The sequence below is a fragment of the Vibrio sp. OPT18 genome (assembly GCF_015163615.1).
In the GTDB taxonomy this organism is placed as follows: Bacteria; Pseudomonadota; Gammaproteobacteria; order Enterobacterales; family Vibrionaceae; genus Vibrio; species Vibrio coralliirubri.
In genome coordinates this window covers 110673-166419 of record NZ_JADDYK010000021.1, presented here as the reverse complement: position 1 = coordinate 166419, position 55747 = coordinate 110673, and the positions used below count along the sequence as shown (strand labels likewise).

Annotated in this window: 39 protein-coding genes and 1 riboswitch; of the genes, 21 read left to right on the top strand and 18 right to left on the bottom strand. The window is 44.9% G+C overall.

Annotation, left to right across the window (positions count from 1 at the left end; translation table 11 throughout):
- A partial coding sequence (locus tag IQQ51_RS03185; RefSeq protein ID WP_193840344.1) for a cadherin-like domain-containing protein occupies nt 1-4595 on the bottom strand: 4595 nt, incomplete at its 3' end.
- A 188-nt stretch (nt 4596-4783) separates the two neighbouring features.
- Between IQQ51_RS03185 and IQQ51_RS03180 the strand changes: the two genes are divergently transcribed.
- The 11 genes from IQQ51_RS03180 to ggt all read left to right on the top strand — a co-directional run bounded on the left by IQQ51_RS03180 (nt 4784) and on the right by ggt (nt 21311).
- Entirely contained in the window at nt 4784-5134 is a 351-nt protein-coding gene (locus IQQ51_RS03180; protein WP_048613289.1) for a hypothetical protein, read from the top strand.
- Nucleotides 5135-5146: 12 nt separating this feature from the next.
- Nucleotides 5147-6496, top strand: coding sequence for an HlyD family type I secretion periplasmic adaptor subunit (locus IQQ51_RS03175; RefSeq protein ID WP_122080866.1), 1350 nt, complete (start codon nt 5147-5149; stop codon nt 6494-6496).
- A 3-nt stretch (nt 6497-6499) separates the two neighbouring features.
- Complete coding sequence (locus IQQ51_RS03170; protein WP_193840343.1) at nt 6500-8731, top strand: response regulator; 2232 nt, start codon at nt 6500-6502, stop codon at nt 8729-8731.
- Nucleotides 8706-10130 carry a TolC family protein gene (locus IQQ51_RS03165; protein ID WP_048608503.1) on the top strand — a complete coding sequence of 475 codons (1425 nt, stop codon included), beginning with the start codon at nt 8706-8708 and terminating at the stop codon, nt 10128-10130. The genes IQQ51_RS03170 and IQQ51_RS03165 overlap by 26 nt, the downstream gene beginning before the upstream one ends.
- Complete coding sequence (locus IQQ51_RS03160; RefSeq protein ID WP_193840342.1) at nt 10120-11706, top strand: ABC transporter transmembrane domain-containing protein; 1587 nt, start codon at nt 10120-10122, stop codon at nt 11704-11706. Before IQQ51_RS03165 ends, IQQ51_RS03160 begins: the two co-directional genes overlap by 11 nt.
- A complete protein-coding gene (locus tag IQQ51_RS03155) occupies nt 11703-13841 on the top strand; it encodes an ATP-binding cassette domain-containing protein (RefSeq protein ID WP_050621560.1) in 2139 nt (712 codons plus the stop codon). The genes IQQ51_RS03160 and IQQ51_RS03155 overlap by 4 nt, the downstream gene beginning before the upstream one ends.
- A 107-nt stretch (nt 13842-13948) precedes the next feature.
- Nucleotides 13949-14323 (top strand): hypothetical protein, encoded by a 375-nt coding sequence (locus tag IQQ51_RS03150; RefSeq protein WP_050621561.1) that lies wholly within the window; start codon nt 13949-13951, stop codon nt 14321-14323.
- Between the two features lie 213 nt (nt 14324-14536).
- The gene (locus tag IQQ51_RS03145) at nt 14537-17740 is read left to right on the top strand and encodes a response regulator (protein ID WP_193840341.1); all 3204 of its coding nucleotides are present in this window, start codon (nt 14537-14539) and stop codon (nt 17738-17740) included.
- A gap of 9 nt (nt 17741-17749) precedes the next feature.
- Nucleotides 17750-18226: a hypothetical protein gene (locus IQQ51_RS03140; RefSeq protein ID WP_017094534.1), complete on the top strand. Its 477-nt coding sequence runs from the start codon at nt 17750-17752 to the stop codon at nt 18224-18226.
- A gap of 1 nt (nt 18227) precedes the next feature.
- On the top strand, nt 18228-19319 hold the full coding sequence (locus IQQ51_RS03135) for a sulfate ABC transporter permease (protein ID WP_193840340.1): 1092 nt from the start codon (nt 18228-18230) through the stop codon (nt 19317-19319).
- 261 nt (nt 19320-19580) lie between these two features.
- The gene (gene ggt, locus IQQ51_RS03130) at nt 19581-21311 is read left to right on the top strand and encodes a gamma-glutamyltransferase (protein ID WP_193840339.1); all 1731 of its coding nucleotides are present in this window, start codon (nt 19581-19583) and stop codon (nt 21309-21311) included.
- A 147-nt stretch (nt 21312-21458) separates the two neighbouring features.
- On the opposite strand, the gene IQQ51_RS03125 is transcribed toward ggt, so the two are convergent.
- On the bottom strand, nt 21459-22517 hold the full coding sequence (locus tag IQQ51_RS03125; RefSeq protein ID WP_193840338.1) for a HEAT repeat domain-containing protein: 1059 nt from the start codon (nt 22515-22517) through the stop codon (nt 21459-21461).
- An 87-nt stretch (nt 22518-22604) separates the two neighbouring features.
- Nucleotides 22605-23936, bottom strand: a complete 1332-nt coding sequence (locus IQQ51_RS03120; protein ID WP_193840337.1) for an anaerobic sulfatase maturase — start codon at nt 23934-23936, stop codon at nt 22605-22607.
- Between the two features lie 137 nt (nt 23937-24073).
- Here IQQ51_RS03120 and IQQ51_RS03115 point away from each other — a divergent pair, with 137 nt between their 5' ends.
- Both IQQ51_RS03115 and IQQ51_RS03110 read left to right on the top strand, forming a co-directional pair.
- Nucleotides 24074-24862, top strand: coding sequence for a formylglycine-generating enzyme family protein (locus IQQ51_RS03115; RefSeq protein WP_193840336.1), 789 nt, complete (start codon nt 24074-24076; stop codon nt 24860-24862).
- 179 nt (nt 24863-25041) lie between these two features.
- Nucleotides 25042-26724, top strand: coding sequence for an alkaline phosphatase family protein (locus IQQ51_RS03110; protein ID WP_193840335.1), 1683 nt, complete (start codon nt 25042-25044; stop codon nt 26722-26724).
- A 139-nt stretch (nt 26725-26863) separates the two neighbouring features.
- Here the strand turns inward: IQQ51_RS03110 and IQQ51_RS03105 are convergent, their stop codons facing one another.
- Nucleotides 26864-27958, bottom strand: coding sequence for a substrate-binding domain-containing protein (locus IQQ51_RS03105; RefSeq protein ID WP_193840334.1), 1095 nt, complete (start codon nt 27956-27958; stop codon nt 26864-26866).
- Nucleotides 27959-28039: 81 nt separating this feature from the next.
- Between IQQ51_RS03105 and IQQ51_RS03100 the strand changes: the two genes are divergently transcribed.
- Entirely contained in the window at nt 28040-29158 is a 1119-nt protein-coding gene (locus tag IQQ51_RS03100) for a substrate-binding domain-containing protein (protein WP_193840333.1), read from the top strand.
- Nucleotides 29155-31629, top strand: coding sequence for an EAL domain-containing protein (locus IQQ51_RS03095; protein ID WP_193840332.1), 2475 nt, complete (start codon nt 29155-29157; stop codon nt 31627-31629). The genes IQQ51_RS03100 and IQQ51_RS03095 overlap by 4 nt, the downstream gene beginning before the upstream one ends.
- A 62-nt stretch (nt 31630-31691) precedes the next feature.
- Here IQQ51_RS03095 and yegS read toward each other — a convergent pair whose 3' ends face one another.
- The 10 genes from yegS to IQQ51_RS03045 form a co-directional block, all read right to left on the bottom strand.
- Nucleotides 31692-32597 (bottom strand): lipid kinase YegS, encoded by a 906-nt coding sequence (yegS, locus tag IQQ51_RS03090; protein ID WP_193840331.1) that lies wholly within the window; start codon nt 32595-32597, stop codon nt 31692-31694.
- 19 nt (nt 32598-32616) lie between these two features.
- Entirely contained in the window at nt 32617-33522 is a 906-nt protein-coding gene (locus IQQ51_RS03085; protein WP_017064697.1) for a LysR family transcriptional regulator, read from the bottom strand.
- 78 nt (nt 33523-33600) lie between these two features.
- Nucleotides 33601-34983: a BatD family protein gene (locus tag IQQ51_RS03080; RefSeq protein ID WP_193840330.1), complete on the bottom strand. Its 1383-nt coding sequence runs from the start codon at nt 34981-34983 to the stop codon at nt 33601-33603.
- Complete coding sequence (locus IQQ51_RS03075) at nt 34980-36704, bottom strand: vWA domain-containing protein (RefSeq protein WP_193840329.1); 1725 nt, start codon at nt 36702-36704, stop codon at nt 34980-34982. The genes IQQ51_RS03080 and IQQ51_RS03075 overlap by 4 nt, the downstream gene beginning before the upstream one ends.
- Entirely contained in the window at nt 36697-37776 is a 1080-nt protein-coding gene (locus tag IQQ51_RS03070) for a vWA domain-containing protein (protein WP_193840328.1), read from the bottom strand. Before IQQ51_RS03070 ends, IQQ51_RS03075 begins: the two co-directional genes overlap by 8 nt.
- The gene (locus IQQ51_RS03065; RefSeq protein WP_193840327.1) at nt 37769-38329 is read right to left on the bottom strand and encodes a DUF4381 domain-containing protein; all 561 of its coding nucleotides are present in this window, start codon (nt 38327-38329) and stop codon (nt 37769-37771) included. Before IQQ51_RS03065 ends, IQQ51_RS03070 begins: the two co-directional genes overlap by 8 nt.
- Nucleotides 38330-39292 carry a DUF58 domain-containing protein gene (locus tag IQQ51_RS03060; RefSeq protein ID WP_193840326.1) on the bottom strand — a complete coding sequence of 321 codons (963 nt, stop codon included), beginning with the start codon at nt 39290-39292 and terminating at the stop codon, nt 38330-38332.
- Nucleotides 39293-39304: 12 nt separating this feature from the next.
- Nucleotides 39305-40288, bottom strand: coding sequence for an AAA family ATPase (locus tag IQQ51_RS03055; RefSeq protein ID WP_017060007.1), 984 nt, complete (start codon nt 40286-40288; stop codon nt 39305-39307).
- 95 nt (nt 40289-40383) lie between these two features.
- On the bottom strand, nt 40384-42792 hold the full coding sequence (locus IQQ51_RS03050; protein ID WP_193840325.1) for a tetratricopeptide repeat protein: 2409 nt from the start codon (nt 42790-42792) through the stop codon (nt 40384-40386).
- A 193-nt stretch (nt 42793-42985) separates the two neighbouring features.
- Complete coding sequence (locus tag IQQ51_RS03045; protein ID WP_017060009.1) at nt 42986-44533, bottom strand: arylsulfatase; 1548 nt, start codon at nt 44531-44533, stop codon at nt 42986-42988.
- Nucleotides 44534-44879: 346 nt separating this feature from the next.
- On the opposite strand from IQQ51_RS03045, the gene IQQ51_RS03040 reads away from it, so the two are divergent.
- The 5 genes from IQQ51_RS03040 (at nt 44880) to IQQ51_RS03020 (ending at nt 51476) form a co-directional block, all read left to right on the top strand.
- Nucleotides 44880-46442: an arylsulfatase gene (locus tag IQQ51_RS03040; RefSeq protein ID WP_193840324.1), complete on the top strand. Its 1563-nt coding sequence runs from the start codon at nt 44880-44882 to the stop codon at nt 46440-46442.
- 351 nt (nt 46443-46793) lie between these two features.
- On the top strand, nt 46794-47882 hold the full coding sequence (locus tag IQQ51_RS03035) for a cytochrome c peroxidase (protein ID WP_193840323.1): 1089 nt from the start codon (nt 46794-46796) through the stop codon (nt 47880-47882).
- Entirely contained in the window at nt 47875-50265 is a 2391-nt protein-coding gene (locus tag IQQ51_RS03030; protein ID WP_193840322.1) for an ATP-binding protein, read from the top strand. Before IQQ51_RS03035 ends, IQQ51_RS03030 begins: the two co-directional genes overlap by 8 nt.
- A gap of 13 nt (nt 50266-50278) precedes the next feature.
- Nucleotides 50279-50704 carry a hypothetical protein gene (locus IQQ51_RS03025; RefSeq protein WP_193840321.1) on the top strand — a complete coding sequence of 142 codons (426 nt, stop codon included), beginning with the start codon at nt 50279-50281 and terminating at the stop codon, nt 50702-50704.
- Between the two features lie 106 nt (nt 50705-50810).
- Nucleotides 50811-51476 (top strand): DUF2057 family protein, encoded by a 666-nt coding sequence (locus IQQ51_RS03020; RefSeq protein ID WP_050646096.1) that lies wholly within the window; start codon nt 50811-50813, stop codon nt 51474-51476.
- An 87-nt stretch (nt 51477-51563) separates the two neighbouring features.
- On the opposite strand, the gene IQQ51_RS03015 is transcribed toward IQQ51_RS03020, so the two are convergent.
- The 3 genes from IQQ51_RS03015 to IQQ51_RS03005 form a co-directional block, all read right to left on the bottom strand.
- Complete coding sequence (locus IQQ51_RS03015) at nt 51564-51722, bottom strand: hypothetical protein (protein WP_017070406.1); 159 nt, start codon at nt 51720-51722, stop codon at nt 51564-51566.
- A 120-nt stretch (nt 51723-51842) separates the two neighbouring features.
- Nucleotides 51843-52559 (bottom strand): Crp/Fnr family transcriptional regulator, encoded by a 717-nt coding sequence (locus tag IQQ51_RS03010; RefSeq protein WP_050712525.1) that lies wholly within the window; start codon nt 52557-52559, stop codon nt 51843-51845.
- A 256-nt stretch (nt 52560-52815) separates the two neighbouring features.
- A complete protein-coding gene (locus IQQ51_RS03005; protein WP_193840320.1) occupies nt 52816-53847 on the bottom strand; it encodes an adenosine deaminase in 1032 nt (343 codons plus the stop codon).
- 90 nt (nt 53848-53937) lie between these two features.
- A riboswitch (purine riboswitch) is annotated at nt 53938-54037 on the bottom strand.
- Nucleotides 54038-54204: 167 nt separating this feature from the next.
- Between IQQ51_RS03005 and IQQ51_RS03000 the strand changes: the two genes are divergently transcribed.
- Nucleotides 54205-54987, top strand: a complete 783-nt coding sequence (locus IQQ51_RS03000) for a LuxR C-terminal-related transcriptional regulator (RefSeq protein WP_193840319.1) — start codon at nt 54205-54207, stop codon at nt 54985-54987.
- Between the two features lie 129 nt (nt 54988-55116).
- On the opposite strand, the gene IQQ51_RS02995 is transcribed toward IQQ51_RS03000, so the two are convergent.
- Nucleotides 55117-55611, bottom strand: a complete 495-nt coding sequence (locus tag IQQ51_RS02995) for a GNAT family N-acetyltransferase (RefSeq protein ID WP_193840318.1) — start codon at nt 55609-55611, stop codon at nt 55117-55119.
- Between the last annotated feature and the right edge of the window lie 136 nt (nt 55612-55747).

The window sequence follows — 55747 nt, the reverse complement described above, 5'->3', positions numbered from 1 at the left end:
CCATTGAAGTTTTCATTCGGCGCAAAGGTGTACGTACCATTACCGTTGTCGGTCAGGATACCGTCGCCACCGTCGTAGGTCACACCTTCAACCGTTAGATTGTCACCTTCAATGTCCGTTGCGCCTGTTAATAGGTCAGCATCTGTGAAGATTAACGTGCCGTCTTCTTCCACGCTGAACTGTTGATCTTGAGGTACTGGTAGGTCATTAACTGGATTAACAGTAAGGTCTGCTGAAGCTTGAACCGTGTTGGTGCCATCAGAGATATCGAAACTGATATCGATGTCACCGTTGAAGTTCTCATCTGGCGTGATGGTAAAGCTGCCATCATCGTTGGCTACAACCGTCGCATCACCGTCAACCGTTAAGTCGCTAGCAGTAAGGTCATCGCCTTCAACATCTGATGCTTGAGAAAGCAGCTGCTCTTGGCTTAGACGAATCGAGCCGTCTTCGTCGATTGAGTATGCTAGGTCGCCAGACACTGGTGCATCATCAACCGCTGTTACGCTCACATCGATGTTTGCTGATACCGTATCGGTGCCGTCTGAGACATCAAAACCGAAGTTTACGTCACCATTGAAGTTCTCGTTTGGTGCGAAGGTGTAAGTACCGTTACCGTTGTCGGTCAGGATACCGTCACCACCGTCGTAGGTCACACCTTCAACCGTTAGGTTGTCACCTTCAATGTCTGTAGCACCGGTTAACAGGTCAGCATCTGTGAAGATTAACGTGCCGTCTTCTTCCACGCTGAACTGTTGATCTTGAGGTACTGGCAGGTCGTTTACTGGATTAACCGTTAAATCAGCCGATGCTTGAACCGTATTGGTACCATCAGAGATATCGAAGCTGATATCGATGTCGCCATTGAAGTTCTCATCTGGCGTGATGGTGAAACTGCCGTCATCATTAGCTACAACCGTTGCATCACCGTCAACCGTTAGGCCGCTAGCAGTAAGATCATCACCCTCTACATCAGAAGCTTGAGATAGCAACTGCTCTTGACTTAAACGAATCGAGCCGTCTTCGTCAATTGAGTACGCTAGGTCGCCAGACACTGGCGCATCATCAACCGCAGTTACGCTTACATCAATGTTTGCTGACACCGTATCGGTACCGTCTGAGACATCAAACCCGAAGTTTACGTCACCATTGAAGTTCTCGTTTGGAGCAAAGGTGTACGTACCATTACCGTTATCAGTAAGAATACCGTCGCCACCGTCATAGGTCACACCTTCAACCGTTAGGTTGTCGCCTTCGATGTCTGTAGCACCTGTTAATAGGTCAGCATCGGTGAAGATGAGCGTGCCATCTTCTTCAACACTGAATTGTTGATCTTGAGGCACTGGTAGGTCGTTTACTGGGTTAACCGTCAGGTCTGCTGAAGCTTGAACCGTATTGGTGCCATCTGAGATATCAAAGCTGATATCGATATCACCATTAAAGTTTTCATCTGGCGTAATGGTGAAACTGCCATCATCGTTAGCAACGACTGTAGCATCACCGCCAACCGTTAGGCCGCTAGCAGTAAGATCATCACCCTCTACATCAGAAGCTTGAGATAGCAACTGCTCTTGACTTAAACGAATCGAGCCGTCTTCGTCAATTGAGTACGCTAGGTCGCCAGACACTGGCGCATCATCAACCGCAGTTACGCTTACATCAATGTTTGCTGACACCGTATCGGTACCGTCTGAGACATCAAACCCGAAGTTTACGTCACCATTGAAGTTCTCGTTTGGAGCAAAGGTGTACGTACCATTACCGTTATCAGTAAGAATACCGTCGCCACCGTCATAGGTCACACCTTCAACCGTTAGGTTGTCGCCTTCGATGTCTGTAGCACCTGTTAATAGGTCAGCATCGGTGAAGATGAGCGTGCCATCTTCTTCAACACTGAATTGTTGATCTTGAGGCACTGGTAGGTCGTTTACTGGGTTAACCGTCAGGTCTGCTGAAGCTTGAACCGTATTGGTGCCATCAGAGATATCAAAGCTGATATCGATGTCACCGTTAAAGTTCTCATCTGGCGTAATCGTGAAACTGCCGTCATCGTTAGCAACGACTGTTGCATCACCGCCAACCGTTAGGCTGCTAGCCGTAAGGTCATCACCCTCTACGTCAGAAGCTTGTGATAGAAGCTGCTCTTGGCTTAGACGAATCGAACCATCTTCGTCAATTGAGTACGCTAGGTCACCCGATACTGGCGCATCATCAACGGCAGTTACGCTCACATCGATGTTCGCAGATACCGTATCGGTGCCATCAGAGACATCAAAACCGAAGTTTACGTCACCATTGAAGTTTTCATTCGGAGCGAAGGTGTAAGTACCATTGCCGTTGTCGGTAAGAATACCGTCGCCGCCATCGTAGGTCACACCTTCAACAGTAAGGTTATCGCCTTCAATGTCAGTCGCACCTGTTAACAGGTCTGCATCGGTAAAGATGAGCGTGCCATCTTCTTCCACGCTGAACTGTTGATCTTGAGGGACTGGTAAATCGTTAACTGGGTTAACGGTTAAGTCTGCAGAGGCTTGAACGGTATTGGTGCCATCTGAGATATCGAAGCTGATATCGATGTCGCCATTGAAGTTCTCATCTGGCGTAATCGTGAAACTGCCATCGTCGTTAGCTACAACCGTCGCATCACCACCAACCGTTAAGTCGCTCGCGGTTAGGTCTTCGCCTTCAACATCGGACGCTTGAGACAACAGCTGATCTTGGCTCAATGTGATTGAACCATCTTCATTAACGTTGTAAGCCAAATCACCAGACACTGGCGCATCATTGATTGGCAATACGTCGACATTGATGACGGTTTCAACTTGTGCACCGTCTTCATCACGAATGGTGACATCAAGCTGAACTTGGCCATTAAAGTTCTCATTTGGAGCGAAGCTGCAAGTGCCATCACCATTTACTGAGAAGATACCCTCAGGGCCATCGTAGCTAATACCAACTAGCTCAACATCCCCTTCTATATCTGAGGCATTAAGCAACACTTGAGACTCACTGAAGGTCAGTACTGAGTCTTCATCAATGGTGTAAGACGTTGGGCCTGCAACCGGCGGATCGTTCACTTCAAGAACATTGATACCAGCTGTCGTCGCGTCCGTCGCACCATCTTCATCAGCAACAACTACATCCAGTGCAATTTCACCGCTGAAGTTCTCATTTGGCGAGAAGGTGTACGTGCCGTTACCATTGATTTCGAGGACACCGTCACTACCAGAGTAAGTCACGCTGTCTATCGATACATCACCTTCAATATCTGAAGATGTTGCCAATAGTTGTGCATCAGAAATGGTAATCGAATTGTCTTCATTTACGGTGTAAGACGTTGAACCCGCAACTGGCGGATCGTTCTCAGGAGTCACGCTAACATCAATGTTTGCAGACACCGTATCGGTACCGTCTGACACATCGAAGCTAAAATTCACATCGCCATTAAAGTTTTCGTTTGGCGCAAAGCTATATGAGCCATCACCCAAGTCAGTCAGTACGCCATCAGTACCTTCATAAGTGATACCTTCAACCGTCAGGTTATCGCCTTCAATGTCAGTAGCGCCAGAAAGAAGGTCAGCGTCGGTGAAGACAAGAGTTCCGTCTTCCTCGATTTCAAACGTTTTATCTTCAGGAACAGGCGCGTCATTAATCGGACGTACCGTTAAATCAATTGCGCTACTAATCGTTTCTTGGCCGTCACTAATGTCGAAAGTAAGGTCAAGTTCACCATAAAAGTCAGCTGAAGGAACAACGGTGAAAGTACCATCACCATTGTCTTGAACTGTTGCATCAGCACCAACTTGAACGTTAGAAGCAACAAGCTCGTCCCCATCTACATCACTTGCGTATTCGAGTAATTGTTCTTGAGTGAATGTTATGGAGCCATCTTCATCCATGATGTAAGCCAGATCTTGTTCAGCTTCTGGTGCATCATTTTCACTTTCGACTTTGATTTTAAACGTTTCGCTTACCGTTTCAGAATCAAAATCATCTTCTACTTGATTCGTTGCTTCACCACTTTGGTCCTGAACATCGACTGCAAACGTTTCTTCTGCGGTTTCCGAATCTAGATTATCACCACCTTGTGACCCTTCAGAGTCTGTTGAAGAACTTGATGCTGCTGAAGTTTGTACTGCTTGACCTTGGGCTTGATTGCCTTCTGCATCAACTCCCCCTTCAGATCCGGCACCACCACCGCCTCCTACAGCTTGTGCACCTGCACCAGAACCCTCACCACCACTTCCCGATGCACCTTCAGCGCTTCCTCCTTCAGAAGCAACACTATCGACCACATTGGATTGAGCTGCCTCTGAATCACTACCACTTTCTGGTGTCTCTTCTTGCACAGCCGCACCAGAAGCCGAGGCATCTTCAGCATTACCTGCACCACTCGGATTGTCGTCTAAAGCCTGGTTAACTTCGTCTGCCGCATCCGTATTTTCAGCACCCGTCGCTATTGTCGACGCAATCGTATTTTGTTGATTTTGTTGATTCTGCTGTTGGGAGGGCGTACCCGCGTCGTTCGTATCCGTTTGTTCTACCGCGTCATTTAGATCTTCATTTTGGTTGTTTTGGTTATTTTCGCCTGCCATTACAGCCTCCGTTGCTACTAGCTAACTGATCGTATTTAGAAGCATTAAAGGACATCATTTTGAAAAACCAATTTTTTATACAACATTTTTCATAATTTCTTTTTAAAGAGAAAGAATCAAAAAAAATTTGAAAACTGCCTTTAAAGATCCTTAGTTATTGTGATTAAAGCAATTAAGGCAGTGGAGCGATGATAGACATGACGAATTTGTTGCGCTCAGTCGACAACAACCACAAAGGGCTGCAATTGCTATTAGGCGACTTTTACAATGACTTTTCTGACGCAGCCCTAAATATAGAAGAGCTTCATAAGAGTAATCGTTTTGATGAACTCAATAGTTACTCAAAAAAGTTGAAGACCATCTTAACGTTGCTTTGCGACCAAGACCTTCCGCCCAAAATGGCCAAATTGGAACACTTGAGTAGACACGAGTTCCCTGCGCCGGAAGATCTAATAGAGGATGTAAAAACTGAATTGCACAACGTCAATCGACAAATCAACCACTTGTTGGATATTAAGGAAGTAATAGATGGCAAGTAACCGAGGTCAGTCATGAGCAATAACCAAATAGAACATCACCTCAGAAAAGCACTTGTTTCCAATAACGAGGCTTCTAAGGTCACAGCTGATGACACTATTGTGCTTGCTAGTGCCATGACCAGCGTTCACAAAACGTTGCTCATTATATTCTTGCTCGCTTTGGTCGCTATTGCGGTGGCGTCACAAGCACGTATCGACATTGTTGTTTCTGTACGTGGCGAACTGCTATTGGAATCGGATGTTGAGAAGGTTCAACATTTAGAAGGCGGGATATTAGAAGAATTGTTAGTCAGAAAAGGGGAAGTCGTTTATGAGGGCCAACCTATCGCTCGAATACGCTCACTCGACCGTAACACTCAACTTGATACCGTGAATACTGAAATTATTCAGATTGAGCTCGATAAGATTCGTTATGAAAGCTTACGCGACATGGTAGAACCTAACTTCGACGCCTTCATTGAGAAATACCCTGAGCAAGTTCAGGTCAACATGAATACGTGGAGGCAAGAGTTCTCTAAAAACCGTTCAAATGAAGAGCTCATCACTCACGATATCAAGCACAAGAACTCGTTAATCAGTTCAATGCTAAAGCGTCGCAAAAGCTCAGAGAATCAACTCTCTCTGATACGTAAGCAGCTCAACATCAAAAACACCCTCTATAAAGAAGAGATGGCGTCATATGTCGACGTACTTAACATGAAAGTACAAGAGTCGAATATGGTGCGTGAGATTGAGAACCTTGACGAGTCTGTGATGAATGAGCGTTTCCAACTCGACAAATTGGAAAAGCAACACCGTGACTTGGTTGAGAACCGAAACTCTGAGTATCAAGCGCAAATCATTCAAGCAAATAAAGACCTCAAGCTAAAGCGAATCTTACAACCACAGCATTCCGACAAGGTTGATCGCTTAATCGTCTACTCTCCGGTGGATGGTGTGGTCGACAAACTGCATTTCAATTTCCGCTCTGCTGTGATTCCTCCAGGAGAAAGTATCGCCGATATTGCACCGATCAATAACTCCCTTCACGGTGAAGCGAAGATCCCACGTAAAGACATGGGATTTGTCGAAATTGGTCAGGCAGTGAAAGTAAAAATGGATACCTATAACTTTGCAAAATACGGGTTTGTTGAGGGAACCATCGCCTCAATCAGCCGTTCATCATACGAAGAAGAAGACGCTGAATTCTATTTAGCAGAGATTGAAATTGACCGAAACTTTCTTGAACGAGGAGGCACTCAATACAAGCTATCACCTTATATGGAATTTACCGCCGATGTGAAAACAGGCTCGCGTCGCGTGATCGAATACGCTGCGAAACCTGTGATGTCAGCCATCGAGGATGCTTTCGATGAGAGATAATCAATGAGCGGTAAACCTTCGTACAATATTTCCGTACCCGCTCTACGTCTAAGCATACTATTTAGCGTGGTATTGGCTGCGCTCGCTTTCTATTTATACTTTTCTTGGTCAAAAGTAGACTCAATTGCACAAGTGCAAAGCGCCCCACTGCTCATACAAGCTCAGAAGCTTAATCAGACCATAGAACAAGATATTCAAACTCTGCAGCAGTGCTTAAGTACCAACACTTGCGGTACTAACGAATTCAACCTAATTAACTTGAAGCGTGAAATTGATGAATTTCGCTCTTTAGCCTCGTTGAACAAAACCGAGTTCAGCTTGGTTGGGGCAACTGAATACACACAACTGGAATTGGCGATTAATCGTTTCTCTGATAGCTCCAAAACACGTAACGACGTATTGGGCTTGTACCTTTCATTGACCAATAACTACCTGAAGATGGATGACAACTATCGCACCATGTTTAACAACCATGCGAATGACTTAATGTCTGAGAAAAACGAGTTCTTTATCTGGTTGTTTATGGTGGTCGTGATATTGGCTGTGATTACGATTCTATCCAACTCAGTTGCTATGTTGAAACTGAAGAAATCCAGCTCAAACGAGCGCGAAATCGACTATGAATTCGACGCCCTGTATCAAGAGCTGAAGCAGTTAGATTTACAACGTCTTGAAGAGCTTCTTAATGAAGTGAGCATCAACCCCAAACAGCGTCAGATTTACTCTCATCTCAAACTTATCTTCAGTAAATTAGAAGATCAAAAGCGCAATAACGATCTCTACAAACAGTTGTATGCGCTGATCGGCTATGAGATTCGTGGAATTACAAACACCATCAACGGTGGCGTCCAATATCTGGTTCAAGAAACCGATGAAAACGGCGTGTTGATGGCGAACGATATTACCTCTGCGTGTAGCACACTATCTGAGTTAGCAGAAAACTATAATCGCTTGATTTCACAGGGTACGGAAAGTAAATCGAAAGAATTTTCACTACTCAATGTCTTGTCGGAATTGATGATTCATATCAGCGCCAAGATTCAACGAAATGAAGGCGAACTTGACTGTTTTATCTCAGACAACTTACCGAATCGTGTTGCAGGCCAATCCACCAGCTTATTCTGGATACTGTTCCTTCAACTTTCTAACGCTATTCAACTCAAATCAAATAAGAAGCTGTTTGTGACGATTGAATCGGGTGCGGCGTCAGACATGGAAAATACCCGTGTCACCATCAATCTCAACTTCTTATCAACGCTGGATGTTTCTATTGCCAAGCTTAATAAACTCCATTGGAGCGCACACAAAGATCATACTGCCAACACAGATGACTTGGCGAAAAGCGTTCTGAAGGACTACGGATATTACGAGAGTCACTGGTTCCAGTCAGGGGCTCAGGAACGTTTCCAGATTGAACTTGATCTTAAGGCTAAGAACTTCCATACAGAGAAAACGCGCTTTGATGGCAAGCGTTTACTCTTGTGTGCTAATACTCAAGTTCGTATCGATGTGATGAAGAAAATGCTCTGTAACTTGGGGCTAGAGATCACCGAGATTCGCACTGCAAATGAGCTTTTCTCAGCGGCGAAAACGTTCGGTGAATACGATGCGATTATGCTGACCGATACCTTTGAACCCAACAAACTGCCCTCACTGAGTAAAACAGTGAAATCCCAACTTAAGAACCACCCAAATACCAAGTTACTGTTGTCAGTGACCAACACTCAGCAAGCACAAGAGTGTCATAGCTTTGTCGACAAAATCATCAACGCCCCTGCTATTCCTTACGAATTCATTCCAAACCTGCTCACCATTATGGAAGCGGAAGCATCGGAAGAACAGATGGAAAACAGCTCATTCCTGATCGTAGAGGATGACCGAGTTCAGCAGATCTTACTGAAACGAATCTTGACCAAGCAAGAATATGAACCCGACATGGTTGGCGATGGCGCCGATGCGGTGAAGCACTTCATGAATAAGCGTTCTGACATCATCTTCATGGATTGCATCATGCCGGGTATGGGTGGCATCGAAGCCACAAAACGCATTCGCCAATTCGAACAAGAAAACGAGAAAAACCCTTGTACCATCATAGGTGCAACCGCATTGACCAGCAGTAACGAACACCAGGCTTGTATTGAGGCCGGAATGGATTACGTGATCAGCAAACCTTATAAAAGCGACCAAATCATCAAGGTGATCAACAAGTATGTGGCGGTACAAAAACTTAACTAGCAGCATCATGGCTGCACTTGTATTAAGCACGACACCTTCAGCATCGGCGACTACCCTGCTTGAAGCGGTAGAGCTCGGCCTGCAAAACAGCCTGTCTCTTCGTGCGAGTGATAAGGGCGTGGAAGAAAACGAGTACAACATTGGTATCAGTCGCTCTAAATTTCTGCCATCACTCAATGGTGCTGCCGATACCACATGGAACGAGAATGAAACCTTGCTATCGAGCGTGCCGGATGAAACCTCTAGCTATAACTCAAATAGCTACAGCCTTTCGTTATCGCAATCCATATTCAATCTTGGTGACATTTTCAAATATGGGACAGCAAAGCTCGACTTCAATATCGAAGAGATTAAACACGAGAACAAAATCCAAAGCACCATTTCGGAAATCGGGTCTCAATACTTTGAGTATTTAAAAAACAACGCCCAAATCAAAGCGACCAAGGTTGAGCTTAAATCGTCCGAAACACGTGAACATCAAATGCGACGCAATGTAGAGCTAGGTAACACCGCAGCCAGTGAGCTGTACGAAGTTATCGCTCAGAAAGAAGGTGTGTCGAACCGGTTAAGAACCTTGCAGAAAGATCGTCGTGTCATTCTCAACGGGCTCTCTATTCAAATACAATACCCTATTACTCCGTCGCAAGACATATACGAAAGCGTGCCTTTAAAAGAGATCAACGAAACCGAACAACGCACGATCATGGATCAGGCGTTAAAGCTCAATAACGACTTGTTGGTAGCAAGGAAAAACGTAGAAAGAAGCCGCAGAAGCTTAAAAGAGAGCGGTTCGAACTTCTTACCGACCGTATCGCTTTCAGCCAGCTATCGACACGATGACGCCAATAACTACGACAAAACCGACATTACAGCAACGGGTGAAAGTAACTCAACCAGTGTTGGCTTGAATCTCGCCGTGCCTATCTTGTCTGGTGGCTCTGATTACTATGGCTATCAAAAATCATCGACGGCCATCGAACGTACCGAACTGCTTTATCAAGACTCGCTTTATACCACACGTAACAGCGTGAATACCTCCGTGCTCAACATTAACGATTTCTCGCAGTCTATAAGCAGTTACGAAAACATCATTCGCGCCAACTACGCGTCTTATAAAGGGATCCAAAGAGCCTACCAATTGGGCACGCGTACTATCACCGACTTGCTGGCGGCGGAAAGTAAACTATTCAGCGCCTTAAGAGACTACGAAAGCGCACGATACGACTACATCATCGAGACCATCAAGCTTGAGCAAATAAAAGGCATACTCTCAATTCAATCTATCGAAAGCGTGATGCAATTAATGAGCGATATTGAGGGACGAGACAATCAAGATTTGGTGCCAAAACATCTTCTCTCAACGGAGTCATTGAGGAAAGGAGGTCATAATGCAAACTGAGCAGTTTTCGCAAAAGATCAATATGGCAGATAAGTGTTATCTGACTTTCTCAACGATAATATCGACCCTGTTTGGTTTGGTACTGCCCTTCTCTATTTTGATCATTTTTGACCGAGTGTTACCCAACCAAGCACAAGATACGCTGTTCTTATTGTTCGCGATTATTTTGATTTCCATCTTCCTCGACTACCACTTAAAAAGTCAGGAAGAGAAGATATCTTCCGTTATCATGAGGCAGTTTGAAACCAACCTAACCAACAAGGTATTCCAATCCATCTGTTTGGCGGAGATCTCTAAATTCCGCAGTTTGGAGCCAGGCGAATACCTAGAACGAATCTCAACGATTCCTGAACTTAAGACCTTCTTTGGTGGAGAATCGGTTCGAGCGCTTATCAACCTTGCTGTTAGCGTGATTACTATACTTATCATCGGTCTCATCAACATATGGGCTGGCATTACCCTTCTAATTGCCTCGGCTGTCTTAGCGATTTTCGCTTGGAGCCTTTCCAAACAGAAAATTGGTAGCTTGCAGAATAAGTCAGACATCGAAGGGTTAACTACCTCCAAAATCATTGAGATTATCTCTAGCCCACTAGATATCAAGGCACGAAACATGGAATACCGCGTTGAAAGCCTGATGACACAAATGGTCGAAGAGCGTGAAGTGGAGAACATCAAATATGAGCAGATCGAGTCGAACTTTGGCTTGATTTTGGCGCTCATTCAACAGCTATCCATTGCTTGCGTTGTGGTAGTCTTGGCGACTGCCGTAATCAATATGGAATCGAGTCAAGGCATCATGGCCGCGATCATCATGCTGACCAACCGTTACTTTGCGCCATATCAACAGGTAATGAGAACCGCAAGCCGCTGGGAGTTAAACAAACTCCATATCCAACGTATCGCTGACCTCCTTGAATTGGCCGCCTCTGTTGAACAGCAACATGAAACAACAGAAGTAGAACGTATCTCGGTTAAGTATTCTGAAAAGCAGCGTATCGAGTTCGAACTAGGCCAAGCCTATTTGCTGACAGGAAAAAGTGGATCAGGTAAGACCCACCTCGCTAACTGTATTACGCGTCAGAACAGTGATAGCAAACTCGATATCATGATTAACGACACGCCTTTGGATGACGTCAATTACAACGTTTGGCGTAACAGTGTTCTGATGGTTGATAAGACCAGTTCGTTCGTAGAAGGGACGATTATAGATAACCTCACCTGTTTCCGCCCAAGCTTGAATAACACGGCGTTTGCACTGTGTGAAACCATGAACATCAAAGCTCAAATTGATGGGCTTCCTGCCGGGTTTTATACAGAACTCAAAGGCCATATGCGTAACCCATTCTCTCGCCAAGTTGGCTACGCCCTATTATTAGTTCGCGCCCTACTCGCCAGTAAGCGTGTGTTGATATTTGATGACATCGATTGTGTGTTTGATGAGGAATTTGCGAGAGTCGTTCTCACCAGTACGGCTTATCGCGCCAATGACAAAATCTTGATCATCGCCAGCAATAAAATGGACAAACTTAATCACCGCCTCAAACGCGTAAAACTTACCGGAGGTGACCAATGAGTATCCTAGTAGACTTCAATAATGTGCCGCAACGTGTCTTGGATTTTGAATCTAGTGGATACGACGAACGTTACAGTCAATCGCCACTTATTCGTGGTTTGGCCTACACCCTGATAGCACTCGAATGGGAAGGCACACCGGCGATACTCAGCGATGCTTTTATTCCAAAACCCAAAGATGGCGACAGCTTTACAGCAACCATAGAGCGCCTTGGGTATCGCTGTGATGTGACTAAGCTAAAGACACTCGAGAATATTGATAAGCACCCTCACCCATGCTTTATTGAAATTGAGAATCTAAGTGCGATTTTCTTAGGCACCAAAGATGGAAAGTTGCTGCTGTTTGATTACACGAACAACAACACCATTGAATACCCAATGTGCAAGAAGCCCTGTTTGCTGATTGCGATTAGCGAATATTCTCGTCTGTTCCGCGAACCACCTCCGGAATCGCAAGACAGAAGCAATTGGATTAAATATGCTTTCTATCGTTACAACAATGAACTTAAAAGCCTGATCATTCTCAGCTTCGTCATCAGTATTCTCGGTGCATTGCAACCCTTCTTTATTATGAGTGTATATAACTTCGCACTGACTTCGAGCTCCGAAGCCACACTCTATTGGTTAACCTTATTCGCCATTATTGTTGGCTTCTCGGAGTATTTCTTTAAAAAGATGCGGGTAAATATCATTGCCACGTCCGGTAAAGATCTCGCCGTGCACATCTCGCAAGCCGTTATATCTAAGCTACTGTGGCTACCTTATGCGATGACATCTACAGCTGGGGTATCTTCCCAGTTAGCTCGTTTGAAAGATATCGATACGTTCCGACGCTTGGTGACTGCAGAATCAACCCTCAGCTATTTTGATATGCCGTTTGTGATTGTATTTATCATCGCCATTGCTCTGATGTCTGGTACAGCGGCATTGGTGGTAATGGGTGGTTTAATACTGATGCTAGTGTTCTGTATTTACTCTCGCTATATCTACTCGCAGGCCACATCCAAAAGTTCGCGCGCCAATGCGATGGTCTCGTATCAATGGAACGAAATCCTTCGTGGTATCAAAACTATCCAAGGCCTGCCTTTACTTCGTGTCGTTCAATCTCGATTCAGTGCATCGCATATGCAAAGCACCAGCGATGCAGAGAACGTTGCCGTGACTAACAGTAAGATTCAGGCCGCTGGCGGCAGTTTGATTCAAGTGATTGGTACAGCAAGTATCGTGACCGCGGTAATCGGCGTGATGGAAGGCACTTCTGATGCGGGTGCCATGCTCGCGACCGTAATTTTGGTTTGGAAAGCGTTAGGCCCAATCATGGGTATCTATAACTCAATTTCCAAGTTCCAATCGATCAAGGCTTCATCAGCACAGATAAACAACCTGATGTCGATGAATGACGACAAATTGACCTTAGAAAAAAGCCCACCTATTCGCCAGTTCCAAGGCAGCATTGTGGGCAGCGGTGTCAGTCACCGATATGCAGGAGCGGCGACCGGCTTAACCAACCTTGGTTTCAAAGTGCCACCCAGTGCCAAAGTGGTCATTTGTGGCCCTACGGGCTGCGGCAAAACCACCTTAATCTCGATCATTGCTGGGTTAGAAGACCGCTATCAAGGCGCTGTATCTGTCGATGGTTACAACATTAAACAGTTCAATAGCTACCGTTATCGCACGTCGATTAACTACATCCCTTTCAATTTACATATTTTTGAAGGCTCACTTGAGACCAACTTCATTCTACACAACGGGCTGATTCCAACAGACAAGATGCAAGAGATGATCAGCTTCTTTGAATTAGATGAATGGCTTCCTGAAGGCTTGGCTACTCAGTTAAGCGTGGATAAATGCAAAAGTCTCCCGAATGGAATTCAACAAAAATTGCGTTTGGCACTTGGCCTAGGTAACTGTGAGCAATCTCTGATTATCATTGATGAACCGTTCAACGGTGCAGAGCAAGAAAACGCTCAATACTTTAATCGCCTGTTCTCCGATAAATTGTTGAATAAAACCGTGATTTTTTCGACTAATGACCCTGGTTTGATCGCAACATCAAACATGAGTTTGGTGTTAGAGCCGGATGGGAATTTGAAATATTTTGGCTTAACAGACAAATACTTAAACAGCTTGAGCTAAAACCTCAACGCTTAATCACAATTCGCTATTTAGGGAAATGGATGTAATTGACAAAATCATAAGTGAGAGAGATGATTCGCCCAATACCACAGGTAACAAGGAAGAAAATGTACACATTCGTTGCAGACAAGCTTGATGTAGCTTACTTATCCGCAATTCCTGAGAATCATATATTTCAGGGCTGTGACGTGCCTGAAGAAGAAATCGAACTTCGAGAGATCATTGAGATTTGGTACGAGTGTTCATTCCTGCCTGCTTTTAACCTACAGAAAATTGAAATCGCAAATAAACCAGAGCTCACAATCATACAAACACACGTTTTTAACAACGATACGAGCACACTCGCCTTCCTACTCAAAAACAGAGTGTATCGCGCTGCACTAAACAGAATGCTCGGTATTTGGACATTAGAACCCTCTGCAAAAACGGTTTTAGAGCAACTTCTTTTCGAATTAAGCCTCGATAACAATCGTCCTCATTAATACGCTTTTTAAGTTATTCATCAATAAGCATAAAATTAAACAAACTGCCAAACGCTATAAATCACTAATAAAAGAACGCATTTCAAAATAAGCTCTGGAATCACAAGAACTTATATCCCTCCCACACTTACGTAAAATTTACCGTTTCAAAGTTTCCATATCGGAATTTTTATTCTACTGTTTTTATATAACGACAGTTGGATGGATCCTTATATGGCAATTACGGTCTGGAATAACCTTTCAGTCAAACATAAACTCTTTGGCTTAGTTCTACTTCCCATTTCATTATTACTCTTCCTAGCAGGTAGACAGGCTTATATATTAACGACTCAGTTAACCGATTTTGAACGAACCAATCAGTTATCTGTGTATCTTCAAGATATTTCTGTCTTGTATAGAAGTACCTTGGCGTCTAGCCCTGAAGAGTTTGCGACTCAAAGCAATCAAGTAAAGGCAGAACTAAAAAACCTGTCTCCCATCATTTTTTTAGACGCATCTGATGAAATGAATCAACTTGTTGCCGATTTCAGCGAAGCGACCTTATCGACGATGCAAGCGACTGACACTTACGATAAATTGGATGCCCTCGAATGGCAGAGCGATTTATACAAGCAACTGTTACTTGAAGTAGAGAAGGTCCCTTTTGAAAACACTAAACGTGAAATTCAACAGCACCTCACTGCCCTTCAACAACTTGAGTGGTTGATGTTTTGGTCGAATGAAGAGTTCAAGCTTGGTAGTTCACTGATTGAGATATTCCAAAGCAGCCAAGAGTACGACCCAGAACTCGCAGAACAGATCGAAACCTTGAGTGAAAGACAACAATTGTTCTTAGAGCGCTTTGTTTCATTGAACGCCAACGAACATCAAGTGTCTTTGATGGTTGAAGTGTTTCGAAATGATGTGTTTGCTCAAAGCCAAGAGATAAGAAGCGCGCTACTCGACCTAAATGCAATCAGCCAACTGACGCCACTAGAAGTGTCTGTTGGCTTAGAAGCGATGAGCGCTCGACTCAACTTATTACAAAGCCTTGGCGGCGTAATCAAGCAAGAGTTTCAACAAGAAGTTGAGCAAGCCATCTATGACGCGCAAATACAGCGAACCCTGTTTATTTCAATCGTCGCTTTGTTGGCAGCGATTGTTATGGGTTTAACCCTTAGCTTGGCCAGACAAGTCACTAACAACCTAAATTTGGTGTTAGCCTTCTTAAAAAGCGAAAATGATGACACGCGCCCTTCTTTAGATAAATTAATCCAAGGTAAAGATGAACTCAGTCTGTTTGCTCAACAAGTTGAACGATTGACCATCGAACGAGAACTCGCGAAAGAGAGATTGACGGTAGCAAAAGAAGACGCCGAGCGAGCTAAAGAAGACGCTGAAGAAGCAAAAGATCACGCGATACAAGCCAGTAAGGCCAAAAGTAGCTTCTTGGCTAACATGTCACACGAGATTCGTACTCCATTGAATGGCGTTATCGGTATTTCTGAGATCTTGTCTGATACACCGCTGACACCAACACAACGCGATTATGTCGATACCATTGAGACTTCTTCTCAACTGCTATTAAGCCTTATTAACGACATTTTGGACTTCTCTAAGATCGAATCTGGCATGCTCTTGATCAGCCCTCATTCAGCATCAATTCGAGAATCGATTTACGACATAGCCTCTATTGTGGCACCAAAAGCCAAAGAACAAAAAATATCGATTAACGTAGATATCAGCCCAGACACACCGGCACGCGTGATGATAGACGATCACCGTTTAAGACAAATCTTGATGAACTTTATGTCGAATGCGGTGAAGTTTACTGCAGAAGGTGGCGTCACCTTATCAATCCAAACGCTCAACAAAGCAGATAACAATGCCACCATTCGATTTGCTGTACGAGACACGGGTATTGGTATCGATTCAAAGCAACAAAAACAGATATTTGAACCCTTCGCTCAAGAAGACGATTCAACCACACGTCAATTTGGTGGTACTGGTCTTGGTCTAGCCATCAGTACACAGTTGGTTGAACTGATGGGTGGTCAAATTCAACTCGACTCAGTTAAAGGTGAAGGGAGTTGTTTCTACTTCGACTTGGAATTGCCTGTTGACTTGATACTGCCAAAACCAAGTGCAGCAATGGCTGATATTTATGTGCTGGGTAACGAAAACATGCTCTCCGAGCGAATCGAGTCCGACCTTAACCTTTATGGTTTGAAGGTTACCGATAAAACGAACGATATAACGGCAATTACAGAGCAGCTCTCCACTCAAAAACACACTAAACCTATCACTGTCGTTTTCGCCGAAGATGACGCATTCCTAGCTAATACCCACGCAGATAACTTAGCTAAGCTGCACCAAAACGGCATCACAATCTGTTTGATACGTTCCTTCTTAAGTGAGCCAGCGGATCTTGGTGACAGCGTTACAGCACAAGTCGCACAGCCCCTACTCGGCTTGCGTTTAATTAAAGCTATTGAGCTTTGTGATACACGAGGTTTGGCGGAACTATCTGAGGCAAGCCAGCCACAAGTTGAGATCCAACACAAAATCCTTATCGTTGAAGACAACAAGATCAACCAAAAGATTGCGGGTCTTCATGTAGGAAAGAGTGGTTTTGAATTCGAGTTTGCGAATAACGGTCAAGAAGCTATCGACATGTTCACCGCTAATCCTCATTACGCGGCGATACTCATGGATTGCATGATGCCGGTTATGGATGGCTTTGATGCGACAAGCAACATCCGAAGAATTGAAAAAGAAACAGAAGCGACGCGACGCATCCCTATCATTGCATTGACCGCCAGTGTCATCGATGACGATATTCAGAAATGTTTCGACGTTGGTATGGATGACTATGTACCAAAGCCATTCAAGTTCGAGATGCTTAAAGAGAAAGTGCTCACCGCGGTCGAAGCTATGCCACTACCAGCTTCCTATAAAGCTCAACCTAAGACACAACCTGCAACTGTCACTCCGATTATCAACGGGGCTGCGACAAAACGTACTTTGCCTGAAGAAGCGGAACAAAACGCAATTCCGAGCAAATCAGAAAAAATATTGCTTGTTGAAGACAATCGGGTGAACCAGAAAGTCGCTTCAGTGATGCTTAAAAAAGCCGGCTACGCCTTTGAAATAGCAGACAACGGACAAATTGCCGTTGATATGTACCAGAACGACAGTAGCTTCGACATTATTTTGATGGATTGCATGATGCCTGTTATGGACGGTTTCACCGCAACTAAGGAGATTCGAGAACACGAGAAAAACCAAGGCTTAAGCAAAACTCCTATTATCGCGTTAACCGCCAGTGTTATCGATGATGATATTCAAAAGTGCTTTGATTCCGGAATGGATGGGTACGTAGCGAAGCCCGTAAGAAAAGAAAAACTGTTCCACCAAATAGAAAGTGCGACTTGTTAGGAGAAACCAATGGATTGGATCAAAACAATTAAAACACTCTCGTGCAGAGCGCTGCTACCCGCAGTGATAGGGCTGTTAGGAAGCTTACTTCTTCTCAGCCCCGCTCATGCCGCAGAAGATTACGCCATATTCTCTTTAGACTCTGGGTTTGAAGAAATATCGATAAACAAAGCGAGAAAGCTATACCGAGGAAAAACCAAGCGCCTCAATGGCAAACGTGTAGAACTATCAGACTGGCCTGAGAACAGCGCCGAAAGAGAACAATTTTATCAGCTTTTACTTGGAAAAAATGCCGCTCAAATGAATGCACATTGGGCTGGGTTATCTTTTTCAGGAAAAGCGCGTTATCCAAGAGAAATCAAAACGGCATCAACCGACAGCTTAGTGGACTGGCTTGATGACAAACCAAACCGTATTGGTTACTCCCCACTCTCTTCGGTTCCTCAAAATGCCAACGTTCTCTACGTTATAAGTTCGGAGAAATAATATGAAAAAAATAATTACGTTAGTGCTATGTGCTTCGATTGCCTCTCCGGCCTTTGCCATTATTGAACTTACCGATAATTTATCTTTAAGTGGTTTTGGTTCAACATCTTGGGCAACATCGGATAACGATAATCCATTGATCATCAACCGCGGTTTTACTGATGAGAGCTGTTACGACTGCGATACCACATTTGGTGTTCAACTCGATTACTTCTACAACTCATTCAAAGCTTCCGTGCAAGTTGTCAAGCCACCCCAATATGACTGGAGTGAACCGCAGCTAGAGTGGGCTTATTTAGGCTATGAATTTAATGACTTTGATGTAAGCGTTGGTCGATTGCGACTGCCACTATTCCTTGCCTCTGAGTACTACTATGTAGGCCAAGCCTATATGACAGCAAGGCCACCGACAGAGGTGTATAACAGCGTTCTCGGAATCACAGCTTTCAACGGCATAAAAGTGAGCTGGACTCATGATGTCAGTGATGAAGCAACGCTATTGCTCTCACCTTTCTTCGGTGTAAAAGACAAAAACAAAGTCGACTTTAATTCGAGTACAGAGCTGGAATTTGAAACCAACCGAATGTTCGGTGCCAATCTTCAATTGAGCGGTGAAAACTATCGTTGGAACTTATCATTCCTCGACTCCAATTTTGATCAAACCGTTTCTGGCACGATTACAATCCCTGGAACTTCGATTACAGCTCCATTCAGTAGCAAACAAGACAACCAACACATTCAACTTTGGTCGTTAGGTACTGAGTATGAATTAGGTCAAGCGGTGCTTGCAAGTGAAGGACAGATCAGTGACTTCTCGTCCTCGATGTACGCGAGTTTGGGCTATAGACTAGATTTATTCACTCCATACGTCGTTTACGGGGCAGAGTTTGATTCACACGAACACCTAACAGGAAACAGCTACCTAATTGGTGTGGATTACGATGTGCTACCAAATGTCTCTATTAATGGTGAAGTGCAATATTTTGAAGCTCGCAAAGCAAACGGTGCGTTTGTCGAAGAGTTCTATCCACGAAGTGCCTTTGATGACAAAGATGCCGTCCTTTACACCATCATGTTGAGTTTCGTTTTCTAATCATGCGTAAAAATCATCGTCAATAGAAACAAAAGCCCAAGCTAATCAAACAGTCTGGGCTTTTTTATGTCTTTGAATTGTCATGCTTAACAAGCCATTACATTGCTCTTAACTATCCTTTAATTCAGAAACATTTAGGTGATTTAGTCACTAATGTCAGAGCCGTCAGCATTGTGTAAGAAGGCTGTAAACTCACGAACTTCACTACCTTAAATTGGTCAACCTAAAAGCGAATAAACAGATACCTTAAACGGAGAACGCATGCGAATAGCTACTTTATCTTTAAGTTTGGTTTCAGCGGTCGGTTTCGCGGCTGAGCCAAACCCTTTTCCAATTACGCCAGACGAAACTGGCGAAGAGTTTATGGTAAGTGCAACGAATCCATACGTAAGCAGCACTGGGTATTCGATACTCAAAAAAGGCGGTAATGCAGTCGATGCAATGGTGGCGATGCAGATGACAATGTCTGTGGTTGAACCGGATATGACTGGGATTGGCGGCGGCACTTTTGCGCTGTTTTACCAAAAAGACAAAGATCAATTCCTCGCACTTGATGGACGAGATGAAGCCCCTTCAACTGCTACTCCAGATATGTTCATGGAAAATGGAGAAGCGCTAAGTCGAAACGAGATTTTAGGGGCTCGTTCTGTAGCAGTTCCCGGCACACTTCGTTTGCTCTATAGCACTCATCAACAATACGGAAAACTGCCATGGCCTGAGCTTGTTCAACCCGCAATTGAACTGGCAAGCAAGGGCTACGCGATGAACAGCTACACCTACGACATCGTGGTTCGTGAACAAGAACGATTGATTGAAGATCCAGAAATCGAAGCCCTGTATTGGAATGACGACCAAATCAAACCGACCGGCACATTGATGAAGAACCCAAAGCTTGCCGACACTCTGAACAACATTGCTCAACAAGGCGATAAGTACCTTTATGGTGGCGAGTTCGGTAAGCACATCGTTGAAACGGTTAACAGCCGAATCGACGCCGACCACGCTAAGCTCTCTCTTGAAGATTTTGAACAGTACCAAGTGAAACAACGTGAGGTTATTGAAAGCGACTACCGAGGCAATAAGATTGTCTCGTTCGGTTATCCAGCCTCTGGTGGCGTGATGGTTGCTCAAAGCCTCGAAATGTTAGAGGCCTATGACTTAGCAGACATGTCTAAAACCGATGTTGAACCTTGGCGCTTGATGACCGAAGCCATGAGAATCGCTAAGGCCGATCGCATCGCTTATGCCGGTGACCCAGATTACATCGAAGCGCCCGTTGCTGCCCTACTCGACAAAGCCTACATTGATGAGCGACGTAAGCTCATTCCAGAGAGTGGTATTTCAAAAACAAACCCGAAAGCAGGCAAGCTATCCAATACTGATTACGCTCAGTATCAAGGTTTTGAGAGCCAAGATACCGGGCACATATCCATTATCGACAAAGACGGTAATGCCATTGCCATGACTAGCACCGTCGGCACGGGCATGGGCTCTGGAGTAATGGTCGATGGTGTAATTCTTAACGCACAAATGGCGAACTTCTCCACTAAACCCACCATAAACGGTAAACCGACTCAAAATGCCATCGAAGCGGGTAAGCGACCACGCTCTGCAATCACACCATTAATGGTTATGGATAAAAAAGACGACCTGCGTTTAGTTGTCGGCTCTCCAGGCAGTTCGCAAATTCCGGGTTACGTGTTGAAAGCCGTGGTAGGTGTTCTAGATTGGGATCTGTCCGCGCAGGAAGCTATTGACCTTCCAAACATCCAATACGGCACCAAGATTGATCGCACCAAACCTTATGACCCAACGGGTTTACTCGTCGAAAAGAAAACCTACGCTGAAATGCTAGTACCAGAGTTCATGCAGCTCGGTTATCCGGTGCATGTCATTCCAGTCGTCAGTGGCTTGAATGCGATTGAAGTCAAAGATGGCAAGATCTATGGCGCGACCGACAGACGCCGTGCATCAAGCTCTATGGGTGAATAATAAAGTGAAACGGGCAAGTAATAAGCTTGCCCTTATTTTGTCTTTAGTCACTTGAGCATTGTCTAAGCAGTTCATGGATGAGAAAAAGCCAGGCGAATATTTTGACTGGCTTTTCATTATCGGCTTCGCTATTTACTCATTTGAATATTATGAGCTTGGCGCTACTCGTTTCTCTTTCAACTGCTCAATAACATAATCAGGAGCCACTTTACCTAGCTCACCCAAGCAATCATCGGTCTTTTCATTGCCGTAGCGCACATAGATATCGCATACCGCGTATAACTGCTCTGGAGAACCAGAGATCAAATACGCTTTCTCGAACGATTTAGTCGACTTGTCGATATCTAACTCTTCTTGTAATACCCCATTTAGGTACCAGTAGTAGCTGTTATCTTTCGCTAGCTTCGCAGCCACTTCAATCTCTTTGGCTGCCGCAATTTTGTCTTCAAGGCGAACCAGAGTCAGCGATTTCGAATAGTGCAGCGCGGCGTTGTTTGGCACGCTCTCCAAACCACGATCTAATACTTCGACTGCTTGTTTGTCTTTGTTCTGCGCACGAAAATTATCTGCGTAACTCAACCAAACTTGCGCTTCTTTGGGATGAGTATTGATCAGCTCTAGATAAACCGTTTCCGCCTTATCCCAATCGTTGTGCCATCGAAGCACATCAGCAAACAGTAATTGGTACTTTTCAGATTCTTGCGTTTCCAAGAAGCTAATAAGCTCTGTGACTGGTGGTTCAATTTGTGCTTTCTGCTCGTCATCTAACGCATTGAAGTCACGGACTAGGTTTGACGTTGCCGTATGGCGAACCATGGTATCGCTGTCTTTTAGCAGAGGTGAAACTAACGCCCAGCGATGTTCCAGTTGGTAAGGTTCAGAACCGATAACCGCCGCTTCACGCACTTCAGGGTTTTGATCTTTTAAGCCTCTTGCCACCGCCACCAGCGCATTTTGGCTTGGGTATGAAGCAAGCTCTTGCAGTGCACCAGTACGATTTTCAACAGATTGATTCTGATCTTGTGCCATGTAAGACAATTGTTGAATACGGGTTTGAGTGTCCGTCATTTCAAGCACTTGATTGATATTTTGTGCTGGCGCGTCAACCGTTTGTTGAACGCTATTCGCAGCCATCGCAGACGTTGAAATCAATGCGGACGTTGAAACCAATAAAGCAACAGCCGTCGCTAAACTCTTCTTCATCATAGTATTACCTTAAACTGGAGAACTTAGCCTGTCCTTAGACTCGTATCTGATTAAATTTTTCTTGGAACTGTTGACCCAAAGAACGAGTTAAAACTTGGTCTCGAACGTAGCTTGTTGCGCCTGTTTTGCTCGATGCGCCATCAATACTGAGTCGCTGAATTTGCCATGAGCCACTGGATGCCCCATCGCGCGAGCGATATACGCCATCGACTTATCGACATGAGAAAAGAACTTGTGCCAACCTGCACATAAGTAGTTCAAGCCCGGTTCGCCTGCACGAGTTTTGATAAAGCGGTTCTTAGGACACTCACCATGACAAGCGAACTTGTAATCACACTGCTGACATTGACTGGTTAGTGTGCGTGATTTAGCAAAGCCAAACTTTTGCTGTGGTGCGCTGTACGCTAAGTCATCAAGCTTCTCGTGATGAATATTGCCAATCTTGTATTCAGGGTAAACGTAGTGGTCACAAGAGAACACATCACCGTTTGGCTCCATCGCTAGGCCTTTACCGCAGATCTCATTCAGAGTGCAAAGCGGATTCGGACGTCCAATCCATGTTTCTACGCTCGCTTCAAAATACTGAACAAACACCTTGCCGATGTCGTTCTTGGCCCACTCGTCAAACACAGAAATCAAGAAGTTACCCCAAGCTAAGTCCGACACACACCACGATTCCATGATCGAATCTTTATGGCCGGGGGTCAGGCGTTTGTCGCCTTGCTTGAGCTGCTCGCTCACTTGGGATGTTTGTGGTGCAACCGTTCGGAACGTTTTCTGTTCAACGATAGGTATAAACTGCATTTGCGGTGACTTCACCACATCACGTAGGAAGCGATAGACCTCAAGTGCGTTTTGACTGGTGAGGTTATTCACACAGGTAAGCGTTGCGAACTTCACTTGGTGTTTATGCAGCAGCTCTACAGCCGCCATCACTTGTTTGAATGTGCCACGGCCAGCTCTGTTGACACGATAGGCATTGTGCAGCATTTCAGGACCATCAATACTCAAACCGATCAGGAAGTTATTCTTCGCAAGAAACTCAGCCCAATCATCATTCAACAACGTGCCATTGGTTTGTAAATCGTTTGAAATCAATACACCTTCAGGTTGGTACTTTTTCTGTAACTCAACCACGCGTTCAAAATACGCCAAACCTAGCATTGTCGGTTCACCGCCTTGCCATGAGAAGATGATTTCTGGCGTGTTTTGACCTTCGATGTATTGTCGGATGTAGGTTTCTAACGTCTCATCATCCATTCTTGGAGAACTGCCTTTCTTGTACTCCAACAAATCTTGCTTACTTAGGTAGTAACAATATTTACAGTCAATGTTGCATGCTGCGCCAATCGGCTTAGCCATGACATGCAAGCGCTTAGACGCTTTACCGTTATATTGTGGACCTTGAGTAATATGCATGATTTACCTACCTATTTTAGTATTCTGGAGCCATCATAATTCCTATTCGATCAAGTGACATGTTATACCCTTTATAACCAATAGGAATGACCTTAAACGTTAGAATTAGACCCTATTTCGAACATCTGAGGCACGTGATGAAATTTCTTAATTACAAACAGTTAGCAACAATGAGCAGCGTCACCATAACTATTCTTCTGAGTGGCTGTGCAAGCGTGCCTACACACCCTATCGCCCAACAAATCGACCAAGAGATGGTGTTGGTTGAAGGCGGCACATTCACCATGGGTTCGAACGATCCAGAAGCGACCAAAGCAGAGCGTCCTGCACGTAATGTAACTGTAGATAGTTTCTATATAGCGAAGTTTGAGGTGACTCAAGAATTGTTCGAATCGGTGATGGGTTCATCTCTCAGTTATTTCCAAAACCCACAAGTTCCAGTCAATAACCTTAGCTGGCAACAAGCGAACTACTTCGTCGAGCAATTGAACGAACTTACAGGTGAAGAATACCGTTTGCCTACTGAAGCTGAATGGGAATTTGCAGCCAAAGGTGGCAACAAAAGTAAAGGCTATACTTACAGTGGTTCCAATAACTTAGATGATGTTGCGTGGTACTCAGCAAATTCTAAAAATAGCGCACATCCAGTCGGGCTAAAGAAACCAAATGAACTAGGCTTATATGACATGACAGGAAACGTGGGCGAGTTTGTTATCGATGCCTTCGATGACACCTTCTACCGATTCGGTCCAACAGACAACCCTAACAACGCAAAGCACAGCGACGTTGGTTTATCACACAAATCGGTTCGCGGTGGCAGCTTTGCTTATGACGAAAATGAATCTGAAAGTTACCGTCGTGACTTCGCAAGCCAATCAATCACGATGTCGGACATGGGCCTGCGTTTAGTTAAGGATACGAACTAAAGCTGTGAACTAGCTAACGAAGCGAACTAACTAAAGACGCCGAAGGTTATGGTTCACTAATCGTCACCAACAATACAAAAAAATACGATTCGCACTGTATACACGTTAGAAATCTGGCCAAACGTTAGAAACCTGACCAAACATTAGAACTCAGCGGCAACAGTGAATAAGGAAACTCTATGCAATACACCAAGCTTTCAGGACTAACCCTCGCGTTACTCTGCGCTCTCCCAGCTTCAGCTGAGGAAAAGCCAAATCTAGTCCTTCAAATCACGGTAGATGGCCTGCGCGCAGATCTAATCGAACGATATAAGCACAACTTCGGTGAAGGCGGTTTCCGGTACTTAATGGATGATGGTGCTTACTACACCAACGCGAACTACCAACATGGCAACACGGAAACAATCGTGGGCCATGTATCGCTTGCAACCGGCGCTCCACCGAGCGTACACGGCATGGTAGGTAACGTTTGGTATGACCGTAGCGAAGAACGTTTGGTGTATAACGTAGAAGACGGTAACTACCAAATGCTGACCTCTGGTGCAGGTGTCGATAAAGCAACAGAGATCGACCCAACGCAGAAGACAGCACAAGGCGATGGCCGCTCTCCAGAGCCAATACTCTCCACCACGTTTGGTGACGAACTGACGATTTCCAATAGTGGCAAATCAAAAGTGTTCGGTGTTTCAGTGAAAGACCGTGGCGCAATCTCATTGGCAGGACACAGCGGTAAAGCCTTCTGGTTCTCCAAAGCACAATCTGAGTTTGTCACCAGTAACTATTACTACGACGAGTATCCAGATTGGGTATCGCGCTGGAACGAGAAAGCGATTGCTGCTCAGTATTCCAAACAGAAATGGGAGCTCTCATTACCGCGTGATAAGTACACGTTGCAAGAACACGATACCGAACACAAAGTGAAACTCGGTGACTTCCAACGCACCTTCCCTCATCCTTATGGCCCGGCAAGCTACAAATACTACAGCACCACCCTAACCGTGAGCCCTGCTGGTGACGAGATCACGGAAAACTTCGCTAGCACCTTGTTGATGCAAGAGAAGCTCGGCCAAGGCGACGTGACTGATTATCTGTCTGTGAGTTTCTCATCAAACGACTACGTGGTGCACCTCTACGGCCCTGAAAGCCTAGAAACAGAAGACAACCTTATCCGACTTGATAAGACTCTTGCTAAGCTTTTCAAAACCGTTGATAACCAAGTGGGTCTAGAAAACACATTAATTGTGCTGTCTGCCGACCACGGTGTACCTGAATCTTCACCTGCGGCAAATGCGCTTGGTTTCAATCAAGCTCAATACTTCAATAAAGACACATTACTCTCGAGTGGTGTTGAGAGACGATTGAAGGACGAATTTGGTTTAACCAAAGACGCGATTCGCTTGTACGCACAACCTTACATCTATCTGAATCATGATCTGATCGCTGAGAAGAAGCTTGAACTCGCTAAGGTCCAAGAAGCTATTGCGGATGAGATTGCAAAAGTGAAAGGTGTTGCGTTTGCTGTATCAAGTAGTGACATTGCGGCTAACCGAGTACCGGACACGCATGTGATGCAGCTAATTAAAAACAACTACCACCCTGCTCGTTCTGGCGACGTGTACGTAGTATTTGCACCACGCAGCTACATTAACGACATGGAAGGCCTCCAAATTGCCTCTACACATGGTTCTCCGTGGAAATACGACACACATGTGCCTGTGATCTTTGCAGGTTACGACGTTGAAGCTAAGAAGGTATCACGAGCAGTGACGCCATATGACATTGCGCCAACGCTTTCGAACAAACTGGGAATCACCCAACCAAGTGGGTCAATCGGAGAAGTGCTGCAAGAAATCACGGAGTAGACTCAATCTCTAAGGTTCCGTGAGCTAGATTTCGAATCCGGAACCCACTCAATAAAAGAGCTGTTTATCTAATTCTGACTCACTAGGTCGAAACAGATAAACGGCTCTTTTTGATTAATAAAGGATAGATGAATCGAACCTAATTCTTGCCCGAGTAACGAAACGCTTCTCTGGTTAGTTGATTTAATTGGTCGTCATTCATCTTGTTGTGCACAACGGTGATACGACCTAAGTAAACCAACGGGACTTCTGCCTCTCGCTCTTCCAAGTGAAACTTAATCGCTTCGGCCGTTGCCACACCAAGGTCATCACTCATTCGCATAGGCGTCGCGTCTAATTCATCGGAACGAATCTTTTCTATTTCTTTCGCAGTACCGCCCCAACCCGTCACATAGATTTCAGACAACATGTCAGCCTTGTTTAAAGCATCCACCGCTCCCATGGTCATCGCAGTATTAGCATTGTGAACCATGGTCACTTCGGGGAAGTTACCGAGTACCAAACGAATCCCATCGGCGCCACCTATCTTCTGGTATTGCCCGAAGTGCTCATATACCGTTAACCAATCGCCTTTTTCTTCTACGCAATCAATGAAACCTTGTGAACGTTGAGTATCTGTTATTCCCGGAATTCCTCGATTAGCTGAAAACTCGACTTCATTTCCGAGTTCTTTCACCACATGGTCACAAAGCACCTCAGCCCCCATCGCGCTTGAGAAATCAAACCAGCTGTCTGGTTGATGTTTCCATTGCTCATTCGGTGTGTGAAACGCCCAAATAAAGGTTTTGAAATCTTTGGAAGCGGACAGTTTTTGAATGTTGCCGGCTTGGATACCTAGTTCAGAAGGCCCAAAAATGACGAAGTCATAAGGCGTCTCAGAATTCAGGACTTGCTCGATGTATTGGGTCTGTAATGAGTGCTCAATTTGCCTTGAAGTAAACTCACTGATCTCAAAAGGCAGCTCCAAAGCGATAAGTCTCTCCTTCAATGCGGTGTAATTTCTTGTCCAAAAGTCAGAAATATCTGCACTTGGATAAATCAGCGCAATTCTTACCGGTTTTTCTATCGACATAGGAGCTAATGAAATTGGCTCGCCACTTACAGTCTCTTGAAATTTTTCAAGTTTCTTTACATCAGCCTCCGACCTTACACCGTCTGCATTGACGTACAAAGGGAGGCAAAAACACGCTGTCAGTAGGGTTGGTAAAATATTTTTATAAAGTTGACCCGGCATAACTGTTACCAAATGTTTGAATGTTTATTAACAATATTATAAATATAGGGTGACTATAAGTTAAAGCGTTTTATAAGCCATATGAATAAGAGATTAAATTTTGCGGGTTTGTTGCTCGCTACTACTTGCTACTCTCAGAGTTTTGCGGGTAATCATGAAGACGATTTCTTCCAATATGCTGAAGAAAAAGTGATGCGAGCGGTTTCCAACCAGAGAACTTGGGATGGCCCAATGCAAGGCCCTGCGGTGCGTCATGAAAAAAACGTTATTTTTGTCGCGTCTGATTTACGTAATGGCGGTGTTTACGGGGTGGGTAAAGGCATCTCCGAGGCCATTTCCAACATCAATTGGCATCTGAGGTTCATTGATGGCTTAGGCTCAGAAGTACGCCAAGGTGCAGCTATCCGAAAAGCGATTGGCTTTGAACCCGATGCTATTGTTCTTGGCGGCATTGACGCTGTTCGACACAAAACCATTTTGAAACAAGCGGAAGATCTCGGAATCGTAGTCATTGGCTGGCATGCAACTGAGCTTGTCGGTGGCAACCCAGAAATCGGCTTATACACCAACATCACCACCGACCCTCTCGATGTGGCGGAAGTGGCCGCGCTACTCGCGATTGTTAACTCAAACGGGCGAGCAAAAACCGTGGTGTTTACCGACCCGAACTATGAAATTGCGATGATCAAAGCCAACGCGATGGTCAACACCATCAAGCGTTGCAGTACCTGTGATGTACTTGAGTTGAACTACTTACCGCTCGATAAAATTGCCGAGCAGATGCCTGCAACATTGAAGAACCTAGATGATAAATATGACGAGAAAATCACTCACATCTTAGCCATCAACGACCTCTACATTGATTATGCGATCCCCTCTTTGGAATCTAATCTCGAAGAGTATCGGCTAATACCACAAAACATTTCAGCGGGTGACGGCAGTAAAGCTGCGTACAAACGAATCAATAGCGGTCAATTCCAACTGGCGACTGTACCTGAACCCTTATACCTACAAGGCTGGCAAATTGTCGACGAGCTCAACCGAGCATTTAACCAAATGCCTCCAAGTGGCTACTCAGCCCCAGTACATCTCGTCACGCCCGATAATGTTGAAGAACTCATCAGCCAGTCAGACAAAGGCATCTACGACCCTAAAAATGGCTACCGTGAAGCGTATCTGAAAATTTGGAAGCCACAATGAAACTACCTCAGATAAACATCACCCAACGGCTCATTATTTCGAATCTGGTTTCGCTATTGATTGTGAGCCTTGCGGTCATCATGGTGATCCGCTCGCTCTATTACGTCGAGTCGACGCTCAAAACGGAAACCTCGACACACGTGTCAGATTTGATTGTTAACTCTGAAATCAGTCGTCGCGTATTTACGCTCACCTCTCGAGTTAAGCTGCTGGAACAAACTTTTTTGTTCAGCGAAACCACGCTGTCTGAAGAAGCGTTCAATGTTGATTTCCAACTGCAACGACTGAGAGATCTCTCGACCAACGAAGGTTTCTCGCAAAAGATCGATGCCTTTATCGATAACTTCCACCGTTTCTTGGGCAGTTCACTAGCACTGAATCGAATTCTTAAGCAGACTAATCAAATCGACGCTGCATTAGCCGAGCAACTTGATCAACTCGAATTTGCGATAGCCGACAGTAAGCTAAGGCACTTGGACCAACCCAATTTCATTCGTTATAACAATGAATTAGATCTCATCAACATGCTACGAGAGTCGTTCCTCACCTCGGGGAAAATGGTCGGAGATATTCACAGCCGCATCACGCCAGAAACGGAGAAAGTCCTGCTTATCGAGGTCGAGAAAGAACTCGATATATTTTTGCTCCATTTAGAAAACGTCGATATCGAAACCTCAGCGGTGATTGCTGAGAAGAAAAAAATTCATCGAACGGTAAAACGATACAACGCGGCTTTAAAACGCATTCGAGCGAATCTGGAGCAGCGTTGGTTGGTGATGGCATCACTGCTAGTTGCCCAAAGTGACTTGTTGGAGATGGTAGAAAAAACCGAGTCGCGCGTACAAAGCCAAGCCTTAGAACTAACCGACCAGCTTGAACAAGAGATTGGCCTATCAAGGCTCAATGCGATTGTTATCAGCATTTCAGCCGTCGTGCTATCGATGTTGCTGGTTAGCCACGTTGTTAGACACCACATTCGAAAACCACTCAATGCCCTTAGACATGGCTTCGACCGTTTAGAATCCGGCAGCCTCAAAAACCCGATCAACTTGGGTAGAAGTGACGAATGGTCTCACTTAGAAAAAGCCTATAACGACATGGCTTTAAGGCTGTCTGAGGCCTATCTCGACCTCACTGAAGAAAAGAAGAATTTCGACTTCCTCGCGCACCATGATCCACTAACGAATTTGGCTAACAGACTGTTGGCCACCAAACAATTGGATGAAGAGATTAGAAAATCCAGTGAGAGCAACGCCTCTTTCTTATTGTTTTATCTCGATATTGATGAATTTAAGACCATTAACGACTCCTTAGGCCATGCGCCCGGAGACAACTTATTAGTCAATGTCTCTGACATCCTGAGTAGCTTAATCGGCGATAAAGGCTTTGTTGCTCGAATGGGTGGCGACGAGTTCTTGGTTGTTTATTCCAACATTGGCTTAGAAGAAGGTGAACCGATCGCCGATCGCTTGAACCAAGCATTAAGAAAGCCGTATTACATCGATGATAATTCTATCTTCGTCTCCGCGAGTATTGGTGTTTGTGAGTACCCTACTCATGGTTTGGATCGTGAAACCTTAATTCGCAACGCGGATACCGCCATGTATCACGCCAAACGTAATGGTAGAGATCAATACAGAGTCTACGCGGATAAAATGACCCATGAAGTGAACGACTTAATCGAAACCAACATCGGACTTCATCAAGCGATTGCTAACGACGAGCTTGAAGTGTTCTTCCAACCTAAAGTCGACTTAGACTCACAGGGCATTATTGGCGCCGAAGCACTTATTCGTTGGCGACATCCTAAATTGGGCTTACTGCCACCGATTGATTTCCTTGAGGTTGCGGAGAAAAGTGACCTCATTATCGACATAGATAAATGGGTGTTTAAGAAAGTGGCAAACTTGATCACTGAATGGCAACGAACGGGAATAGACCTACAAGGCGTGATTTTCTCAATCAATTTCTCAGCGAGAATGTTCTATATGACAGACCTCGCCGAGCAGCTACAAGTGATATTGGATGAAACGGATTGCCAACCTCACCAATTGCTGCTTGAGATTACCGAAAGAGACATGATGCGTGATTTTGAAACCTGTTCGAGAACCATTGAGGTGCTTCATTCTAAAGGCTATAAGATTGCTATCGATGATTTTGGCACGGGTTACTCTTCACTGTCGGTATTGAAGAATCTTTCGGCTGATTGCATAAAATTGGATCGAAGCTTTATTGAAGATATTAACTCATCAAAGGTTGATTACGAGATTACTTGTGCGGTGCTTAAACTCGCACAAATACTCGACTTTTCAGTGATTGCAGAGGGCCTTGAAACCCAGAGTCATGTAAAGACACTGCGTCAGATCGGTTGTAAATACGCTCAAGGCTATTTCTTTGCGCGTCCTCTGCCGATTGATGACTGGTTGTCTTACTTCTTGCTTAATTCAGAGCAAACGCAAAAAGAGGCATAACGAATCTTAGCGGAGTGAATAACCCTATCGGTCGATCACTCCGTTTACCCAACCGAAGTGGTTTACCGGTTTTTCACCAAACAAGGACTGTTTTCTGGCAACACCAAACAAATGCTGGATGGCATGACTTCAAAACGTATTTGGTTGGAACGATAAGGTTCACCATCAAGGTTAATGGGCAGTGACTGAGGAAAATCGATCTCTAACCAACGAGCTTGAATATGGACAATGTACTTGCCGTCGTCGGCTGGATGCTTGAGCTCTTCGATGACTTTTGGCAAATCAGAAGCCACGAAAGTTTTGACTAAAGTTAGATCCATCAAACCGTCATCAATCAATGCATTAGGCGCTAACTCTTGTCCTCCACCCGCTAAGCAACCATTACAAAAAGCACCAACAAGGATCTCGCCGGTAAAGCTGCCTTTGTCTATGGTCAACGTGCCACTGTAGGGCTTAAAGCCGAGTGCTTTCACCACCCCTGTTAACGTATACGCACCGCCACCGAGAAAATCTTTAAGCTCGACTGGCGTTTCAGCTGTGACTTCAGCACCAAAACCCGCCGCAGCGACATTCATAAAGTAGCGGTCATTCGCACGCACGCTATCCACTGCAAACGCCTTGCCTTCCAGCGCTAGTTCGAAAGCACCCGAAATATCATTAGGTATTCCCGTTGCGGTAGCAAAATCATTCGCCGTGCCCATGGGGATAATCGCCAGTTGTGGTCTTTCACTCGCACGGAACTGGTTGAGCGCGTTAACGGCTTCATTCAACGTTCCATCGCCACCCGCCACAATCAGACGCTTAACACCATCGCATATTGCCTCGCTTACCAAACGGAACATATCCGACGATTCCCAAGTCACTCTAACTTGCAGGTCAATATCATTGTCCCTCGCCGCAAAGATGGCTTTCCTTAATTCCGGGATATTGGCTTTCTTTCCGTTTAAAATCGCGCGAATGCTTTCCATGGCTATGTCCTTGTATAGGCTAACTTGATAACTCTTTTGCTGCCGCTTTGATCTTAGCTCGTAACCACTTATGGCTTGGTTCATTGGTACGGCTTGGATGCCAAATCATACACATATCGAGGTCTTCCAACTCGAAGGGCAATGGCAGTGTTTTTACGGCGTACTTTTCAGCGAAACAACGCACCGATGAAATAGGCATTACACCGATGTACTCAGAGCCTTCGATAACAGGCAGCATCTCTACAACGCCCGCTGCGCGATACACGATTCTACGTTTCTCAAGGTCACTGTAGTGTTCAGAGCTCAATAAGCTTTTGCGCGCATGCCACCTTGATACAACCACATGTTCGAGTGCTAAGAACTGTTCCATATCGATCGTATCGCCAACCGTTGGATGATCACTACTACACACCACGACCAGCTCTTCTGTAGAAATCACCTCGTGCTTAAGCATGGTTCTTCCTTTAGGCGTCATATCAACAATCACGTCGTGTCTTTGCAGCCTTAAATCGGACTCATAGTCTTCGGTAAATAGAGGATGAACCTCTAACGCGATACCTGGCGCAACTTGGCTGATTAACCGCATAACTTTTGGCATCATTTCATAGCTCGCGGCCGAGACGCAGGCAATGGAAAACACGCGGCCTGAGGTTTTAGGATCGAAGTCTCTTGATGCGGATAAGGTAGACGTAAAGTTTTTAAGTGCAGCGGCCATTGCAGGATAGATATCAATAGCGAATGTGGTTGGCTCTACGCCTGATGTGGTGCGATGAAACAGTGGTTCATCATAGATATCTCTCAACCTTGCAAGTGCTTTACTCACTGCTGGTTGGCTTATATCCATGCGATTAGCAGCCCTAGATAAGTTCTGCTCTTCATAGATAGCAACAAATATAGGAATTAGATTTAGTTCGGTACTTTTCATACAGTTCCATATTAAAGAAGCAGGTTCCCCATAGTAGAGAACCTGCCGATTATGTTCGATGCGAATGACTAAAGTTTGCTACTTAGTTCTATCTTTTAAGTCTGGCAAGGCTTTAGGGATTTTCAAGCGAGCGGCAATTGAACGAGGTTTACTCTGGCTTGATTTGCCGTTGGGCAAGTTACGTAACCCTTTCCATAAACGAGTGAATACGTTTTTATCTTCACTTCCTTGTTGAAGGGCTTCGCTATCTTCTAGCCAACGCTTTTGTTCGTTCGCTTTACCCAGTTGCTCTTTACTTAGCTGCGCTTTATTCAGTTCCAACTGAGTGGTTTCGCTTCGCAATTGACGGTAGATAAAGGTTCTTAATGCAGCCCAATTACCTTGCTTGAGTAAGCGACGTAATACTAGCCAACTCGGTGTTGGGCGGTTTGCGTAGTAACGCTTAACGGAAATAATCAACGCAATACAGACTAACAGAGCCAAACCAACACTAATAAACACCGGCATGTAGGCCTTGATGAAAGATTGGACTGTGTGTTTGGCTTCAAACACTTCGCCTTTAATCACCACTTTTTCGAGCCGTTGATTCTTACTGTCCCACCACTGAAATGAAAACTCCGGCAGAGTAAACTCACCACCTTGTTGAATCACATATACCGTCTCTTCAACTCGGCTTGAGCGATAATCACCTCGTTCTTGAGTATCATCCAAACGGTTGGGCTGTGGGTAAGCTTGGAACTGCTGAGTGGACTCATTGGTTAGCACGTCTGGCAGCAACACAGAAAGGCTGTCTTTTGCCTTAATCGTGATAGTTCGAGTAATAGCATCGCCAACTTTTAGCTCTTCACTTGAGCGTTGCCATTGCTGCTCTACATCGACTTCTGTCGCAGAAAACCAAGGCGTTTCATTATCGAGTAAACCTGAAGGCAACGAAGCTTCAAACTTAATCGGCTGCGTGTAAAGCGTACCGCCCACGTTTGAACCATCAGGAGCAGAAACTTGGATACGAACCGGTACGGTTGGAATAACAAACTCGCCAGAAGTCATCGGATAAAGTGTCACTTCCCAACGCTGACGTGACCATGTAGTGCCACCGACTCTTTCTGTGTAGTTCGTGGCAAGTTGATTACGCTGTTTAGCGATCACATTAGGGATTTCGATACTGCCAATTCGAGTGCCGCCTGTTAACCAGCGCGGTGTCGCCACCTCAATGTTCAAAATGACCTGCTCATTTACGCTGACTTTGGTCGGCGTTATCTTGTCGCCTGACTTGGGTTTCTCGCCCACCCAAGCGATAAGCTCAACGTCACCACTTTTTTGCAGATCGAAGATATCGGCAGCAGAAGCAACAGCAGGAAAAAACCAACTCAACATAAGAGTCATCGACAACAACCATGTACGGGCTGTGAATCGCGCGCCCTTTGATTGAATCGCTTCAAGCGCTAAATCGTATCGACTCATTGTGCTTGCTCCTGTTTTGATGCCTGTTCCTGTTTCGGTGTCTGTTCTATCGAAGGTGCAGGGTCTCTTAATTGAATTTGAAATTTCGACTTCAAGAAGAACTTAGGGTCCGCTTCGACGCGTTTTAACCACTTGTCGGCAAGCTCTTGGCTGCCCAAGATTTCATTGGCATTCAGCGTTTCCTTAAGCATCAATTCCGCTACCGTTTCTTCTTCGGCACCATCACCCGTTCGCGGCTGATCGTCTTCGAGTTCTAAAGACTCTTCAGGGCCATCTGTGGTTCCAGACTGGCTTTCGCTGGTTCGGTTTACCTCTTCGACAATCCCGCTAAGCACTGCAAGGTTATTTTCCACATCCGTTTTTAGTTCTGGTGACAGATCCTCTTTCTCGCTTAGGGATTTCAAGAGGTCTCGCGCCGCCAGGTATTCACGCTGCCTGGCTAACGCACTCGCTGCATTGTATAAACCAAGGTCAGTTTTGGTTTGCAAGAACGCACTGTGAGCGAGCTCAAAATCACGAGCATAGTAATAAGCCGCGCCCTTTCGCATCGGGTCAGTAAAATGTTTTGCAGCTTGAAGGTACTCCTTCTGATTCAACAAACGTTGACCTTGTTGGTCAGGCGTTAGCCATAAGTCCCACCACCATTGAGCGGTCTTATCCCAAGCTGTAAGCGACTCCACCACAACGGGTTTCTCAGCAGTTAAGTTGACTGTTTTCGCCAAAGTGCTTGGTGAATAAATGCTGCCCGAAATCACTAAACCAACGACACACCACTGCACCAACCATCCTTTTCTGAACCACAACAACATGATGATCACCATTGGAATAAGCAGGCCATAGCCCATGTCTTTCCAAGGCATTGAAGATTCGCCGTTGAGCTGCATGTTTCTTTCAACGGCTTGATTCAGTTGTCGAATATCCGAATCGTCAACGGTCACCTCTATCACTCGACCACCTGTCTTATTCGCTAAACTGCGCAATGAATCGAGGTCAACAGGGTTATCGCTCACCACATCGCTATTTCCGGCAGCCAAAATAAGCAACTGATATGGGTTTTCGTTGAAAAAGGTTTCAAAAGCTCGCATCGTACTTGGATTCACACCATCTGATACCAACAACACTGACGAACCTAACTCACCAGACAGTTGCTGATTTATGAGTGGCAGCGCTTCTTCTGCTGATTTACCTGAAACCGGCATGATGTCGGGTGTGATAGCCGCAAGAAACGGTTCAAACACCTTGCTGTCTTGAGTGACGGGCATCGCGACGTGTGCACTACCGGCATAAACCACCAAGCCAGTATTACCGCCTTTTCGAGCTGCCAATAAGTCTCTAATTTTCTGCTTAGATCGTTCCAAGCGACTTGGAGGCAAATCCTTAGCGAGCATAGATTCACTATTATCGAGCACAACCAACATCGACGCTTTATCTTCACCAAATGGCGATGCCTCACGCTGCCATGTTGGGCCAGAACAGATAATGATGGCGATAGTCACAATCACCACCAATAGCTTCAACGGCAGTTGCTTGCGCCAGCCTGTTTCGCCAATCGTCAATGCATCACGTAAATGTGCCGGTAGAATGTCTTTCCACGTTGGTTTTGTCTCTTCTCTCCAACGAACCCATAACAGGAAAAACATTGGGATAAAGGCCAACAACCACAATGGTCGGATAAAATGAAACTGGGTAAAGAACTGTTGTATCGTGAGAGAATCAGGCATCACTCTCTCCTTTCAAATTCTTAGCCGAAGAAGCGAGCAGCGATCTTCGGCGTATCGTTGCTAAGCTGAACGCGGTCAAATACATCACAACAACAATCGCCATTAAGTAATGGTGCAGTCCCTGTTTAGGACGATAAGTGGTACTTTCATATAACTGTGGTTCTAGTTCACCGATCTGAGCGTAGGCTTTAGTCAATTCATCGCGGTTAAGTGCTTCAAAGGCTTCGCCACCAGACTCTTGAGCCACACGCTTGATGGTTTCCATATCCAGAGCAACCTCTCCAACGGTTTGCGGGTCGCCCATCGCAATCACGTGAATTCGAACGCCTTTAGCCTTGGCGACTTTTGCGGCATCAATAGGCTCAACAAAACTTCCTGTATCATTACCGTCTGTTAATACGATCACGACTTTCTCTTTTTCGTTGGTATCGACGTTCGAATCTTGAACGGCAGCACTTTGCTTTTCACTCTGTTCAAACACCTTGATCGCCAAGCCAATTGCATCACCTAGGTGCGTACTTTGCCCTGCCATCGCGACATCGGTTTGATTAAGCAGTTCAAGCCATACATCTTGGTCCGCGGTAAATGGCGTTTGTACAAACGCTGCATCACCAAACAAGATCAAACCGAGTCGATCTCCTTTTCTAGTTTTCGCAAAATCGGCTAACACCTCTTTGGTCGCATCTAAACGAGAGATTTTGTCGCCTTGCTGAGAGGTGAAATCTTGCTCCGCCATTGAGCCGGATAAATCGACCACCACCATCACATCACGACCCAATTGTTCGCGAACCTGTGGTTCACCAAGAATGGTTGGTTTCGCTAACGCGCTCACGACCAATACCCAAGTAATAATTAGCGTGGTCCGTTGCCACCAGCTTGGTGTTAACTGGCTTGCACCTTCTGACGGCGCTTCCCCAATCGCTTCAACCAATTCTCGAAAAAATGGCACCTTAATCGCCATTTGCTTAGTCCGATAAGCTGGCACGGCAAAGTAGACCAACAATGGCAGAGGCAGCGCGATAAACCATAGCGGGTGCGCAAATTCAAAGCTGGCAGATAAAACATCAAACATTGTCTTGCCCCTCAGCCATTACCTGTACATTCGGTTTTGTTTGTACATCGGGTTTATGAAGCTTTAACCACATCATCGCGGTTTGAATCACCTCTAAACGCTGTTCAAAGCTCAAACGCACATTAGGGTCAATTAGGCTCTGCATCGATAATTCCGAAACTTCATCGGCAAAAAACGCATTACTGTTTTCACTGGTGTTAGCGCTAACAGGCAGATAAGCATTTAAACGGTTTACATAAGCTTGGCCAAACAGCTTAGCATTGCTGCTGTCTAGGTAGCGAAGCACCACTTTGAGGACTTTAAAGGTTCGTTCGGTTGAATTCTTGTCTCGTGCATCCAATACCATGAGCTCTTGAAGCGCTTCTTTACGATAACGGTTATTCCACCATCTCTGCGCCAAACGATAAGCCAGATAGATGGCGACCAATAACAGAATAACGCCGAGGATCTTCCAACCAATGGTTTGCGGCATCCAGCTCACGCTCTCGGGAATGGCGACATCGTGCAGATCGCGAAGAATATAAGTACTTGGAGGGGTATGTTCTACAGCCATCTAACGTCCTCCCACCAGCTTTTGCAGCTGCGATATGTGATTGCCTGACGTGTCTAATTCGATATAAGGAAGGTTTTTCATCGCCATCAATTTAGCAAGGGACTGCTTCTGGAGTGCCGCTTTTTGGGCAAGGCTTTCACTTGCGAGGTTAACCTTAGATTGGCTATCCAGATTAAGTTGAAAGCGACCATCACCCACCACCCAGTTTGCGCTTGCTAAATCTTGAGGCAATGATTGTTCTAATGGATCGGTGACCATAATGGCTAAAATGTCGTTGTGTTGTTGCAGTTGTTTGAGTCGGTCAAGATGTTGCTCTTGGCAATCTCGCCAATCACTAATAAAGATTAAGGTCGACTGCTTTAATCTCATTCGTTTGATCAGTTCAATCCACTGGCTAAACCCAACACCTTCGCTGTCGCTCACACTGACACCTAAGCTTTGATTGGCTTTGGTGAGGTGTTTTAGTTGAGCCAAGAAGTCCGATTGAGAACGCTGCGCTTTGGTATGAAAGAGCTTTTGGTGTGAAGCTAAAACGAAGCCGACACGGTCACCATCTTTCAGCACTCGCCATCCACACAATGCTGCGACTTCAGCGGCCACAACGGATTTCATGGTGTTTTGAGAAGCAAAAAACATCGAGCTGCGCTGATCAACACAGATCATCACATTACGGTCTTTCTCTTCGGTATAACTACGAACGTGAGGTTTGCCTGTCCGCATCGTGACTTTCCAATCGAGGTTACGAATGTCATCACCAAGTTGGTAGTGACGTAGCTCCTCGAAATTCAAACCTCGACCTCGGAACAATGAGTTGTGTCTCCCCGACAGCACACTGCCCGCCTTTAGATGAGGGAGTAAAGAAAACGACTCAGCTTGAGCCTGAATTCGCACTAACCTTGAGTAATCACAATACAGTCGTGGATCAAGGCCTTGCGATCTGGGAGCTTGTGTTGGCTTCGCCATGACGCCCCCTAGTTATCCAATCTCAACATTATCGAGCAGTTCTTCAACTACTCTTTGATGGTCAACACCATCGGCCAATGCGTCGTAAGACAGCGAGAATCGGTGACCTAACACGGTTGGCAACATGGCACGTACATCGTCTAACGTGACGTGGTCACGCCCTTGTAGCCATGCATAAGCGCGAGCACATTTGTCTAATGCGATAGAAGCACGCGGGCTTGAACCAATCTCAATCCATTTAGACAAGTTTGATTCTGGGTAACGCTCTGGCTTACGAGTCGCCATCACCAAGGCCACAATGTAGTTCTCAACTAAATCGGAAACAGCAATGTCTGGAAGTTGGCGACGAGCTTCAAGTACCAACTCAGGTTCAATATGTTGTGGCGTGACTAATTCCGAACTCGTCTCGCTACCGAGTTCCTCACTGCGCACAAGTCGAATGATGTCGCGTTCAGCTTCATCTTCTGGATAGTCGACCGTCACTTTCATGATGAAACGGTCCATTTGAGCTTCAGGGAGTGGATACGTACCTTCTTGCTCAACTGGGTTTTGCGTAGCTAATACCATGAACAGATCTGGCAGGATGTGAGTTTGACCACCCACCGTAATCGTACCTTCCGCCATAGCTTCAAGCAGAGCTGCCTGTACTTTTGCAGGCGCACGGTTCACTTCATCCGCTAATACAATGCTGTTGAAAATAGGACCCGGTTGGAAATGCAGTTGAGGCTTTCCATCAAGCTCTTGGTACACTTCTGTACCCGTCACATCAGATGGCAGCAGGTCTGGCGTAAATTGAATTCGACCAAAACTGGTGTTCAGTAGATTCGCCAGCGATTTTACTGAGCGAGTTTTCGCTGTACCGGGAAGTCCCTCTAAAAGCACATGGCCGTTAGTCAATAACCCTATCACCAGAGCCCGAACGACGTGGCTCTGACCGATAACACTTTTCTCTGTTTGTTCAATCAGTTGGTTTATTGCTTGTTGCGCATGGTTCATAGGTCTTCCCTTAATTCAATCTGGCTGCGTACATCCTACTCACAAGCCCCATAACTATTAGTTATAAGCTCGATAGCCAAGCTCACCTCATCGCTTTATTTAAACCTAGCTTTCAATTGGTTAATGGCTTCCGGCGGAGCCACTTTGCTCAATGATGAAATACATTGCTCAAACGCCTTTGGTACGCCCGGTATATGGCTGTTTCGCGCCAACACTTCACACTGGGCATACAGGTGCTGTGGGTTGCGGCTAAATTGGTAAGCCTTATGCAGTGATTGACTTGCCGCAAGCACATCCGATTTCTCCAAAGCCAATCCGTACACATACCAATATTGAGGGTCGGTTTGTGCAGTTTCAGCGGCTTGTTTAAGGTAGTCCGTTGCTTGTTCGTAATCTTTCACACGAAGCAGAGACAATCCTGTGCTGTATGGCAAAACACTCGATTTAGGCTGAGCTTCAATACCTTGCTTCAAGGTCGACAACGCTTTTGCTTCGTTACCTTGCGCTCGATACAAATCCGCCAAGTTGGCGTAGCTGTTTTCGAAGTAAGGCTCAATCTCGATAGCACCTTGATAGAACTCAATCGCTTTATCGTGCTGGCCTAAATCTCGGTAAACGTTGCCTAGGTTAGTACGCCCAAATCCTCTGTCGGCATTAAATTGCTGTATTTCAATGTACTCTTCCAATGCAGGCTTGATTTGGTCTTTCTGCAGAGGATTCATTTCTCCCCAATAACGCACTAATGCGCCTGCGGTTTCTGAACGAATCGATAATACAGGGTCTTTCAGTAGCGGTTCTAAAATCTGCCATCGATCAGTGAATGGGAAGCCAGACGAGCCTTGCACCACACCCAAACGGATCATCTCGTCATCATGTTTCACCGCTCTTGCCAGCGAGATAAGCGTATTCTTACCCGTATTACCGCCCAAACGTTCTAAGCTCGATGCTCGAATGATATTGCTTAAGCTGGAATCCTGAGCCGAATACGCCAACGCATCCTCTGCCCCTCGGTGCCCTATTGAGTCAGCATAAAAGGCCACGGCAAAATGCTGCTGATTACGATACTTAGAATCAGGGAACCACTCACCGATTTGCTTATCTGCCCACTGGTCGGTTTGATCTTCATGACAGCTAGTGCACACATTCGGCGTTTTAATGTGTTGGCTAATATCAGGACGTGGGATATGCCAACTGTGGTCACGCCTTGGATCCACCTCCATGTAAGTCGTCTCTGGCATGTGACAAGTGGTACATTGTGATGCTTCGGTATTGGCTTCGTGGAATGTGTGCTTTTCAGGCGTGTATTCCGATGCAATGTGACATTGGCTACACACGGCTTCTTCCGCAATTTTTAGTTCAGCAGTGTGGGGATCGTGGCAGTTAGTACATGTGACGCCTTTTTCAGCCATCACGGATTGAAGGAAAGATCCGTAAACGTAATCTTCATCGTAGATTTGACCATCGTTGTGGTAAAGCTCAGGAGTAATTAAGCTCAGGCGATACTTATCAAAGAATGACCCGTTCACGTGGTCGCCTGTTTCATTCAACTGAGTACGTCGGCTGTGGCATTGAGCACAGGTTTGAACTTGATTGGTATGGATGGTGTCTTTTGGTTGCAGGGTTGAATTACCCTCTTGATAGATCCACTCTTTCACCGACTTCGACAAGTCGCGATCAAAACCATAATGCGCCGAAACTTGAACATCCTTTCCACCGTTAGCTTTTGCTAGCTGGGCCTGTTCAACGTGCTCACTCGCAGGGCCATGACACGCTTCACAACCGACATTAATCTCCGACCATGTGGTGTTGTAGGTATTACTCGCGCTGTCGTAGTTTTTTTCTAGATTCGTTGAATGGCAATCAGCACACATGAAGTTCCAGTTTTGACCGCTATTGGTCCAGTAGAATTCATCGGTGTTGGTGGTATCAGGATAGAGGTGATACCAGCGTTGGCCGCCTTCGCCCTCAGTTCGAGAGTCCCAAGCGAAAGGAATCAACTGTACACGGCCGTCTTCAAATTCAACCATGTATTGTTGTAGTGGTTCAAAGGCAAAGGTATAGCTGATTTTGTAATCTTTGAATTGGCCGTCTGGCCCTTCGATATTGACCCAGAACTCTTCGCCCTTGCGAAAAAATCGGTTGGGTTTACCGTCATGAGTGACTGTTTGATCGTTGAAATCGCCTAATACCGATTCGTCTGTAGCGTGCTTCATCGCCATATCATGATGAGAGCCCTCCCACGCTTCGACTTCTTCACTATGACAATCAATACACGCTTCCGAACTGACATACGTGGCTTTAGAGCCGATAGGTAAAGCGTCAGAGGTAACGTGTGAAGCTACAGAGCTGGTCTTTGAAATATCAGAGTTGATATTAGGATCTTGCTCGTTGGCATAAGCGTTCAAACTGAACAGCGACAACATCAGTGGAGACAAGATTGCGGATAATACTGCGACTCGCTGGTGTTTCAATCCGTTTACCAATAAGCACAACCATGCAGACATAACATTCCTTGTTTTTATACATCCTTATGCTTAATAAGGTAGACGCAAAAACAACGAATTTACAATTATTTAGTGGCAGTGAACTCGATAGTTGTGACTCATATTCACGACCGGGATTTACTCATCGGTATGCGCATAAAAAAAGAGCTCCTAAGAGCTCTTTTCATCTGTTCAGTTTCACTCAAACAATTACTTATTTGTTATGAGATTCCTGAAGTTTTTCCATTACCTGATCCAAGCTAAAGCTCGCGGCTTTTTGGCGTGGCGGATATTCAGCAAAGGTTTCTAGGAACTTGCCGACATACGCTTGCGCTGGAACGAACATATAAGCATGGTCTAACAACCAATCGTAGTATGTGTTCGATGTAATGTCTGCGTTTTCGTATGGGTCCATACGCAGGTTAAACAGCTTAGGAAGACGTAACGTCACGAACGGTTCAGCCCAAATTTGCATCGTACCCGTTGCACGCTGCTCCATGAACACCGCTTTCCACTGGTTGTAACGAAGCGCCGCTAAATCACCATCATCGGTAAAGTAGAAGATCTCCGAGCGACGGCCTTTCTCTTCTTCACCCGTTAGGTAAGGCAGGAAGTTGTAACCATCTAAGTGAACCTTAAACGTTTTATCACCGGCAGTATGACCTTTGAGTAGTTTCTCTTTGATTTGGTCATCACCAGCAGCGGCAACGAAGGTTGGCATCCAGTCCATATGGTGCATGATTTCGTTGGATACGGTTCCTGGTTCAATCTTACCAGGCCAACGAACCATGGCTGGTACACGGTATGCGCCTTCCCAGTTGGTGTTTTTCTCACCACGGAACGGGGTTGTACCCGCATCAGGCCACGAGTTCATGTGAGGGCCGTTATCCGTTGAGTAGAAAACAATCGTGTTGTCTTTGATTCCCAACTCATCCACTTGCTTCAATAGTTGCCCAACGTGTCGATCGTGCTCAACCATACCATCAGCGTAGTTACCAACACCGGTTACACCTTTACTGTCGGCTTTCACGTGCGTTCTAAAGTGCATACGTGTCGCGTTCCACCACACGAAGAATGGTTTGTCCGCTTTCACTGCGCGATCCATAAAATCAAGTGCCGCGTCTAGTGTTTCTTCATCGACCGTTTCCATACGCTTACGCGTTAGTGGACCAGTATCTTCAATCTTGCCATCAGCAAATGATTTGATAACGCCACGAGGGCCAAATTTCTTACGAAACTCTGGGTCAGTTGGGTAATCTTCATTTTCTGGTTCTTCTTCAGCATTTAGGTGGTAAAGGTTGCCAAAAAATTCGTCAAACCCGTGTGCTGTTGGAAGGAATTCATCTTTATCGCCAAGGTGGTTTTTACCAAATTGACCTGTCATGTAACCCATAGGTTTCAGCATTTCTGCGATTGTCGCGTCTTCTGCTTGTAAGCCAATGTCTGCGCCCGGCAAGCCTACTTTACTCAAACCCGTTCGTAATACACTTTGCCCCGTAATAAAGGTAGATCGACCCGCAGTACAAGATTGCTCTGCGTAGTAATCGGTAAACATCATCCCTTCTTTCGCAATGCTATCAATATTCGGAGTTTTGTAACCCATGAGACCGAAGGTGTATGCACTCACATTGGATTGACCAATATCGTCCCCCCAAATGACCAATATATTTGGCTTTTCTGCCGCAAAAGTGGCGCTGGACGCGGCCATCATTGCTGTACCCAAAATCGCTAATCGACGTTTAGCGCCATATTTCGCTGTCATAGAAACCTCTTCGTAAGTTATTTGCATCCTGCCCTACAACGTATAGTCCATTTTTTGCACATGCGCGAGATTCCCTAAGCTATTAATCTTTTTGTCATTTTTATTGAGATACGGATACACAAATCATCGATAGGGTTTACGCCAACAAACATGATAAGGATCACACATACAAACTAAGGCTTTATTCTAGTCACCCGTTGGAACTGATATTAATCAATAGGTTACCTAGACATCATAACGATTGGTTATAAGCACTATAAAAAGACGGAACGGAATTTTGGGAATAACATTTGCTCATCGATGTGTTGTTCTAACGCATTAATCTTAAAAGTGAATCGGAGTCCTTATGGGTACTAAAATTAATAAACTGGCATTAGGTGTTGGCTTATTAGCAGCTTCTTCAGCGGCAACAGCAGCAGAAAAACCAAACATTCTTGCTATCTGGGGTGATGACATTGGTGTATTTAACATCAGTGCATACAACAACGGTATGATGGGTTACGAAACACCTAACATCGACCGTATTGCTAACGAAGGCGCACTATTTACTGACCACTACGGTCAACAATCGTGTACTGCTGGTCGTGCTGCATTCCTAACCGGTCAAGAACCTTTCCGTACTGGTCTACTGACTATCGGTATGCCGGGCTCTGACCACGGTATCCCAGATTGGGCTCCAACGATCGCAGATCTTCTTAAAGAACAAGGCTACATGACAGCTCAGTTCGGTAAGAACCACATGGGTGACCAAGATAAACACCTTCCAACAAACCACGGTTTTGATCAGTTCTTCGGTAACCTTTACCACCTAAACGCGGAAGAAGAGCCAGAGACATACTACTACCCTAAAGATCCTGAGTTCCGTAAGAACTTCGGCCCTCGTGGTGTCATCAAGTCGACCTCTGACGGTAAGATTGAAGATACAGGCCCTATGACGCGTAAGCGTATGGAGCACGCAGATGAGGAGTTCCTAGAAGAATCTCTAGCATTCATGGAAAAAGCAGTGAAAGCTGACAAACCATTCTTCATCTGGCACAACACGACTCGTATGCACGTGTGGACTCGTCTACAAGAGAAATACCAAGGTAAATCTGGTATCAGCATCTACGCAGACGGCATGTTAGAGCACGATGACCAAGTTGGTGTGCTTCTAGACAAGCTTGATGAGCTTAAAATCGCAGACAACACTATCGTCATCTACTCGACCGATAACGGTGCAGAGACAGTTTCTTGGCCTGATGGCGGCGCAACTTACTTCCACGGTGAGAAAGGTACAACTTACGAAGGCGGTATGCGTGTTCCTCAGCTAGTTCGCTGGCCTGGTACTATCAAGCCGGGAACTAAGATCAACGACATCATGGGTCACCAAGACTGGATCCCGACTCTACTAGCAGCAGCTGGTGATGATAAAGTGGTTGAGAAACTAGCGTCTGATAAAGGTGCAACTTACAACGGTAAAAACTGGCGTGTTCACCTAGATGGTTACAACTTCCTACCTTACTTCCAAGGCAAAGAAGAGCAAGGCCCTCGTGACAGCATGCTTTACTTCTCTGCTAACGCTGAGCTAAACGCAGTTCGTTGGAATGACTTCAAGATTTCGTTCGCAGTAATGGACGGTAACATTGTTGATGCAGTTCGCTTCCAACCAAACTGGCCTCAAGTCGTTCACCTACGTGCTGACCCATTCGAAAAAGCACCACACGAATCGGGCATGTACCTACGCTGGATGGCAGATAACATGTGGCTATTCGTACCAGTAGGCGGCAAAGTACAAGAGTTCATGAACACGCTACCTGACTACCCTATGCAGCAAAGCCAAGTGTTGAACCCTGGTAACTTCAACCAAAATGCTTACATGCTTCAAGGTAAACTTAAGCAACTAGAAGCGGCAGCAGCGCAAGCTAAATAAGCCTATCTAGGCGATGCAAACTGTATAGATGTGTATTGCACTAAGATTTATAGCAAATACATAATCGAGTACGAAAGCCGTGGTTACTCACTTGAGTGGCCACGGCTTTTTTCGTTTAACATCATTCGGCTTGAATTCAATTGAAAGAGCTTCATCCAATTCTAACTAGAGCTACCCATCAATCCCCGCTAGATAACCACTCAAGCGATTTAATTTCCTACCCCTTATCTTGCAACATCACACATGCGCAACTAGGTTTATAAATAACACCTATCATTGGAAAGTGAAATGAGGGTGATATCAGAAGGATTCTGAGTTGCCATACTTGTCAAAACTAGATGGACTAATGTTATGAAAACGCCATATTTAGCAGGAATCAGCATCACTGTCATTGTCGTTTCAATCGCCTTGCTAGTTTATGATGCGGCCTCTTCAAAAACACACACTTCATTCGAACACCAAGAAAATCACGCCCATGAAAGCGATCATGATGACTCTCACGCTTTACCACACTCTTCTCATTCACAACACGCACACAAAACTGTGGCTTCAAACCAACCCATATCTCCGGTTCCAAACTCTCCCGAGATAAATCATGAGCTTGCCAAAATTGGTTGGGTGCTATTTAAAGACCCGAATCTTTCTTCTAATCGCAGTGTGAGCTGTGAAAGTTGTCATAGCCTGCAAACCAACGGCGCAGAGGTGATTCCTGTTTCGATTGGCGTAAACGGCGCAGGAATGAGAAATTCACTCACCGTTTTTAACGCAGTCTTTAACTATCGGTTTTTCTGGGATGGCAGGGTAAATAACCTCGACGATCAAATCGATGGCCCGGTGCACAACGTCGATGAAATGGATTCAAACTGGCAACACATTACGGATTATGTGTCTCAATCGGATACTTACATCAACTTATTCCAAGAACAATCGACGCCCATTGACGAAGCTTCCATTAAGGCAGCACTTATTGAATTTATGCAGGGTTTGACGACACCAAACGCCCCTTTCGACCTGTATTTACAAGGTGACAACGCAGCACTATCTGAAACTGCTAAACGTGGTTGGGAAACCTTTCAAGAAGAAGGCTGCATTCGTTGCCACCAAGGCACCAATATTGGTGGCGGAATGGTAATGCGATTTGGTTACTTTGGGCTATCGAAAACAGGAGCCGAGCGAAGTGAAGACCAAGGTCGTTTTATGTTTACCGCGCAACCACAAGACAAGCATCTATTTCGTGTTGCTAGCTTAAGAAACGTGGCGATAACCGCGCCCTATTTTCACGACGGACAAACCGCCACTCTAGAGGAAGCCATAAAGATCATGGGTGAAAGCCAACTCGGTAAAACGTTTGAAAAACAGACCATTAACGATATCAAAGTCTTCCTAGAAACCCTAACAGGTAACCGCCCTCAAATGTTATTGGAGTTTGAAAATGAATAAAGTCAGACTCGTCTTTTTGGTGTTTATCTCCCTGTTTGTCGTTTTGATCAGTTTTATTGTATTGACGTATTCAGAGCATAATAAAGTCTCGAAATATGGAGGAGCCGTTCGTGAGTTGGGGCATGAGGTCCTGGAGATGCGCGACCACATAACTAACGCTGCGCTCACCGAAATTTCCAATCCTTACCAAATGTCTGCAGATTTAGTCACCTTAGAAAAAGAACTGCAAGCGCTCAAAGATAGCTATCAAGGTGAAAACACACACTCGACCTTCTTTCAACACTTACCAACACTGGAGTTGCTTGATCAATTCCATGATGCGTCTATGTCGAATGTCGATACACTAGACAAGCTCGTTGGGCTCAGTGTCGCTCGTCAGTTCATTCTGCAATCCATGACTGAGCAACTCACTAATAGTCAGCCTACAAATAACAATTCTGGCGCAAAATCTGACATCATCATTCAGAGTGAACTCCTTGCTAGCGTGTTGTTTTCAGGCATTAATATGCAACATTCGGGCGTAGATTCAGACTTAGCGAATCTTTCACAGACATTTGTCGAACTTAACCAACAACATAGCCTGCTTTTATCTCAAGTTCTTGATTTGCATAGCACTGAGTATATTGAACACATAGAACATCAATTTACTGAGCTTCAAGACCAACTCAAAGACGTTACCGTTAAGCTGATCCTCACACTTGCGCTACTGACCTTCGTCTTCTCGTTCACCTTATTTATCCTCAGAATCTTCGAACTTAAGAGAAACAACCTCTCTTACCAAGAAGCCGCAGACAAAGCAGAAAGAGCCAGCGAAGCAAAATCTCTCTTTCTCGCGACCATGAGCCACGAGTTACGCACCCCAATGAATGGCGTATTAGGCATCGCTCAGATAATCAAAGAGGATTCACACAGCGAGAATACTCGTAAACACGCCCAAATCATCATCGACTCTGGTCAGCATCTCGTCACCATATTGAATGACATTCTTGATTTTTCTAAGGTCGAACAAGGCAAAATGGAGCTCGAATTAAGCCCCTTCTCGGTTACTGACGTCGTGACACACCTTGATAAAACACTGACGCCTCTTGCAGAAGACAAAGGCCTCGCTTTTATCATTAAAGACAATGTCCCAACCAATCTTCAGCTTATTGGTGATTCAGCACGTACGCGTCAGATACTGTTCAATTTAGCAGGCAATGCAGTCAAATTTACTGAGTCAGGAAAGGTCGAAGTGGAATTCTTGATAGCCCCTACTACTCCACCAAGCGTGAATATTTTAGTGACGGATACGGGTATTGGTATAGCAGAAGACAAGATCGACCATATATTCACGGCATTCGAACAAGCCGAACTATCAACGACTCGTAAGTTTGGCGGAACAGGATTAGGGCTTTCCATTGTGAAACAGTTAGTCGAACTGATGGGCGGCACAATCACAGTGGCTAGCCAGCTTAATTTCGGCACTCGATTTACCATCTCACTTCCTCTTGAAATACATGAAGTCGAAGAAAAAGTCGTCGAAAAAGAGACGCTTAAAGCAAATGATGTACTCGATAACTTGTCGGTATTGTTAGTCGAAGACAACAAAATCAATGCAATGGTAATTAGGAAGTTCTGTGAATCGATCAACTTAACCGTAGAGAACGCCTACGACGGCTTGCAAGCACTCGATAAGCTAGCATCAAATCAATACGACCTCATCATAATGGACAACCACATGCCCAACATGAGTGGTATCGAAGCGATTCAAAAAATCCGCGAAGAACTCAAGCTCACTACCGTTATTTTCGCCTGTACAGCGGACGTATTCAAAGAAGCTCACGATGAATTCATCGTTTCGGGTGCAGATTTCGTTCTCACCAAGCCATTGCAGAAAAACAGCTTACAAAACGCCATCAATGAATTTCATCACCAGTTTGAAGTCAACCGCCATAACTCATCTAACGCACACAATCTTCCAAACAAGGTAGAAAGCAACGTAACCATATTAACGCGTCATCCTAAGAACAAACTGCCACTCACAGAAGAAGAACTGTCGCGTAGCCAATTCTTAGCTAACGACGAGCTTAAATCAGACGAAAAGCTCAAATGCTTAACTTCTCTCGTTGATGAGCTAGAAAACGAAATCGATGAGTTGATAGAGCTATTTTCGGATGCCAAGCAAGATGATCTATCCAGAACATTAAAGGCGGTTAAAGCGATTGCATCAAGGTATGAAATGAGTGAAGTATTCGAGCTCGCAACCGAGGCTGAAAAGGTAACGGAGAAGCACATCATGCCCGAGGCTGAATTGCTTCAACAACTCATCAATCGTTTGATGGTCAACAGCCATCAAGCAACACGCTTAATACACAAACTCCACCAGCAACGAAAAACGGGGTAAAAGAAGGTGTCATATGATATGGAATGTAAATTTACCTAGCACTGGCCCACATTTATTCTTAGCACTCGGTGCCACCATCATTTTTGTGGTCGACTGTCATGTACCTTTGGGCATTGCCATGGCCGTGCCCTACATTACGATAGTCTTACTCGTAGCCACAACGAAAGATCCACTATCAGCCGTGATGTGGGCTATTGTCTGCACCTTACTTACCTTATTGGGTTACTACTTGTCTGGTAGCGGCAGTGAAACCTGGTTCGTCGCCTTCAACCGAGTCATTACCATCTATGCCATTTGGGTGGCGGCAATTATTCCTATTTATATCTCTTTACCTTCTTCTCAAGCCTCACTGGACGTCGATGATGACGTGACAGAGGAAAGTGCAAGATCACGCCCTCACTCGCACAGAAACCGTACAATCGACACGTTCAAAAACTAGGCTTTGGTTAAGTTTCGGTGAATTTTTCCAAATCGAGACAAGGTAGCTTGAAATACTGGTTTATGCATGCGAGTGTAGTATAACTCACCTAAATAACTGTATGACTATGAAAACATTACAATCCATTGCGCTGCTTTCCACAATTATCGCAGCGCCACAAGTGTTAGCTGACGTAACAATTGAAGTTCCTTCTAGCGCAGATGCTTTAGTCGAAGTCTTAGCTGTTAATGAGGCTAAACCTGATCTCGACGGTGGTTTCTTCTCTTCGAGCAAAACGATCACCGTTCCAGATGGCGTGAACCAAATCGTTTTCAAATATCAACTGGCTTTCAGCCAAGGTAACGACCGCGAGTTTGTCGATAGCGATACCATCATTGCTACTTTTGATGCGACAGACACAGCATTGACGTTTGACATGCCTAAGTTCCGTAACACCAACGAAGCGAAAAAAGGCCTTCAAAACTTAGATTGGAAACTGGTTGATGAAAACCAAAATGCAATCAGTGTTAAGCAAGATAAGCTAATCAAAGATGGCATGCAGATTGGTCGTAAGTACCCGCAAGAAGCGAAGGAATACAACCAAAAAGGCGGCATCGCAGCACTTACAGTAGGTGCGAGCGCGGGCGCAGCGGCTGCTGTAGCACAACCAGTAACGCTTCCAGCAAAGATTGACGGAAATGCAGCAAATACAGCTGAAGAGATGCTCTATTTCTGGTACGAAAAAGCGGATGCTGAAACCAAGCAGAAATTCAAAGACTACGTGAACAAGTAGCTCAATGGTCTTAATTTAAAAATGAAAGAAGCTGGCACACTGCCAGCTTCTTTTTGTCTTCATCTAGATGATTTAGGCTTATAGAGATTAAGCAGACTCAGTCGATAACACTTTACCATCCACTTTAGTTGGCCATCCTAGCGCTTTATACTCAGCTGCTAGTAAATGGGCACAGCGGCTAGAAACCCTTGTTTTAATCCAGTCACCAAGTCCCAATACTTTATATTCCAATACAGCCATTTTCATAACAATTCTATTCCGCTCTAATTCAATTTATAAATCTAGAGTGAACATTATAGGTATTCTCTTTTGATGTATGTTCCTAAAAGAACACTGTGCATAATTTTTTTCGTTTGATATTGAAGTTCATACCTTAATATCAGCGACAGGATCTCGCATCATCAAATTCATTGGTGAAATACGCTCATACAAACCCTCAATGTCGGTGATAAACACCTTCCCTCTTTGGATCTTCACTAAGCCCTGTTGCTCTATTCCTTTGAGCACCTCATTCAATCTGGGTCTCGAGATCCCGGTAATGGTACTCAATTGAGTTTGTGAGATATTAATACTCACGGTCGCACCTGCAATATTGTTCTGGCGCGCCGCAAGTTCCAACAAAACGTAAATGGTTTTCTGTTCTTTTTCATGAATGGAGGATAAGTAAGCTTGCATCCAAATAGATTGTGCTCTGGTCCCACTGTGCAGCAGCCATTTGAATACCATGCACTGCTCTTCAGCCAGCGCTAACACTTTCTCGGCGGGAAACAGTACCATAGTGATAGGCTCGACCTCCTCTGCCACAGCGAAGAGGTTGTAGTTGGCATGAATAGTCAAAGCGCCTATCCAATCTCCCCTTCCGATCACACCACCGGATATGCTTTTCATATTTTCGGTAGAAAAGCAGATTCCCGCGGAGCCGCTGAGAATATAGAAAACGCCAGGCAGGTTTTGGAATTTTTGGGTAATTTCGAGGCTATGAACACTCGTTTTGAAAACAGCAATTTCGATTAGGCTATCGATCAATTCTTGCGGCAATTCACATGGCCACTCTATTTGTTCACTGATTGTTGGGTCTAACAACGCTGTATTCCTCCTCCGACAATCGCTAACTCTGTATCTATACAGCGTGGTTACTGTATCTCTACACTCCCTCTAAATGTAGTGCATCACAGCCAAGGTAAGCTGTTTTTTGCTAAATAAGATCATATTCTTTAATAAGTTAAGTTGTTCCTTGGTCTAACAATCGCTAGCAGCCAATATAAAAACGACCAACATATGTCGGTCGTTATAAGGCGCTATGCTTCAGAGTTTTAGCTGCTGAAATCTAAACGACAGGCTACTCAGAATCAGCTTTAACTTTAGTTTTAGTTTTAGTTAAGTAACCTAGAACAAGCTCTCGATATTGCTGCTTCAATGGCGCTTCAATAAAACTCGCGTCTATCGCATTCAAACTAAACTGCGCTAACTCCTGGTGCGTCATCTCATGAGCTTGGCTCACCGCATTAAAGGTATCCGACATGTAACCACCGAAATAAGCAGGGTCATCCGAGTTAATCGTTACAGCCACACCCTTTCTCAACAGTTCGACAATGTTGTGGTCTTCCATCACATCGAATACACGCAATTTAATATTCGACAGTGGGCACACCGTCAGTGGCATTTTAGTTTCAATCAGTTCTTCGATTAAAGCTTCGTCTGTCATGCACTGCACACCATGATCCACTCGACTCACGCTGAGCATTTCAATCGCATCGACGATGTTTTGAGCCGGCCCTTCTTCTCCTGCATGAGCCACCGTTAAGAAGCCCGCTTGTTTCGCTTGTTGGAATACACGCTTGAACTTCTCGGGTGGGTGTCCTAATTCAGAAGAGTCCAGCCCAACCCCGACGATCTTATCTTTATGCTTCAACACATCAGCGAACGTTTGAATGGCGCTCTCTTCAGACAGATGTCGTAAGAAACAAGCGATGATTTGAGAAGAGGTACCTAACTGTTTTTGACCACTTTCGAGCGCACGATGAATCCCGTTAATCACAGTTTCAAATGCAATACCACGCTCCGTATGTGTTTGAGGATCAAAGAAAATCTCAGTATGAATAACATTGTCGGCTTTACAACGCTCTAAATACGCCCAAGTTAAATCATAGAAATCTTGTTCCGTGCGCAATGCATCGGCACCTTGATAATAGATATCCAAAAATGATTGCAAATCATCAAATTCGTATGCGCGTCTTAGTTGTTCTGGGGATGAATAAGGCAGATCAATGCCATTACGTTGAGCAAGCTGGAAAAGTAACTCAGGCTCAAGCGAGCCTTCAATGTGCAAATGCAACTCTACTTTTGGAAGCCCTTGAATAAATGCGTTCATATTTCACCTACTATGGATTTTAGGTGTGCACTTACTCTGAATAATAGACCGGAGGTTTTCTTGAACGCCATTACAAAGAGTAAGAACACAATTGTGATCTAAACCCTTCGTAATCAGCACTTTGCGGGAGCTGGTAGAGACCCCCAAACCATATCATTGGGGTTATACGAAGCAAACGGTTGCTACTATACAGAGTTCAGTGTGAATTTCACTAATCGTTTCTCGATAAAACTAATAAATTACTCAGTAGCATTTAAGAATACTCGTCACACCTTATTCAGAACGACATTCTAATATTAGGTTGACACACTTTAGTTATTGCCGCTATTTTGTCTAAAACCACAAAAGACGGTCGATATGAAACACAACCTATTCGCGAGCTTTGAGGATCTCCTCTCTCACCAAACCAACACTTTGACCGCATGCCAACCCAAAGATTTCGATAGCACTTTTTTCTTACTGGCAAGAGAAGCGCTCGCTTGGTTTAAGCTCGACAGACTTACCCTATTTCCAAATTCAATGATTCTTCTGGATACAGGAAAAAGTATTTCCGTATCCCAAACAGATACTCCACCGCTTGAAATGGAACGCTTTCTAAAAGGCAATTATCTTGATTACCTTAAGCTTTTACGTTCAAAAGAGTGTTGGCAGTTGTTCCCTGAAGAAACACTAAAGAGCCATATACTCGACCCGTTACGTGTACTTTATGAAGAAGGTGCTCATTGGCATGGGATTGTAAGCCTTTCGTTGTTTGGTCAGCAGTGGGGAGCTATCGGCTTCTCACGGTTCAATCGTTACGATAAGCCAATTGAAGAGGCTGACATGAAGCGAATCAAATTGCTGAGTGATATCTGGCTCTGTTTTTGGCAGCACTCCAAAATGACGCGTAGTGTCACCAGCGATGAAACCAATAATATTAACGAGAGTGAAAAGCTATTATTGCTGACCAAAAGGCAGTGTGCGGTTCTGACTCAATTGGCACAAGGTTATACCGCAAAGCAATGTGCGGAGATCCTCTTTTTAAGCCCTAGAACCATTGAGTCACACAAATACCGCATGTTGGATATTTTGGAACTCGACAACCATACCGAACTGATTCAGTTTGCACTGCGAAATGGCTTTGGCATCGATAATCCATAGCGATCTTATAGTGACGAATGCTTATAAACATAAAACCCTCAAGCAAATAAAGTTTGAGGGTTTTATTAAAATGACTTTGTTAATTAATATCTTATTCAACTGTTTCAGTTATATCGAGTCACTTCGCCTTCATAGGTAATCTGGTCGTATTCTCGACATCAACAACATATCAATGTACTTACCGCCTTTGAACGTACTGAGTCTTTTTGTGCCTTCTAACTGAAAACCTACACGTTCATACAAAGCAATCGCGGCGTGGTTATCAGCATGAACCTCTAACTCAAGACGCACGAGGTTAAGCCAGTTATCCGCCTGATTGATCGTTTCTTGCATTAACGCCTTACCGACCCCTTTACCATGCATATCCGGGTGAATCGCAATACCAAGACCAGCGCAGTGCCTGTCTCTTACCTTGGTGGTCATGAATAAAGTAATGTGGCCCACTACTTTGCCGGATACCTCCGCAACCAGAGTGAAATGGTCTGAATGGCCAAACAGTCGCTCCACTTGGTCAGAACTAAGATAAGGCTTTTGTGAGGTGTTTTCTGAAACTGAAGGGCGGCGATAAATATCGAAAATATCTTGGCTATCCGTTGCTTCTAAATGTCTAATTTGTATTTCCAAAGCGCTTCCTTATCCTATTATTTCTATCCATAAGCTAAGTTTCATATTACGGATAGCAACGGGCACCTACAACCTTTAAAGGTGTAAGTGCCCGAAATAATTAAATAAATAGAAATACTGAACTTAAACTTCTGCT

Excerpts from the sequence above, each read along its gene's own strand:
- IQQ51_RS03020 (WP_050646096.1), top strand. The coding sequence starts at position 50,811 with ATGAAAACATTACAATCCATTGCGCTGCTTTCCACAATTATCGCAGCG.
- IQQ51_RS03150 (WP_050621561.1), top strand. The coding sequence starts at position 13,949 with ATGTACACATTCGTTGCAGACAAGCTTGATGTAGCTTACTTATCCGCA.
- IQQ51_RS03105 (WP_193840334.1), bottom strand. The coding sequence starts at position 27,958 with ATGCCGGGTCAACTTTATAAAAATATTTTACCAACCCTACTGACAGCG.
- IQQ51_RS03110 (WP_193840335.1), top strand. The coding sequence starts at position 25,042 with ATGCAATACACCAAGCTTTCAGGACTAACCCTCGCGTTACTCTGCGCT.
- IQQ51_RS03125 (WP_193840338.1), bottom strand. The coding sequence starts at position 22,517 with ATGATGAAGAAGAGTTTAGCGACGGCTGTTGCTTTATTGGTTTCAACG.
- IQQ51_RS03080 (WP_193840330.1), bottom strand. The coding sequence starts at position 34,983 with ATGAGTCGATACGATTTAGCGCTTGAAGCGATTCAATCAAAGGGCGCG.
- IQQ51_RS03140 (WP_017094534.1), top strand. The coding sequence starts at position 17,750 with ATGGATTGGATCAAAACAATTAAAACACTCTCGTGCAGAGCGCTGCTA.
- IQQ51_RS03045 (WP_017060009.1), bottom strand. The coding sequence starts at position 44,533 with ATGACAGCGAAATATGGCGCTAAACGTCGATTAGCGATTTTGGGTACA.
- IQQ51_RS03055 (WP_017060007.1), bottom strand. The coding sequence starts at position 40,288 with ATGAACCATGCGCAACAAGCAATAAACCAACTGATTGAACAAACAGAG.
- IQQ51_RS03100 (WP_193840333.1), top strand. The coding sequence starts at position 28,040 with ATGAATAAGAGATTAAATTTTGCGGGTTTGTTGCTCGCTACTACTTGC.
- IQQ51_RS03040 (WP_193840324.1), top strand. The coding sequence starts at position 44,880 with ATGGGTACTAAAATTAATAAACTGGCATTAGGTGTTGGCTTATTAGCA.
- IQQ51_RS03000 (WP_193840319.1), top strand. The coding sequence starts at position 54,205 with ATGAAACACAACCTATTCGCGAGCTTTGAGGATCTCCTCTCTCACCAA.
- IQQ51_RS03065 (WP_193840327.1), bottom strand. The coding sequence starts at position 38,329 with ATGGCTGTAGAACATACCCCTCCAAGTACTTATATTCTTCGCGATCTG.
- IQQ51_RS03170 (WP_193840343.1), top strand. The coding sequence starts at position 6,500 with ATGAGCGGTAAACCTTCGTACAATATTTCCGTACCCGCTCTACGTCTA.
- IQQ51_RS03035 (WP_193840323.1), top strand. The coding sequence starts at position 46,794 with ATGAAAACGCCATATTTAGCAGGAATCAGCATCACTGTCATTGTCGTT.
- IQQ51_RS03145 (WP_193840341.1), top strand. The coding sequence starts at position 14,537 with ATGGCAATTACGGTCTGGAATAACCTTTCAGTCAAACATAAACTCTTT.
- IQQ51_RS03030 (WP_193840322.1), top strand. The coding sequence starts at position 47,875 with ATGAATAAAGTCAGACTCGTCTTTTTGGTGTTTATCTCCCTGTTTGTC.
- IQQ51_RS03155 (WP_050621560.1), top strand. The coding sequence starts at position 11,703 with ATGAGTATCCTAGTAGACTTCAATAATGTGCCGCAACGTGTCTTGGAT.
- IQQ51_RS03165 (WP_048608503.1), top strand. The coding sequence starts at position 8,706 with ATGTGGCGGTACAAAAACTTAACTAGCAGCATCATGGCTGCACTTGTA.
- IQQ51_RS03180 (WP_048613289.1), top strand. The coding sequence starts at position 4,784 with ATGATAGACATGACGAATTTGTTGCGCTCAGTCGACAACAACCACAAA.
- IQQ51_RS03175 (WP_122080866.1), top strand. The coding sequence starts at position 5,147 with ATGAGCAATAACCAAATAGAACATCACCTCAGAAAAGCACTTGTTTCC.
- yegS (WP_193840331.1), bottom strand. The coding sequence starts at position 32,597 with ATGGAAAGCATTCGCGCGATTTTAAACGGAAAGAAAGCCAATATCCCG.
- IQQ51_RS03025 (WP_193840321.1), top strand. The coding sequence starts at position 50,279 with ATGATATGGAATGTAAATTTACCTAGCACTGGCCCACATTTATTCTTA.
- IQQ51_RS03050 (WP_193840325.1), bottom strand. The coding sequence starts at position 42,792 with ATGTCTGCATGGTTGTGCTTATTGGTAAACGGATTGAAACACCAGCGA.
- IQQ51_RS03075 (WP_193840329.1), bottom strand. The coding sequence starts at position 36,704 with ATGCCTGATTCTCTCACGATACAACAGTTCTTTACCCAGTTTCATTTT.
- IQQ51_RS03120 (WP_193840337.1), bottom strand. The coding sequence starts at position 23,936 with ATGCATATTACTCAAGGTCCACAATATAACGGTAAAGCGTCTAAGCGC.
- IQQ51_RS03160 (WP_193840342.1), top strand. The coding sequence starts at position 10,120 with ATGCAAACTGAGCAGTTTTCGCAAAAGATCAATATGGCAGATAAGTGT.
- IQQ51_RS03060 (WP_193840326.1), bottom strand. The coding sequence starts at position 39,292 with ATGGCGAAGCCAACACAAGCTCCCAGATCGCAAGGCCTTGATCCACGA.
- ggt (WP_193840339.1), top strand. The coding sequence starts at position 19,581 with ATGCGAATAGCTACTTTATCTTTAAGTTTGGTTTCAGCGGTCGGTTTC.
- IQQ51_RS03070 (WP_193840328.1), bottom strand. The coding sequence starts at position 37,776 with ATGTTTGATGTTTTATCTGCCAGCTTTGAATTTGCGCACCCGCTATGG.
- IQQ51_RS03085 (WP_017064697.1), bottom strand. The coding sequence starts at position 33,522 with ATGAAAAGTACCGAACTAAATCTAATTCCTATATTTGTTGCTATCTAT.
- IQQ51_RS03015 (WP_017070406.1), bottom strand. The coding sequence starts at position 51,722 with ATGAAAATGGCTGTATTGGAATATAAAGTATTGGGACTTGGTGACTGG.
- IQQ51_RS03005 (WP_193840320.1), bottom strand. The coding sequence starts at position 53,847 with ATGAACGCATTTATTCAAGGGCTTCCAAAAGTAGAGTTGCATTTGCAC.
- IQQ51_RS03135 (WP_193840340.1), top strand. The coding sequence starts at position 18,228 with ATGAAAAAAATAATTACGTTAGTGCTATGTGCTTCGATTGCCTCTCCG.
- IQQ51_RS03115 (WP_193840336.1), top strand. The coding sequence starts at position 24,074 with ATGAAATTTCTTAATTACAAACAGTTAGCAACAATGAGCAGCGTCACC.
- IQQ51_RS03095 (WP_193840332.1), top strand. The coding sequence starts at position 29,155 with ATGAAACTACCTCAGATAAACATCACCCAACGGCTCATTATTTCGAAT.